This window comes from Terrimonas ferruginea DSM 30193, from assembly GCF_000425585.1.
GTDB lineage: Bacteria > Bacteroidota > Bacteroidia > Chitinophagales > Chitinophagaceae > Terrimonas > Terrimonas ferruginea.
In genome coordinates this window covers 292,459-350,129 of sequence record NZ_KE384399.1, presented here as the reverse complement: position 1 = coordinate 350,129, position 57,671 = coordinate 292,459, and the positions used below count along the sequence as shown (strand labels likewise).

Below are 57,671 nucleotides of genomic sequence, written 5' to 3'. Positions count from 1 at the left end.
TCGACGATACTAACGCATGTCATAACAGTTGTCGCACCGCTGAAAAAATATGAACGGCAGGAAAACAATAAATGGACAATTATTGATAACCTGATTGCCACTTATCTCGATCATGAAATATTCAGAGGGTCCCCTTTGGTGGCCAATATCATGATTCCCAGACGTGTTTTTTACTGTACCCGGGAACCAGTAATTGGCAGCTCGGTATTTCGAAGAATATCTGCCAGGTTTTTCGTCCGTCGCCTGGATGTCGTATGGTTATCTCCGGGGAACATGATGAACAAGCAATTCAGGATTACCGCAAGGCAGGGAATTACCGGTAAGGCTTATACGATAGGAAGAACAATAATAAGAGATATCCCGGGCTCCATAGATCAGTTGAATTTTACGGAACAACAAAGAGCAACGATCTCAGGTAATGGATTTGTTGCCAGCACACCAATATTTGCATTTGATAGGAAATATAGCCGTTCGACTCAAAAAATCGTTGGTATCGTTACGTTTTCCAGCAGTATACCAGGATCCGAAAAAATAATTGAATCTGAAAGAAACCGGGAAATTCTCAAAGAGAACATTACCGAATTTTCAGGAATATGCAGTTTAATTCTTTAACCGTAAATTATTCAATATGTCACTAAAGAAAAAAGCGTACAAAGAAACGAAAATTGATGGCATGTATGTCATAGATGTTGATCCCGCTGATTTTGAATTTAAAGGTTCGACAGAGAGGGAAATGTTATTTAATGCCATACAGGATTTTATAAAATCTGCACGCAAGTTAAAAGAGCATTTTGATTTGGAGCTGAAACATGCTTCCACCCCACAAGGTGGCAGTTGATTTGTGGCAATGGCCGGCTTCGGGAGACTCTGTGTGCGGACCTTTTTTGATTTGGATTATTATCCGACATCACGCTACCGTTGGTCTCCAGACCAACGGGCCTGCTCATCTTTGAGTTATGTACGATGTTGAGCTTAACCTACCAAAGCAACCCGACTCTTGCTTGCTTGTTGGTCGGGAGACCAACAAGGGCGCTAAAAGCGACTCTTGGGGATAAACGTTCTGAACACTTGTGGTGTCGAACGAACTCTCTCCGTCAGTCACTGGCTTCGGGAGCCTCAGCCTGCGGGACCAAACCTTAATACTTATTACTTATTACTTACTCCTCCACCTTAAACCTTCCACTCACAAGTTTGTTATATTGGCATGAACTGGACATTACTGGAATCTAATGAACAATGGGAGTCTCTCCTTGCCGCTTCCGCACAACGCCCACAGGTGGTTTTCAAACATTCAACGCGCTGCTCCGTGAGCAAAGTGGCACAGACACGCCTGGAAGGAAGCAAACTGCCGGAGAATGCAGACTACTACTTCCTCGACCTTATCCGGTTCAGAGAAATCTCCAACCGCATTGCGGGAGACATGAACGTTGTACACGAATCACCGCAGATACTTATTATCCGCAATGGCATTTGCACCTTCCATGAAAGTCATTTGGGAATTACAGCCAAAGAAATCTCTTTCGAGTTACAGGACTGATCTTATCAGTCTTTTGGCAGCTCAATTGAAAAAACGGAGCCTTTATTTTCTTCGGACTCAAAGCTCACCTTGCCTTCCAGCAAATGTGTAAGACTTTTAACGATCGACAGGCCCATGCCCTTGGACTCTTCCTTGTTTAATCCATAACGCTGGGCCGGTGTGTGCCGTTCAAACAGGGACTCATGCAGTCGCGCAGGAATACCAATCCCATTGTCACGTACGCGCACAATAAACGTTTTATCGGTTTCTTCGACCATGATATCAATCTCACCATTCTCCGGCGTAAACTTGATCGAATTGGAAACAAGGTTGTGAACGATCTGGAAAAACTTCACGCTGTCAGTAGTGATATTCAGGTTTTCCAGGTCTGTGATGATCCTGAATTTCCGGTCTTTATTAAGCGCAATGATCTTCTCCAGCGTATTATAAATCCGCTCGAGCAGGTCAAATCTTGTCTTTTTTACAAATATTCTTTCCGACTCAATATGCTCTTCCTGTAAAAAGTCATTAATGATATCAAGACACTCCTGCGTATTGTTTTTTATCAGCTGCAGTTGTGCATGAATATCGGCAGGCGCGTCATGCTTATACGTCTGCTGCATCCAGCGAAGAATATTCTGGGTAAGCTGCAAGGGCCCGGAAAGATTATGCGTCATCATGTCGAGCAACGTATCTTTTTTTGCCCCATAGTTGATGATGTAATCTTCGTGCTCTTTTTCCAGGGTCTGGTCTTTCACAAATCCAACAATCACGGAATGCTCAGCAATTAAATAGGCATCAAGGGAAAGATGAAGCATCCGTCCATCTGCAAATTGCAAACGGAATTCATTATTGGTTAAACATTTGTCCAGTAGAAGTTGGGTATAACGGTGACGCAGGTAATATGCATCCTCAGAACGGATCAGCGGGAATACGAGGCTGGGTTGTTGTACCAGCTCTTGCTTCTTTATTTCGAAAATCCTTGGAAGTACATCATTCAGGTATACAAATTTTTCGGTAGGAATATCGTACACGAAAACTCCATCCTTCGAAAGGCTTCCCAGTAAACGGATATCTTCAAACACGGCTTCTAGTTTAATGTTTTAAAAAACCTCGGGCAGATGCAAATGCAACCAGCTCGGCCGTATTTTTCACCTTTGCCTTATCTACCATGTTTTTCCGGTGAGTTTCAACTGTTTTCTCCGTGATAAAAAGGGCTTTGGCGATGTCTTTGGTCGAATAACCACGGCCTAATAACTCAAGAACTTCCTTTTCGCGTTGAGAGAAAAAATCTTTTTCACCCCGCAGCGTATCCACGATACCATCCAAAAATTCATTGATATTTTTCAGTTTCTTGGAGGTCTCCGTACAAATATACTTTTTTCCGCCGTGAACCAATTTAATAGCTTGTACCAGCTCTTCGTAACCGGCTTTTTTAGACACAAAAGCCATTGCACCGGAATTCATGATCCGCGCCACGCGGTCGGCATCATTGTACACCGAGTGGGCAACAATCTTGATATCGGGGAAGTTTTTCTGAATATACTCAGAGATCGCAAAACCATCCATGGAGCGCACGTCCTCCAGGCCATCCAGGTAGAGATCGAGCAGGAGGATGTCGACATCGAGATGCGGAAGCATTTCTATCAACTCATCTCCGTTACGAGCTTCGCCTATCACTGTGATTTGCGGGTCTTGCGATAACAAAAATTTAATGCCATCCCGCATAATCTTGTAATCTTCCAAATGAAATACTTTGATCCTTCCTGTCATGTAGTTGTTCTTTTCTGGCCTTAAAAGTAAGGACCGGAAGCAATTATTGAAAGTTCGCAGTTGAAAATCAGGGATTTCCCTGATAGTTTTGGTAGACTAAAGCGGCTAACATTGACATCAGAATGAGTAAAGACGTCGGCCTCGTCAGGCTTAATACCGAAACGGATATTTTCTATGCCCATGAATTAGCGGTATGGCTGGCACGTCATGCCGGTGCCACGCTTCAGGAACAATTCCACTTCGCATCGAGAGTAACGGATCATGTCAGCAAACTTCATTTGCCACAAACGGAACCGCTTATTTTCTCCATTCGTCAACCCAGCGAGCAGTTTTTACTGACCGTGAAACAGGCCAATGATACGGTAACGTCGCTTCCCGTTCCGCGGGATATACCAGACAGCCGCCTGAAAGACCGTCATAACCCTGCCGCAAAAAGCCGCCGGGAACTTGAAAGAGGTTACCGGGATCTCGAACGTATCACGTTCGCACTCTCACATGATCTCAAAAATTCAGTGACCAAGCTTGGCCTGTCGCTGGAGCTCATGAATCCGTTCGCCTTACCGGAAGAACAGCGTTCCCTCCTCCAGATTATTCGTCGCTCGGCCACCAATCTTGAAAACACACTCACGAGTATGAACCAGGTGATCCGGATCGATCATCTGTCGGACAACATCGTTACCGCTCTTAGTCCCGAACTGATCGTTCGCGAAGTATATGAAGAATTAGCGGAAGCGGTACAGCAAAAAACGATACAATTACACACGGAATTAAAGGCTGTGGCCGAAATTCAGTTTATTGAAACTTATCTGAGAAGTATTTTCCGTAACCTGATTTCGAATTCCATCAAATATGCTGATCCCTCACGCAACCTGCTGATTCATTTGACAGCAAGACCGGATGAAACGGGCATTCATTTTACCTATTCCGACAACGGGCAGGGATTTGATGCCGTTCGCCATTCAGACAAACTCTTTACTCCTTTTTCAAGGTTTTCATCTGATACAACAGAGGGAAGCGGTATCGGCTTGTACCTGATCCGCAGTATTATCGAGCGTGACGGCGGAAAAATTACGGTGGAAAGTGTACCGGGCAAAGGCACAACTTTTCACTTCACACTGGTCACTCCGCGTGGGGAACAGCCTTCATTTTAGGCACAGTGTTTCGTTCCCGTGTCAACAGGTGAAGGCAATATACTACAGCGGCGCCTAATGTCAAAGCAGTGAGCAATACAGACTTATTCATAAATGTATTTTTTATAAATAAAGTTGCAATGCCTGTGCCAGCTATATAAATAAAAAAACCGTTCCCTCCTTGCAGGGAACGGTCGAGATTCGAATAAACTGTCCGTCAATCCATCTTGAAGTGTGTCCACCACTCCATTATGAAAAAGGTATAATAGAACTCAAAAAGATCTGTCAGAACCGGTAGCAAGATAGACAGGATGAAGGGAGGGAAATACCCTAAAACGTTCAACCAATACCCCTATCCGCTCACCGGAAATGATCAGCGTCAATATGGTAAGTCCTAACTCTTATTGATATACTTTATACGTTTTTCTATATTTGATCAAACCTATTCTTATGAATGAAGCTAATCCTGTGAAAGGCGATGACCTCGCCGTTTATACCCTATTGGAATTGGCCAACTTCTCGGGCGTTGAGCTTACGGGACATACTATTACGTTACCCTTTCAGTCTGGTGAGGGCACTTTAAAGCAGGCGCAGATAGAACCCGGGTTCCATATCAGTTGCTGGGACCTGCAGTTGAAAGATTCACTTACCATAAACCGCCCTGAGCGCATACCGGGACAACCACGTCTTTTCCAGCTATACTTTATTCTCACCCCCGACCAGTTCCATATCGACGGCCCGTCCATGGCGCGCGAACTTCGCTTCAATGCCTCCATGGAAACCCTCTTCGAATCCGGTGATGCAGACTTTACCTACACCTTCGCACCCGGTAAGGCGGCTAAGGTGCTTGTATTGCAATTGCATCCCGACTGGCTGATGAATACGTTCGGGCAAGACGATACTTCGTTTGCACGTTTTCTCAATAAAATGGTCAGTGAAGAAAAAGCCTTCGTGTTTCATGAACCGGTGTCTCTCACCTTACAACAATCGCTGACGGAGTTTCACAATCATTTTATTTCGGAGAACCGCGACCGTCTTTATAACAAGGCGAGAGCACTGACTTTGCTGAGTGATTTCCTCTATGGCCTGTCGTTGCGTTCCACGCTGGACAATTCGCCAGCGGCCTATTACGAGGAAAAGATCCGCGCAGTAGAAGATATCCTTCGCCAGCACCTGGAGTCCCAGTTGCCTTGTATCCGAACGATTGCAGAAAAAGTATCATTGAGTGAATCCACTCTGAAGCGATATTTTCATCAGATTTACCGCCGGAGTATTTACGATTATTACCTGCAATTGAAGATGGAACATGCAAGGCATTTGCTGGAGGAAAAACAGATTGCGGTGAAAGAAGTGGCTTACCAGTTGGGATATGAAAAGTGCAGCAGCTTTATCCTCATGTTTAAGAAGTTTTACAGCGAATCACCCGGGTTCTTCCGTCAGAAAACCCTGCTCAATCCCGGAGGAGTGTAGTTTTTTTTCAACACCTTTACGGCATGGATGATCAATGGATTTGTTTCGGAGAACCGGAGCATACCGTATGCCTTTTTGTACCGGATCCGGCTACTATCCGCAGCAAACACCTGTCAGGGGATGATGATGCTGTGCCGTACTGGGCGCAGATCTGGCCCGCTTCCCTGGGCCTGTACCAATTCCTGGTCGCTCATCCCGGTTTTATCAGGGGAAAGACCGTTATCGAGCTTGCGGCGGGGCTCGGCCTCCCCTCGCTATATGCGGCCCGTTATGCCAAGACTATCTTGTGCAGTGATTATGCGCCGGGCGCAGTGGACTATAGCCGGCGTTCGGCCGCCAAAGCCGGTCTCCCCAATTTTAACACAGCATTGCTGGACTGGAATGAATTGCCCGCAGATCTTGCGGCAGATGTAGTATTGCTAAGCGATGTAAATTATGACCCTGCGGCGTTTGACCGTCTTTCAATAGTGCTGAAGCGCTTTTTAAAGGCAGGTACAACCATTCTGTTGAGTACACCTCAACGGTTAATGGCCAAGCCTTTTATCGCGCAGTGGCTGCCCTCTTGTGTAAAGCAGGAAGAATACTGCGTCACATTGAACGGCACCACCAGCGCTGTCAGTGTATTTGCATTGTCCGGCAGCTGATCATCAGGATGGAAGCACGGGACCATAGTGCAGTTTCGGGCCTTTATGGCCTTTGTCGGGGAACAGCACATCGTGGGCGGTTTCATATCCTTCGTCGGATACACGGCGTGTTTGTCTGTTGGCACGGGTACGGCGCGCAGCAGAATAAGCTACCAGTCCGGCGGTTACAGCAGCGGCGGCAATTGCGAGTAAAAGCATATTCTTCTTTTTCATACGCTTGTATTTACTAATTCTGTGCCGAAGCCTGTAGATCAATTGACTGACCGACAGGTTGGCGGGTTAAAAAATTGTAAATTCAAATAATTCAAAAGCCTATTCTTCAATCATTTTGAATCCAGAAGTTTCGGTATCAAATTTTCAAATCTTCAAATTATCAAATGACAAAGTCCCGCGCTGGCGGGACTTTGTCATAAACGTCTTGTCCCGTTCTCAGGAGGCAGCAGCTTCTTCTGTCTTCTTGCGTGCAAACTCTGAGCGGATCACATTCAATGCACCACCAGCACGGAACCATTCGATCTGCTGCGCATTGTAAGTATGGTTGACAACAATCAGATCTTTAGTGCCGTCCGCATGGTTCAGTTCCACCGTCAGTGGCTGGCCGGGTGCGAAATTCGGCAGACCAAGAATATCGATGTTATCGTCTTCCTGTATTTTATCGTAGTCTTCTTTGTTCGCGAAAGTAAGCGCGAGCATACCCTGTTTTTTCAGGTTGGTTTCGTGGATACGGGCAAAGCTGCGTACCAGGATGGCGCGTACACCGAGGTGGCGTGGTTCCATCGCCGCGTGTTCACGGCTGCTGCCTTCTCCATAGTTCTCGTCACCTACCACAATGCTGCCTACGTTAGCAGCTTTGTAAGCACGGGCCGTAGCCGGTACGGGACCGTATTCGCCGGTAAGCTGGTTTTTAACCGAGTCGGTTTTATCGTTGAAGTAGTTGAGGGCACCGATCAGCATGTTGTTGCTGATGTTGTCGAGGTGACCACGGAACTTCAGCCAGGGACCTGCCATAGAGATGTGGTCGGTGGTACACTTGCCTTTTGCTTTGATCAGCAGTTTGAGCCCCAGCAGGTCGGTTCCTTCCCAGGGTGCAAATGCCGTGAGCAGTTGCAGACGCTGGCTGTCTGGTTGTACTACTACTTTCACGCTGCTGCCGTCTTCTGCAGGTGCCTGGTAACCCGGATCATCCACATCAAATCCTCTGGGAGGTAATTCATGTCCCGTAGGTTCTGCCAGTTTCACTTCTTCTCCTTTCTCGTTCACCAGTGTATCGGTGAGCGGGTTAAAGGAAATGCGTCCGGCTACGGCCATGGCTGTTACAATCTCGGGGCTGGCCACAAATGCGTGTGTGCTGGCCAGACCATCGTTACGCTTGGCGAAGTTGCGGTTGAAAGAGGTGATGATCGTGTTCTTGCGGTTAGGATCGTCGATGTGACGAGCCCACTGACCGATACAGGGACCGCAGGCATTTGCCAGCACCACACCGCCCACACTTTCAAATGTATTGATGAAGCCATCGCGCTCGATGGTAAAACGAACGAGTTCGCTACCCGGAGTGATGGTAAATTCTGAATTTGCTTTCAGTCCTTTGGACAACGCATCTTTTACGATGCTGGCACTTCGGCTGATGTCTTCGTAAGAAGAGTTGGTACAACTGCCGATCAGGGCTACTTCCAGTTTTTCGGGCCAGCCGTTCGCTTTCACGGTTTCTGCCATCTGCGAGATCGGCGTAGCCAGATCCGGCGTAAACGGTCCGTTTACGTAAGGTTCCAGTGTAGACAGATCGAGTTCGAGCAATTGATCGTAGTAAGGAGCAGGGTTATTGGCTACTTCTTCGTCGGGACGCAGGTGTTCACGAACACCATCAGCCAGATCGGCAATTTCTGCGCGGCTTGTTGCGCGCAGGTAATCGCTCATTTTTTTGTCGTAGGCAAACAGTGAGCAGGTAGCGCCGATCTCAGCTCCCATGTTACACACGGTGCCTTTACCGGTTGCACTCATGCTGTCCGCACCTTCGCCGAAATATTCAACGATAGCACCGGTGCCGCCTTTTACGGTCAACTGACCTGCTACCCAGAGAATCACGTCTTTTGCGCTGGTCCACCCGTTCAGTTTACCGGTCAGTTTTACACCGATCAGTTTGGGCATTTTTAATTCCCAGGGGAGGCCGGCCATCACGTCTACCGCATCGGCGCCGCCTACACCGATGGCGATCATTCCGAGACCACCGGCATTGGGAGTATGAGAGTCCGTTCCGATCATCATGCCACCGGGAAACGCGTAGTTTTCCAGCACTACCTGGTGGATGATACCGGCACCCGGTTTCCAGAAACCGATACCGTATTTATTGGAAATAGAGGCCAGGAAATCATATACTTCTTTGTTCACTTCGTTGGCAGTGGCAAGGTCAGCTACCGCACCCTGCTTGGCCTGGATCAGGTGATCGCAATGTACCGTGGAAGGAACCGCCACTTTATCCCGACCACAAGTGCTGAACTGCAGCAGCGCCATCTGGGCTGTTGCGTCCTGCATCGCTACCCTGTCCGGAGCAAAGTCAACATAATCCTTCCCGCGTTCATAAGCCGTAGTGCCAGGCGCATAAAGGTGGGCATAAAGGATTTTTTCTGCCATGGTCAAAGGCCGTCCTACCAGCTTCCTGGCGGCGTCAACCTTTCCGGGGAGTTCAGCATACACTTTTTTGATTAAGTCGAGATCGAAAGGCATATCAGAATTTTTGTAAATGTGGAATATAATGGAAAGGGGGAGAAAAAGACCGGGTACAGACCTGGCTACCCCTCTTTCTAAGCCTTGCGAAATTACGAAAAATCAGGGGCTTTATGAAGGATTTTGGGAGAATATAACACAATAAACTACCACTTACAGGGTATTGCGGGAAATCAGCGGATATTTTTATCTTAGTGGTATGAACCGCTTCAAGAATTTTGTGGAATGGAACGCCTTCGGCGTATGCAGTGCTATCGGCAACAGGCTTGGCATCTCTGCGGGCAGGATCCGGCAGTACTTCATTTACACGTCCCTGCTTACCATGGGATCACCGATTATTCTCTACATGGTTCTCGCCTTCTGGCGCAACATCCGGAATTATATCAGTTCCACACGCAGGAATCCGTGGTATTATCTCTAATCGGATTCTAATCAGATCAACTCGGTCAGTTTGCCCACCACCGCATCTACTTCTTCGCGGGTATTGTGGCGGCTGAAAGAAAATCTTACCGTTACTTTATTGGGATCGTTGTTGATGGCGCGGATCACGTGTGAACCCTGGTCGGCTCCGCTGCTGCACGCACTGCCGCCGGATACGCAGATCTGGTTGATGTCGAGATTGAACAGGATCATTTCCGACTTTTCTGTTTTGGGAAATGCCACACTCAACACGGTGTACAAACATCTCCCCTCGCTATCACCGTTGAAGCCCACATTGGGGATCGTAGCTACGAGTTTTTCGCGCATGTAATTTTTCAGGGAAAGAATATAGCTATGCTCTTCTTCGACGCGCGCATAGGCCAGCTCGAGGGCTTTCGCAAAACCGACAATACCATAAAGGTTTTCGGTGCCCGCCCGCATGTTACGCTCCTGGCCTCCGCCAAAGATGAATGGCTTCACGCGGATATTATCATTCACATACAGAATGCCAACGCCCTTGGGGCCATGGAATTTATGCCCGGCACCGGAAATAAAATGAACAGGCGTTTTACGCAGATCCAGCGGATAGTGCCCTACCGTCTGCACACAATCGGAATGAAAAATCGCGTTGTATTGTTTGCAGAGATTGCCCACCGCATCGATGTCGAGCAGGTTGCCAATCTCGTTGTTGGCATGCATGAGCGATACCAGGCAACGTTCCTTTTGTTCTTTCAGTTGCTCCTCCAGGTCGGTAAGGTCCACATGACCGTCGGGAAGCAGCTTTACAAAACTGCTGGTAACATTTTCGCCGCAGGCGTAATGCTCGATGGTATGCAATACCGCATGATGTTCGATGGGAGAAGAAATGATATGACGGCAACCCAGGTCACGGATCGCTGAGAGGATCGCTGTATTGTTGCTTTCGGTACCACCACTGGTAAAGAAGATTTCACCCGGGTGTGCATTCAGCAAACGCGCCACGGTCTTACGCGCCGTTTCTATTGCCAGACGTGTTTCGCGTCCATAAGAATAAATGGAAGACGGATTACCGAAATGCGTAGTCATGTAAGGAAGCATGGCTTCCAGTACTTCGGGGTCCAGCGCTGTGGTAGCGGCATTGTCAAAATAAATTCTTTCCATACAAACGATCCGTTAAAGATTGTCAGTGTTAGCTGAATTCCTTGATATCCTGCATCAGGCGCAGGGCAATATTGTTGGCAGTTGTTTCAAAACTGCTTTCAGAATAAATGCGGATGATCGGTTCGGTATTGGAGGTACGTAAGTGTACCCAGTCGTTATCGAATTCGATCTTCAGTCCATCTTCGGTGTTAACGGGATGGCTTTTATACTTGGTCCGTATTTTTTCAAAAATGGGTGTTACATCCACTCCCTTCGCCAATTCAATTTTATTCTTGGAAATAAAATAATCGGGGTAACGGCTGCGCAATGATTTGATGCCGTTTTTATGTCCTGCCAGGTGCGTGAGGAATAAGCCGATACCGATCAGCGCATCGCGGCCGTAATGAAAATCCGGCACAATGATGCCACCGTTGCCTTCGCCACCGATCACGGCATTGTGCTGTTTCATTTTCGTCACCACATTCACCTCTCCCACTGCCGACGGGAAATATTCGCCGCCATGCTTCAGCGTTACATCTTTCAATGCACGCGTACTGCTCATATTGCTCACCGTATTGCCTTTGCGTTGCGACAATACATAATCGGCCACGGCAACAAGTGTATATTCTTCGCCAAACATGCTTCCGTCTTCACAAACAAAAGCAAGCCTGTCTACGTCCGGATCCACGGCAATGCCCAGGTGTGCTTTTTGCTTCACCACTTCATTGCTCAATTGCGTCAGGTGTTCGGGTAATGGTTCGGGGTTGTGGGCAAAACGTCCGTTCACGGTTTCATTCAGCACGATCACTTCTTCCACGCCCAGTGCTTTCAACAACGCAGGCACATAAATGGCACCGGTTGAGTTCACAGCATCCACCACCACGCGAAAGCCGCGCGCAGCAATCGCTTCCCGGTCTACGAGCGGGTAATTGACCACCGCATCGATATGTTTTTGCAGGTAGGATTCGTCTTCTGTAACGGTGCCTAATTTATCTACCGATGCGAAAGTGATGTCACCGCTGTCGGCCAGTTGCAACACTTCGGCGCCTGTTTCGGCAGAAATAAATTCGCCTTCCCGGTTGAGCAGCTTCAGGGCGTTCCACTCCTTGGGATTGTGGCTGGCAGTCAAAATGATACCGCCGTCGGCATTCTCCATTTTTACCGCAAGCTCCACTGTAGGGGTAGTGGAAAGTCCGAGATCGACCACATGAATACCCAGGCCGGTCAGTGTATTCACCACCAGTTGGTTCACCATGTTACCGCTGATGCGTCCGTCGCGGCCGATGACAATACGGGTTTCGCTTTTGCCATTGGCAATGATGCTGCCGAATGCTGCGGAAAATTTTACAATATCGATCGGGGTAAGATTATCTCCGGGTTGTCCCCCAATGGTACCCCGGATGCCAGATATACTCTTGATCAGCGACACGTGCAAAGTTGTTTAATGTTCAGTAGTAGGTTAGCCCACTTTAGGGACGCAAAAATACGGGAAAACGCAAATGTGTGGGGCGGAATATTGCTGAAACGGGGATAATCGTCACTAATCCAACTTGTTATTCATCAGCATGTAACGGGCCGTTTCAAACAGCGCCGTGGTATAATCGGATAGCCGCCGGGTGATCGAGTCCCGCTGGGCAGGCGTGTAACTGGTGCCCGTGTATTTTACGGGAACAAGCTGCTCATCGGGAAAATCGAGGTTTTTGACGAAATAAAATTCATCGGTGACGATACCGATACGTCCGGCCGTATTAGTTACAAAAGCGAAGTTGTGTTTTTTTGCGGTGTCCAGCAGGTTGCGTCCCATGGTGGTATTAACGTAAGGCTGCTGGATCATGCCTGCCACGGTAGGCAATACATCGATCTGCGACACCACTTCTTTTCTCCACTGCGGTTGCAGGATATAAGGTGCATAAAACAACAACGGTACATGCTCGTCGGTAAGGCGGTGTGTTGTCCATGCCGCCGGATAGACGGCCTCGGCATTACCCGCCACACCATGATCGCCGACGAAAATGAAAATGGTATTATGGAAATAACTTTCTTTTTCCGCCGCTGCCAGAAATTTGCGGAAACAATAATCGGAGTAGCGGAAAGTATTGTACTCATCGAGCGATTCAAACCCGTATTTGCGCAGCGTTTCCTCCGGCACTTCCAATTTCACAAAATCCGTATCTGCTTCCGGAATCATATAGGGCCGGTGATTATCCGAGGTTTGAATAATGGCAAAAAACGGTTTGTGTTCTTCGCGGAAAACGGTATTGGCTTCGAGAAATAAATCCTTGTCGCTGATGCCCCATACATTTATCCGTGGTGATTTGAAATCTTTTTCCGTATGCATTTGCAGCCCGTCGATATTCTGCAGCAATCCTTCAAAATTGTTGAAGCCGGGGTTTCCTCCGAGAAAATAATGTTTATTGTAGCCTTCGAAATTATCGATGATCGTACGCTGACGGATGGCTTCGGGGTTGCGCGTGGAAAATTTGAATAACTGTGCGTCGGGAATACCTGTTACCAGGGCAAACAAACCTCTGGCCGTGGAGAAATGCGGCGAGAAACAACGTTCGAAAAATATTCCCTTGCGGGCGATGGAATCGAAATAAGGTGTTGTGTTCAGCGGGTTGCCACTCATCGTACTTTTATACATGCTGAATGATTCGCACATCACCAGCACAACGTTGGGACGGCTTTCCAGCGCACGGCTTCCGGGAGAAATTACCCTGCGGTAATTGAATGACTTGCCCGGCGGCAGCTGTAAAAGTTCGGCGACAAGAGGATAGGCATCGCGCGCTTTTTGTTCGTTGTAGTCAGGATTGCGCAGGCGCAGGGTGGCAAAGAAATTCTGCAGCGGGTTGAGTGCGAGATAAGAGCGGAAACTATCGCGTAATGCAAAAGAATCCTTCCAGGCCAGCGGTGGCCAGCCAACTCTTCCGTAGATCAGAAATGCCAATACCAGTGCGGAAACGATAAAATAACGCCGGCGATGCGGAATGCCTAATCCGACCGTGCGGTTGATGACGTGCCAGTGACTTTTGAAATACATCCAGCGGAAAAGTGCCACCGCCACCACCAGTCCGAGTACCATCCAAAGCAGCGGGTAGGTTTGCCACATCATATGCAGGGAGATGCCCGGGTCTTCCACAAAATTCATGGCGCCGGCATCAAGGCGTGTCTGGTTGTAGGAAAAGCTACCGAAATCGGCACCGAAAAAAGTAAAGATGATAAAGGTGACGATAACGAGATAGCCGGTCCACCATTTTTTATTGCGGGCGGAATAAAACGGAGACAGTGCCGGAACGGTACTGATGACGACAATAGGCAGCAGTACGATAGCGATCCAGCGAAGGTCATACTGGATGCCCATGAGGAAAGACGGAAGTGCATCGGATAGCGAAACCGTCCTGGGCCGGAAAGCCCAGAACGTGGCCAGCCTGAACAAAGTGAAGATCAGGAAGAAAATGACCAGCAGGTTGGTCACCCAAATCAGGGTTTTAGGTATCCGGAACCGGGACAGCATAGTTAAATGGCCCACAAAAAAATGCTTTTTCCCCGGATTCACAAAAGTAACCGCGGAGTGAAGCGGCAGAGCCGGGATAAACGGTAAAAAAAAGCCCCGTAAAAAACGGGGCAGGTGTTTTTCAAGGGCTTATATCGTCGATTAGCTGGCGGTTCTGATACGGCCGGCGGCAGTTTTACCACGACGGCGGATATTCCAGATATCCACGGCTCCGAATGAACGACGTTGGCGTGGGGCTGCTAACTGCAGGTCCGTTGCCAGGGTTTCTTTTACTTCAGCTACTAATTGTTGCAGCACTGCAGGTTCCATCTGTACCACAGATGGCAATACACTTGTTTTCATCTTACAATCTTTTTTTTGTTAAACTAATATCCCCCCGATGAGCAAGTAGTGCGAAGAAAAAACCTGAAGAATCGTTAAAAGAAGTGGTTCTGAACTATCACTGACTAAATAAGGTACCTAATGGTTGCTCAATTGCGCTGCAAAGGTAGTACTATTAAGGGTTTTAGCAAAATGAACAGGTGTTAAAGGATTGTGAATCGTGAATGGGCAATGGTGAATCGTCAATGGTCAATGGTCAATCGTCAATGGGCATCCCTTGGTTCGTGTCAGCATGAACTGACAGCGCAACTTGAAAGATCAACCCGCGTCCGGATGCTTACTTATAACTTAAAACTTATTACTTACAACCGGCTGTTCCCTTCGAGAGGCCGAAGTATCGGCCTCAGTATGCAAAGCCGCATTTGCGAACAAGGCTTTGAAAGGCCGGCCCGCCTGATGCTCCCGGCTGCTTACTTATAACTTAAAACTTATTACTTACAACCGGCTGTTCCCTTCGAGAGGCCGAAGTATCGGCCTCAGTATGCAAAGCCGCATTTGCGAACAAGGCTTTGAAAGGCCGGCCCGCGTTGTGCTCCCGGCTGCTTACTTATAACTTAAAACTTATTACTTACAACCGGCTGTTCCCGTCGAGAGGCCGAAGTATCGGCCTCGGTATGCAAAGCCGCATTTGCGAACAAGGCTTTGAAAGGCCGGCCCGCCTGATGCTCCCGGCTGTTTACTTAAAACTTAAAACTTATTACTTACAACCTGCTGTTCCCCTTCGAGAGGCCGAAGTATCGGCCTCGGTATGCAAAGCCGCATTTGCGAACAAGGCTTTGAAAGGCCGGCCCGCGTGACGCTCCCGGCTGTTTACTTATAACTTACTACTTAAAACTTACAACCGGCTGTTCCCTTCGAGAGGCCGAAGTATCGGGCGGCTGTTTCACCCTACACCCTACACCTTACACCCTACGCCTTAACCCTTCTACCTTACGCCTTCCCTCCTTACCTTTGCTGCCATGCTCATTTTACTGCAATCCACCATACTAAATATGCTGAAAGATTGGGACCAATGGCTCTTTATGGTCATTAATAGCAATATGACCAATCCGTTTTTCGACAGCCTGATGCCTTTTCTCCGGAACTCACTCAACTGGGCGCCGCTTTATCTTTTCCTGATCGTGCTGGCCGCTCACAATTTTAAAGCGAAAGGCTGGTGGTGGGTGCTTTTTCTGCTGGTGACTGTTTCCATGACCGATATGATCGGTGCGCGGATCATCAAGGCAGGGTTTGAACGCCTCCGTCCCTGCAGTGATCCGGATTTTTGGGCCAATGTACGGCTGCTGGTAGACCATTGCTCCGGCGGTTTCAGCTTCACTTCCAATCACGCTGCCAATCACTTCGGCGTGGCCGGCTTTTTCTACTTTACCTTCCGGCCCGTTTTCCGGCACGCGTGGATCGCGTTTTTGTGGGCTGGCGCCATCTCTTATGCGCAGATTTACGTGGGTGTCCATTATCCCGGCGACGTTCTTGGCGGCACCCTGCTGGGGCTGGCTGTGGGAACATTTACGGCCCGGCTTTTCAATAAGCGATTCGGATTCGCTATCTTCGATAAACAACCAACGTTGTCTTCTTAAATGGAAATACTCATATTGGCAGGACTGATCTTGCTGAACGGCCTTTTTTCAATGGCCGAAATTGCACTGGTATCGGCGCGTAAATCAAGACTTGAATCACAGGCCAACCGCGGGGATAAAAAGGCGGCCGAAGCGCTCAAACTCGCTCATAAACCCGAAACATTTCTTTCTACCGTTCAAATGGGCATTACCGTTATCGGTATCATGACCGGTATTTATTCCGGCGAAAAGATCACGGATGATTTTGCCGCATTTCTGCATAAATGGCCTGCCCTCGCTCCTTACAGCAAAGGCATCGCCACCACAATGGTCGTTATCATTGTTACTTACTTCACGATTATTTTTGGTGAACTCGTACCCAAACGCCTTGGGCTTTCCAAACCCGAAGGCATCGCGAAATTTGTGGCAGGCCCCATGCGTGTCCTCAGCCAGATAACGCACCCCTTTATCTGGCTGCTGAGTAAATCCAGCAACCTGATCGTACGCATCTTCAGCCTCAAGCCGAATGATAACCAGGTGACGGAAGAAGAGATCAAAGCGATCATCAGCGAAGGAACCGAACAAGGTACTATCGAAGAAACCGAACAGGAGATCATCGAACGCGTTTTCCACCTGAGCGACCGCAACATCACCTCGCTGATGACGCATCGCAGTGATATCATCTGGTTCAACCTGAACGATTCTGAAGAAACAATCAAGGAAAAGATCACTTCCGAACCCCACTCGATCTATCCCATCTGCGATAATAATATCGACAATATCAAAGGCGTTGTATCGATCAAAGACCTCTATGTGAGCCCGGACAATGCGTTGTTCCGCGACCTGATGCGCCCCGCGTTATTCGTACCGGAAAACAACACCGCGTTCCAGGTGATGGAGAAGTTCAAAGAATCCCAGCTTCATTCCTGCTTCATCGTTGACGAGTACGGCAGCATCCTTGGCATGATCACCCTCAACGACATCCTCGAAGCCATCATCGGTGAAATGCCCCAACCGAATATTCCGGATTACGAAATCGTGGAACGCGAAGACGGCAGCTTCCTCGTGGATGCACAAATCCCCTTCTACGATTTTCTTACGCGTTTTGAAAAGACGGAATACATGAACGAGGGCGAACAGGAGTTCGATACACTCGGCGGTTTTATTCTCCATGAACTCGAACGCATCCCGCATACCGGCGACAGGGTGGATTGGCATGGTTTCGCCATCGAGATCGTAGACATGGATGGTCACCGGATCGACAAGATCCTGGTAAAGATCAGCCCCCAGATCCGGGAGGAAATGGAAGAATAAGGTTAATTTGAAAATTTGATGATTTGAAAATCGGGGAATGAATTTAGCGTTTAGCAGGTCCGTTCCCTTTTTGAATTTTGACTTTTCACATTCATTTGCTTTTCTCAAAAAGCAAATGCCGCAGTCTTCTCCGGATACGTCAGCTTCACACTTTTCCGATTGCCGTTTACAAAAAAATGAATCAGGTTCATCTGATCGTCGAAAAGGTCGAATAAGACCGTATTGACCACCTCCGCTTTTTTAACGGAGGGCACATTGTCCACTTCCATGTACACAAACACGGCCTCGCTTTCTTTTTCCCAACCCAATACCTTAATGGCAGCAGCCTTGCCGTCGATCGAGAGCTGAAGATGGGCCGGAACATATTTTTTTACCAGCTCATCCATGGCCGTTTTCATCGCGGGTGCGGAAAAATCGGCTTTGGTTTTGTAAACCTTGCGCAAAGCATCTTCAAAATCGTCGGTAAAAATGCGGCAACTGATCTCCAGGGTCTGTTCCGCCGCGTTATGCTGAATCTCCGTTGTGCTTACGTGAAAGGGGTGAACCTCCTTTGCGTGTTCCTGCGCTGTACCTGGCAGCAGCCAGAAAAGCATTAACCATTTATAAATCAATGTTGCCATTAACACAATTATTTTTTCGTTTACAAAAGTCTGGTTTATTTTGAAGCGTAGCGCCCGTCACGCAAATCATTTTTATCATCCGTAAAAAAGACGCACCGGGAGGTCGAGCCGATGCAGGACTTTGTTTTTTATTTCGAAGAAGGCTGGAAACACATTATTAGTAGCGACGCACTGGATCATCAGCTCTTTATTGCTGCCCTGGCCGCTATTTATACGCTGCGCGACTGGAAGCAGGTACTGATATTGGTCACCGCTTTCACCATCGGGCACTCGCTTACGCTTGCGCTGAGCGTGCTGGATATCGTGCGCATCAACAGCAAGCTGGTGGAAGTATTGATCCCGGTCACCATCGTAATCACCGCTTTTTCCAATCTGTTTCAACGTAAATTCACTCCCCGTACGGTCAGGATCAATTATTTCCTGGCTTTGTTCTTTGGTTTGATACACGGACTTGGCTTTGCCAACAGCATCCGCATGATGCTGGCCAGCGATCAAAGTCTCGGCTGGGGATTGTTTGGATTCAACGTGGGACTGGAAGCCGGACAACTGGTGGTTGTATTAGTACTGCTGGTTTTTGCCAAGATTATCCTGGATTTTTTCCGGGTGGAGCGCCGCGAATATGTGATATTTGTTTCCGCCGCCGTTTTTGGCCTTTCGGCCTTGATGGTATTGGAACGTATCTAGCGCTGTTAACCATTAAACCGTCACAAATTCGGAAACACAGCCCGCCGCAGGCGCGGCTCTTAGGTATACACAAACAGCATCAAATGAAAAAATCCTTACTGGTCGCCTGTTTCAGCTTTTTCGCTGCAGCAACCATGGCCCAGAACATTCAGAACAACCCTGGCAGCAACCACGGTAACAAGTTCGAAGCACTGGGCACTATTCTTCCCACGCCGAATGAATACCGTACCGCCAGCGGTGCTCCCGGTCCAAAGTACTGGCAGCAGCGCGCCGATTACGATATCCGTGCAGAACTGGATGAAGAAAATCTCCGCCTCACCGGAAGTGAAACCATCACTTACTTCAACAACTCACCGGACCCGCTCACCTATCTGTGGCTGCAACTGGACGAAAACCAGCACAGCAGCGTCAACAACGCGAATTACCAGAATTCAACCACGATGCCGGAAGTGTTCACCGACCGCGGCCTCGCCCGGTTGGAAGAAGGCAACACCGATAACAAACTCGGACACCAGATCACCAAAGTAACCGATGCACTGGGCAAACCACTCAAGTATACCATCAACAAAACAATGATGCGTCTTGAGCTGCCTGCTGTTCTCAAACCCGGACAACGCTTCGTGTTCAAAATAGACTGGCACTACACCATTACCGACCGCATGAGCCGCGGCGGCCGTGGCGGTTACGAACTGTTTCCCGAAGACGGCAATTACCTTTTTACCATCACACAATGGTATCCCCGTCTTTGTGTGTACAGCGATTTCCAGGGCTGGCAGCACAACCAGTTTACCGGACGTGGCGAATTTGCCCTCACCTTTGGCAACTTCAAAGTACAGATGACCGTTCCGGCTGACCACGTGGTTGGTTCTACCGGCGAATGCCAGAACTATGCGCAGGTACTCACGCCCGCGCAACTCGGTCGCTGGCAGAAAGCCCAAACCTCCCGCGAACCGGTGGAAGTGGTAACGCTCGAAGAAGCCAAAGCCGCGGAAAGCAAAAAAAGCAAAGCCAAAAAAACATGGATCTATAAAGCCGATAATGTACGCGACTTCGCCTGGACCAGCTCCCGCAAATTTGTGTGGGACGCCGTACCGCAAAATGTACAAGGAAAGAAAATCATGTGCATGAGCTACTACGGAAAGGAAGCATACGGGTTGTACCGTAAATTTTCCAGCAAAGCTGTGGCCCACACGGTAAAAACATATTCCGACTTCACCATTCCTTATCCTTACCCGGTTGCTATCAGCGTTGAGGCTTCCAATGGTATGGAATACCCAATGATCTGTTTCAACTTCGGCCGTACGGAAAAAGACGGTACTTATAGTGAAGGCACCAAGAATGGCATGCTCGGTGTGATCATTCACGAAGTAGGACACAACTTCTTCCCGATGATCATCAACAGCGATGAACGCCAGTGGACATGGATGGATGAAGGCCTCAATACTTTTGTTGAATACCTCACGGAAGAACTGTGGGACAATAAATTCCCCAGCAAACGCGGCCCGGCTTATAGCATCACCGATTACATGAAGTTGCCCAAAGACGAACTGGAGCCTATCATGACCAACTCGGAAAACATTGCACGCTTTGGCCCCAACGCTTATGCGAAGCCGGCAACAGGTCTCAATATCCTGCGTGAAACCGTAGTAGGCCGTGAATTGTTTGACTACGCCTTTAAAGAATATGCACGCCGCTGGGCATTCAAACATCCGACACCAGCCGATCTGTTCCGTACCATGAACGATGCCACCGGCGAAAACCTCGACTGGTTCTGGCGCGGATGGTTTTACAGCACCGATGCCTGCGACATTTCTCTCGACTCCGTCAAATATGCACGCGCTGATACAGACGCAGCATTGCCCAATGGGCGCACCATGACACGCCGCATCGAAAAGCCACTGGTAAATGAATTTGAAGACATTTCAAAAGTGCGCAACCGCGAAGACAAGAAAATACAATTCTATACCGACCGCGATACGGCTGCACGCGATTTCTACTGGCGTTATGCACGTGGTCTGGCTTCCGTTGACACCAGCACTTACAGCACTACAATGCAGGTGCCGTATGAACAATTGGATGCCGCAGGTAAGCAACAATTTGCCAATAAGCATTTTTATGAACTCAGCTTCAGTAATAAAGGCGGACTGGTGATGCCGATTATCGTTGAATGGACATTCAAAGACGGTTCCAAACAGGTTGACCGCATTCCTGCACAAATCTGGAGAGGTAACGAAAAGCAGGTAGTGAAATTTTTCATGAAAGACAAAGAAGTAACGGCTATCCGTCTTGATCCAATGCGCGAAACGGCCGACATCGACGAGAGCAATAATACCTGGGGACAAATACCGGCGCCTTCCCGCTTCCGCGCTTACAAGCAAAAGCTTAACGCGGCCCGTGGCCAAAGCCAGGGTGTGAATCCGATGCAACGCGCGAAGTGAGGGAGAAGTAGTAAGTAATAAGTAGTAAGTAATAATTATTAAGTATTAAGTAAAAAAAGCCATGGTTCGTGTATACACGAACCATGGCTTTTTAATTCACTATTGACCATTCAATACTGACTATTCACTATTGCCTCATTCCCCTTCCTTCGGCCTGGTCTTTTTCGGCGGCGTGTCTTTCAGACGGCCGGCTTCCTTCAGTTGTTGATGCAACATCCACTCTATTTGCCCATTGACACTGCGGAATTCATCCGCAGCCCATCTCTCGAGCGCTTTGAAGGTTTCGCTGTCTATGCGTAAGACAAATGATTTCTTATCTGCCATCGGTTATTACCGGGTTGGGATTATTGATACAACGTACCGGTGTTCAATACCGGGGTAGCCGCTTTTTCGCCACACAATACCACCATCAGGTTGCTGACCATGGCTGCTTTCTTTTCATCATCCAGTTCAACGATGTGTTTGGATGCCAGTTGCGCCAAAGCCATTTCCACCATGCCCACGGCACCTTCCACAATCTTGGTACGCGCCGCTACGATCGCTGTTGCCTGCTGACGCTGCAGCATCGCACCGGCGATCTCTGCTGCATAAGCAAGGTGACTGATGCGCGCTTCAATGATAAAGATACCAGCCGGAGCGAGACGGGCATTCAACTCTTTTTCCAGGATTTCATTTACTTTCTCTGCACCGTCGCGCAGGGTGATGTCGGCGGTTTCGTCTTCCAGGTTGTCGTAAGGAAAACTATTCGCCAGGTGACGCACAGCCGCTTCACTCTGCACTTTCACGTATTGATCGTAATTAGCCACTTCAAACGCGGCTTTATACGTATCTCTCACCTGCCATACGATCACCGCGCCGATCTCGATGGGGTTGCCCATTTTATCGTTCACTTTCAGCTTCGAACTTTCGAGGTTCTGCGCACGAAGCGTGATCTTGATTTTAGAATACAGCGGATTTACATACTTCAGCCCGTTGTCCTTGATCGTGCCTACATATTTACCAAAGAATACACAAACCCGCGAGTGATTGGGGTTGATGGTGGTAATGCCTGCCAGAAGAAACAGCGACAATACAACCACGACAATACCAATCCATAGCAGGGCATTCGGCTCTCCTTCGTTGGCAGGTACGCCTTTTACAATACATACGATGCCGGCACCAAAACTGAGCAGCAACAGTATCAGCGCCAGAAAACCAGAGGTGGGTTTAATAATTTTTTCCATAAACGTAGTTTGATATCATTTTGATATCAAATATACATCAGATTCTGACAATCTGCAAAACAATTTGAAAATGTGAAAATTTGAAAGTGCGAAAATGAACCGCCCAAAGAATCTGTAAATTTGATTGACCTATTTCACTTATTGACCTATTCACTCAATGAAAAGACTTTTACTTATACCATTAGTCCTTATACTGGCCACCGCCATCCATGCCGCCGAGGTGGACACCGTTGTCGTGTATAGCAACAGCATGCAGAAAAAAATCAACTGCGTGGTCATCCGGCCAGATGCCGCCAAAGAACCCGGCGACAAAAAATGGCCGACCGTTTATTTGTTACACGGTTACAGTGGCAACTATAATAACTGGATCAGGAAAGTGCCTGCTTTAAAAGCTTATGCAGATGAATGGCAGCTGATCATCGTTTGTCCCGACGGCGATTACAGCAGTTGGTATTTCGACAGCCCGGTGGATGCCTCCATGAAATATGAAACGTATATAGCGAAAGAAGTACCCGCCTATATTGAAGAACATTATCCCGCCATCCGCCAGGCAAATGGCCGTGCCATCAGCGGTTTGAGCATGGGCGGACACGGCGCTTTGTTTCTCGCATTCCGCCATCCCGATATTTTCGGTGCCTGCGGCAGCATGAGCGGCGGCGTTAATCTCTATCCTTTCCGCAACAAATTCGATATTGCCAAAAGACTCGGCGATACCATTCGCAACCGCAAAAACTGGGACGAGTATTCCGTAATGAATGTGATTGAAAAAAAACGCCCGGCCGACAGCCTGGCGGTAATTATTGATTGCGGTACTGACGATTTTTTCTACGCAGACAATAAAGCCCTGCACCAGAAAATGATGAAGTTGAAAATACCGCACGATTATATCGAACGCGGCGGTACACACAACTGGGATTATTGGGGAAATGCAGTGAGCTATCAGCTACTCTTCTTCCACCGCTTTTTCAATAAAAATGTAAGCCCTTAAAGCCCGGTGGCTCCATCCCGGTTCTTGATCTTTTTCTTGCCGGAATTTTTCTTTTCGTAGTCGAGTATAGCTTGTGGTTTCTTCGGTTTTGCACCCACGGAGTCTTTTTTGGCTGTCTTTCCGCGCATATCGATAGGCGCCAGCGGATCATCTTCTTCCATGGTGGTACCTTCGTCGGTTGCCAGTTTACCAAGCACATAGTTCTCGCGTGCTTCTTCAACGCCCTGAACAGGATCGTAAAAAATCCAGGTACCGTGTTTAACGGAACTGCCTTCGTTTTTCACCACCACCCTTTGCAGTTCCTTAGAAGGATCTTTGAGGTCGTATACACTTACCGTATCGAATTTGCGTGAGGGGTCTATCGCGCGCCATGATTCCACACGTTCCAGTCCGCCATTGTACGTGTAGTATTTGCATTTGCCGTCGAGTTTACCCCAACGGTAGTTTTCTTCCGCAATCTTTACGCCCTGCAACGAGAATTTTTTCCAAAGACCGTCTTTGGCGTCGTTTTCATAATATCCCTGTTCTTCATACCCCCGCTCACCGCGCAAATCATCTACATGACTTACCCACGGGCCCTGCTTCTGCCCTTTCATATCCAGGCGGTTAAGCGTATCGCCACGCGGGCTGAGCTGAAAGCTTTTCCACTGTGCCTGGCTCTTTAATGCCACCAGCATGACCAGCATCATTATATAAGATCTGATTTTCATAGTGCTTATTTAACGAATTTTCTTTCTTTTTATTTTTTCAGCGATTGCAGATACAGGATGGCCAGTTCGTATCCCTTCAGTCCCAGACCGGTAATGGTGCCGGATACCTGCGCACTTACATGCGACAACTTCCGGAATTCTTCGCGGGCATGCACATTGGAAATATGCACTTCCACAACCGGCGCCGGCACGGCGGCCACTGCATCCCCGATCGCTACAGACGTGTGGGTATAAGAAGCAGGATTCAGTACGATGCCATCCACTTCAAATCCGGTCTTTTGAATATAGTCTACCATCTCTCCCTCTATATTACTCTGATAATAAGTAAGCTCAATTTCGGGAAAGCGTGCCTTCAGTCCATTCAGGTAGTCTTCAAATGATTCGCGTCCATATATTTCCGGCTCGCGCACGCCCAGCAGGTTGAGGTTGGGACCGTTGATAACAGCTATTTTCATAGGCCTAAATTACGATTTTCTGTCAACGGTACAGGAATACCGTCTTCGTGGTATGTTCAGGATCCGGGCAGCGATTATTTTTATAAAAAAAAGAGATGAATATTCTCACCATCCTTTACGGTTGTCAGTACGAAGAAATCGCGGCCAAGGGCAAAGACGGCAATAAAGGCCGGGTGGCTGCAAATGTGTTGCTGACTATTTTTTTTCTGCTGCTGATCGCCTTGATTTTTGTTATCCTTTATAAATATTTCCCTGCTGCTCTTCCTAAAAATCCTCTTCGGGGCTTCGGTCCGCGCACAGCAGGCAAGATCATCGCATTGGTGGGCTTTGGTGCAGTTTATGGCCTGGTATTGCTCACGGTGGGCACCGAAGCCAATTTCCATCGCCAGGTTGCGGCTTATAAAGATTACCCGGCGTCGGTAAAAAAGAAAGCGAACCGCCTCATCCTGATCCCGTTTTTCAGTATGATGGCGCTCGTTATTTTGCTGGCCTTGTTATAAAAAAAGCGGGCAATGCCCGCTTTTATATTGGTTGATTTTTTATCAGTTTTTGCGGATCAGGTCAAGGAACTGATCGAACAGATAACGGCTGTCGTGCGGCCCCGGTGTTGCTTCGGGGTGATATTGCACCGAAAATGCCGGTTTACCTTTTACACGAATTCCTTCAATAGACTGGTCATTCAGGTTCACGTGCGTGATCTCGATATGATCGGCCTTACGCACTGCTTCCGGATCTACACCAAACCCGTGGTTTTGTGTCGTGATCTCCGAGCGGCCGGTCACCAGGTTCTTCACCGGATGGTTGAGCCCGCGGTGGCCATGATGCATTTTAAAAGTAGGGATACCGTTGGCCAATGCCAGCAACTGGTGGCCGAGACAGATACCGAACACCGGCTTTTCTTCCTGTAAGATTTGTTTCAGCGTATCGATTGCGTAATCCATGGGCGCCGGATCGCCGGGACCATTGGAAATAAAATAGCCGTGGGGGGCGAATTGTTTTACTTCTGCCAGCGGTGTACGTGCCGGAAATACTTTTACATACGCGCCACGTTCTACCATGCACTGCAGGATATTTTTCTTCACCCCGTAATCCATTACGGCGATACGGATATCGGAATCCGTATTCCCCAATTCGTATACTTCTTTGGTACTCACTTTGGAAGCCAGTTCCAACCCATCCATGTCCGGCACTTCAGCGAGTTGTTTTTTCAATGCTTCCACGTCGGTGGTTTCTGAAGAGATGATGCAATTCATCGCACCTTTTGTACGGATATGTGCTACCAGCGCGCGCGTATCGATGCCTTCGATCGATACCACATTATTGGTTTTAAGATATTCGCCCAACGAACCGTTGGCTACTTTGCGGGAATACTGGTCTTCCAGGTTACGGCCGATGAGGCCACTGATCTTTACGGTATCAGATTCGACTTCGTCAGCCTTTACACCGTAGTTACCGATATGAGCGGTATTCATGATCAGGATCTGACCGAAATAACTCGGATCGGTAAATACTTCCTGGTAGCCGGTCATACCGGTATTAAAACAAATTTCTCCGGTGGTAGTACCAATAGCGCCGAAGGCGTTACCATAGGCGACTGTGCCGTCTTGAAGCACTAATACTGCGGGAATCTTGGAATCAGGCATTTTTGTTATTTAGGCTGAAAAAACAAATTGCGCAAAGGTAGCGGTTAAATGCTTTCGGTCCGCAGGAAAAATGCACAAAAAATCCCCCTGACTGGCGGCAGGAGGATTTTTTTCACTATTTATCTCTTATAACCTTGATACAGAACCCGAGCCTGTAATGGAAGTAGTGATCACGGGATTGCCGAGGTAGCGGACAGATCCGCTGCCATTGATCGTGGCCCGTAATGTCTGTTGCGTATGCACACGCACCGTGCCCGAGCCCTGGATATGCGTTTCCGCATCCGGCGTCACCACGCCTGCAAAATCCACCATGCCACTTCCGTTGATCCGGGCAAACACATCATCCGCACGCCCGTTCGTTATATTGATGCGGCCCGATCCCTGGATAAAGGCGTCCAGGTGCGTTGCCGATACCCCGGTCAGGTCTATATTACCGTTTCCATAGATACCAAGTTTCAGCGGTGCCTGCGTGGTAGACATATCGCCCCTGATATCGCCAGCTCCATAGATTTCCAGCAGCCTTACGCGCGGCGCCGTGATGCGGATACGAATAGTGATATTGCCTGCCAAACGGATATCACTTCGTCTCCAGCGAACCTCGAGTTCATTGCTGCCATTTACATAAGTATCGATTTCGTCGAGGATATTCTGATTGGATTCAATCTCCACGCGGTGGTTGTTGCCGACGGTGTAATAGGTTTCTGCATTGATCGCCACCCGCACGCCGCTGAAGTCGCCCGTGTTGAACTCTTCGGTTACCAGAGGTCCCTCACCCTTCAGTTTCACGCAGGACGTGGCGGTCATTATTACCATCATAAAAAAAGCGCTGTAAAGAAAAATACGTTGCATGCCGATTGTAGTTTAATGGCTTCTGCGTCAATCATCGATTCGCAGAAAGTTGCCGTGTTTATCAAATTCGAGTTTAAGTCCGTTCGATAGTTTCACCTCTCTTATTTCATGATCGCGCTCCCAGCCACGGATAAAAATACCCGGGTAATGCGTGCGTACATAATCGAGTACCAGCAACGGAAATACAGAATCCGGCAAACCGGAATGGCATTGCATTTCGATGATGTCGCCCTGGCGGTTGAAGTCCAGTCTGGCGCCATTGGTCAGGTAAACTTTATAAGAGATCCGCAGGTCATCCCACACACGCGTTACTTGTGTGATGCCTTCGTTGGGGAAATGCGTATCGACAAAACCATTGGCAGAAGCCGGCAGGTCATCAGCGTCGATCGTTTTTTCTTTTTCGCAGGAAGTAAGCAGGAATAGAGGCAGCAGGAACAACAAAAGTATCTTTTTCATTTGATTGATTTTTAGCAGAAACGTGCGTATTTTCTTAAAGACAATTCAGGGTGCTTTTACCCCTATCACACTTCGTGTTTTTCAGAATTCAAGTTTGTAGTTGAATACCAGCAGCAGACCAACCTGGTAATTCGTTTTCACCTCACCCGACCATGCATCATAACTCTGGTTGTAAACGTTTTTACGATTGGTCACATTCTGGAAATCGAGTGACATGGTATGGGTTGCCTTGCGTGCATTCCATTTGGTGCTCAGGCGCAGATCCGCGCGGAAATAAGCAGGGTTCTGCTCGCTGAACGCTTCTTTTTCTTTGAACACCGTATAACCCGCTTCGGCGGAACGTGCCACGTCGAGCGGAGTGGTGCGGTAACCACCTGCATACAGTCCGCGCACGTCGACACTGTAGCTGCGTCCTTTTTTCCCCGTCAAAAATTCTTTACCGGCCATGATGCTGGCAAGCGAGCCGCCATTAAAGCGCGTATTGCGTTCGATTCCGTCAAGCGGCGTGTATTTGGATTGATAAAGCGCGGTGCTGATGGTATAATAAAAATGGTTGTTCAGGTACCGCTCGAGCGACAACTCCGCGCCGTAGTTTCTTCCCTTTCCTTTATTCACCATTTCATCGGTCACAAAATTGTTATCGAGGTTAAGCGTAGACAATGTGCTGGTATCGCTGTTACCAACCGGCACATCAAATAATTGCTGATAATATACTTCCAGTTTCAAACGCAGGTTGCGGTTGAATGAATGCGCAAACGAGGTTACATAATGATGTGAGCGTGTAAAATCGAGATTGCGGTTAGGATAAATATCTATGCCCGCCGGTGTCGACACTTTTCCAAAATAAACACCGTATGCCTGTAACTGGCTGTGTAAGCCGTAACCGAAAGAAAGGGTATTTGCATTATTGATCGTCCAGCGCAGCGAAGCGCGCGGCTCAACAGCCTGTGTCTGGTTATAAAACAACCGCATATAATGCAAGCCGCCATTGAACACCAACCGGTCTGAAAACTTATGCTGCCATTGTGAAAAAGCCTGCAGTGTTTGCGTATTGGCTTGTACATTGACGCGTTCGATCAAAGGAGCCGTGATATTTTCCTTACTTAATTCATAATAATTAAAATCAACGGCGTTGACGATGATACCGGAACGCAGCGAGTTACGTGTATTAAACCGGTGGTTCAGGGTTGATGAAACAATAAACTTATTGGTCTTAAAGCGAAACCTGTTGTTGAGTTCGGTATGCAGATCGGGCAGGGTTTCGACGTATTGCCCATCGTTGCGGTTGACTACCGAGGAATAACCAAGCACGGTGCGGAGATTTGTTTTTGCCCCCAGCCCGATACTGTGCGTAAGGCCGTTCATGATGGTATTGGAAACAAACTTGCCGCTGTAACGGTCAAAATCGGTTTCCCATTTGGAAGAATCAAATTCTGGTTTGATCGACTGGGAACTGAATCCGCTGAAACCAAACAAGGTAAAGCTTCCGGCCTTCCCTGCAGGCAGGGAAATATTATAAGACAGGTCATGAAAATTCATTTCACCCGGACCGACATTCAGTCCCATTTTACTCATCAGGGAAAGTGTTGAGTAGCGGTAGTTCACCAGATAAGAACCTTTGTAGGATTTGCTGAAAGGTCCTTCCGCGGCGAGGTTCAGGCCCATTACACCGGCTTGTAACGTATACTCTCTTTTTTCATTGTTGCCTTTGCGCAGGCGCAGATCAAAAACACCGCTCAAACCATTGCCATATTCGGCCGCAAAAGCGCCGGTGATAAAATCTGAGTTGGACAGTAACTGTGTATTAAGAATGGAAATACCGCCACCTGCACTGCCGGTCATTGCAAAGTGATTCGGGTTCGGAATATCCACGCCTTCCATGCGCCAGATCAGCCCCGAAGGAGCATTGCCGCGAATCACAATTTCATTGCTGCCATCGTTGGCAGACATCACACCGGGAAAACCTACTGCCATACGTCCCGGATCGTTAACGGAGGCCGCGTATTTTTGTACTTCATCGACGGAGAAAGCGCGCGCACTCACAACGCTCATGTCATTCAAAGGCCGGTTCTTTTTTCCGGCTGAGCGGATAATCAATTCCTCTTCCGACTTTACACGGGCTTCTATGGTAATATTGAGTACGGTTTCTTTACCCGCATTCACCTGTACATTTTCCAATTGAAAATTATTGTAGCCGATATGGAAAGCTCGGATCGCATAACTGCCCGGAGCAACTTCCGTAAAACGAAACAAGCCGTTGTTGTCGGTAATGGTTTGCTGATCACCCAACGAAACGGTAACACCTGCAATAGGCGTTTGCAATAAAACATCCAGTATGGTGCCGCGGACAGTTTGTGCCTGTTGAGCGCGAAGTGAAAAAGAAAAAACAAAAAGAAAAATCGCAGTAAAGGTTAATTGGTTTCTGACATCTTTCATGATCTTCAAATATTATTTGAAGTGTGACAACTCATGATCAGCTTACCCTTGGAGCTTTAACGTTTTTTAACATAATGAAAGGTGGAAGGCATAGCGTGTAAGGTTTAAGGAAATACAGTTCAATAACGTTATCCAACGGTTCGTTTGTTATTCACAACGATTCCATGGAAAAATGTATGTATTAGGCACATTAAAAAAAAGCCGGACTCCGGTGATTGCTGCTTCGCGGCGAAACGAACCAGGAGAATGTACAATCACCGTTCACGGTTGTTGGTCGGGAGACCAACAACGGCGATCACCCAATCATCATGACTTATTCACTTATTGACTCATTCACAATTACCAATAATCACCGTTCACGGTTGTTGGTAGGGAGACCAACAACGGCGATCACCCAATCATCATGACCTATTCACTTATTGACTCATTCACAATTACCAATAATCACCGTTCACGGTTGTTGGTCGGGAGACCAACAGCGGCGATCACCCAATCAACATTGACCTATTTACTTATTGACCTATTCACAATTACCAACAATCACCATTCACGGTTGTTGGTCGGGAGACCAACAACGGCGATCACCCAATCATCATGACCTATTCACTTATTGACCCATTCACAATTACCAACAATCACCGTTCACGGTTGTTGGTCGGGAGACCAACAACGGCGATCACCCGATCACCATTGACGATTCACCATTGACCATTCACCATTCACCATTCACGTTAGAAGAAATTCACCCCCACATTCCATCCTCCCCAACCCGTATACGCCGTGCGGCCAATCGTAAAAGCCTGATGCCCCTCGGGAGCAAGATCGAACTTATAACCGGCCATCTGCTCCGGCTGCGCACGATGGAATAACGAATAGGAAGCGCCACCAAACACCGTCAGCCATCGCGTGATCCGGAAGTTGAGATTAAGGTTAATCCGCTCGAGTGAATTGAAATAATCCCATGTGCCGAGATACACAATATTCGTTGTCAATTCGGGATTCAGCCACAACCATTTCGTCAGTTTAAATTCCGAACCAATACCATAACCAAATATAGTGGCCTGGTTCAGCGAATCCACATGCATGCCTGCCGCTATGATATTATAGAATTTATGCTGCCCCGTTTTGAAGGCCATATTGAGGTTAACAACTTCATTGCTATACACCGATAATTTATGATAACCTTTTACCACGATATTGATCAGTCCCAGGCCAATGCCATCGATCGTATCAGCGATATTGATCAGGCCTAATTGCACACCTTTCATCCGCTTCGCGTAGTTGAACACCGGCGCAATCTGCACACCTTCTATGGACCGGTTGGCAAAGTTTGCAAGACCGGCTATCTGTGTACCACTCATTTTCTTGCGCGTATAGTTGGCAAATCCTGAAACCTGCAAACCACGCATGGTGTCGTTTACATGATTATAAAAACCTGCGGTCTGCACGCCGTTCAGTTTGCCCCTTGTGAAGTTGGTAACACCGGATATCTGCACGCCGTTGAGTGAATCCAGCACCGTATTACTCAGGCCGCTGAACTGTACACCGTCCACCGAGCCACCGGTCATGTTGAACAAGCCGGCGATTTGCAGAAAGCGTACATTCCGGCGGTTAATATTAAAGAGGCCGCCAAATTCAACACCATTCACCCCGCCTGTATAACCGCCCAATACGTTGAAGGAAAAATTATTCACTACCTGTCCGCTCATCTTTCCCTGCGTACTCAACAAAGGCACCAATGATAATTGAAAAGGACGTGTGGCGAAAAAATTACGAAGGTTCAGACTGCTTACTTTTTGCTTCGGCGAAAGCAACAGGTTGCCAAAACTTGTCTTTTCGATACTGGTACGTTTATCGGCAGGAGGATGTGTAACCAATAGCGGTTTGATACTATCAAGCGCTCCGATCCTGTTAGCCGTATCCGCTCTTTCATACAGGTTGGGCACCGATGTATATACAGGTTGCAACTGCGGCACGATCGCTATCTCGAGTTTCATATCAAAACTCGGTTCGATCATCAGCGTAGTATCTTCAAAAGAATATTTGCTGACGGAGATGGCCGCCTTTGCCTGTTTGCTCCGCAGACGGAGCGAAAAATGTCCGTCCGCATCCGACAATGCCGACACCAGTTGCTTGCGTTCATAAATACTGGCGTAAGGCACTTTATCACCCGTTTCGCTGTTGACCACATAACCCGAGATGGTATACATACGCTCTTCAGCGGGCTTTACTTTGGTAACGGTTGTCAACTGCAACGACACACGGCGAAGGATGATATAATTGCCACTCTCCTTATACTCGTAGTTGCCGGCAAACAATTGGTTCAATACGACACGTACAGGTTTATTCGCAGCCGAAATCGTTACCAGGCTGTCGCGCTTGAGAATATTGCTATTGTAGGAAAAACTGAAACCACCTTTATTGCCGATGATCGACAGCACATCGTCTAGCCGCTGACGGGTAACATCGACCGATATACGCCTTTCGAGAATAGATTGCCCCTGTGCCGCCACCTTATGTGCACTACACAAAAACAAAAGAACGAACACGGGTATTGTATTTCGCAGACTCAACATTGGTTGCATGATCAACGTATCTCGATGCGGTTTTCTTCTTTGGTTACTTTTACCATCAATGTCTGGCTGATCACTTTGAGGATCATGTCCAGCGATTCCTCATCGAAGGTTACATTGAGCGGAAGATGACGCAATTCTTTTCTCGTGATCACGATATTCACTTCGTACGCCTGATTGAGTTTTTCTACCAGCTTCCACAACGGCGTATTATCGCAGACGAATGTGCGGCTTATATAATAATTATAGAGTTTATCCGAGGATTGCAGTTTCACCGGGGGCGGCCCCTGTTTGCCAAACATCACACGTTCTCCGGCTTCCAATATGATGGTCACGCTGTCTTTTTTAACCTGCACGCGACCGGTTTCCACGATCACTTCAGTGCTGTCGGCGGTACTGCGGACGTTGAAGGAGGTACCGAGCACGGTTACTTCCACATCGTTCACATCGATCACGAAAGGATGTTCCTTATCGGGTTTTACGGCAAAAAACGCTTCACCTTTCAGGTTAACTTTCCGTTGTTTTCCACGAAAGGCAGAAGGGAAACTCAGTTCTGAATGTTTATTGAGCGTGGCGATGGTGCCGTCGGGCAAAGTGTCCGTCGTAACAAGGTTGGCGGAATTGACGGCCAGTTGTTGCGGCGTATCCTGGCGTTCATTTAAAAACACAGCGGACAAAATACCGGCACCGATGATGATGATAAAAAGTGCGGCTATCCGCATCCAGGCCGTTTTCCGGCGGGCGGGTTCAATGCTTACGCGCTGCTGAAATTTTTTCCAGGCAAGATTTTCATCGATAGGCACCACCGGCGCAAGTCCTTCGGCCCGCTCCCAGATCGTTTTAAAATGGTGGAAGTAATGCCGGTTGGCTTCTTCTTCTTCCAGCCAGGCTTCCACGCGTGCCTGTTCGGGAGGAGTGGCTTCCTCCGCCAGGTATTTCACCAGCAGTTCGTCCATTATATCGTGTGTAGAATTTTCCAATATCAGCAGTTTTGGTGGTAAGATGCAGGTGGTGTACGGTCATTGTCCGGCTTTTCGATAACCGGCAGAGCGGTCAGCAGCAGGAATCCTGCCAACAGCGGCAGATAGTCCTGCAATTTGATCCGCAGTAGTTTAAGTGCTTTACCCATTTGATTTTCAACCGTCTTTACCGAAAGCTGAAGCGTCTGCGCAATTTCGTGATACTTCAATCCTTCGTAGCGGCTGAGCTGGAAAATCGTCCGGCATTGCTCGGGCAATTCGCTGAGCGCCTGGTGGATCTGCGCATCAAGCTGTCCTGCTTCGGCTTTGTCGGCTGCATTGTCGATACCTGTTTCCGCATGTTTAACCACATACAGGGCATGAGCCGCCCGCACTTTCTGGTGTTTCAGATAGTTCAGGCTGTCGTGATAAACCGTTTTATACAGATAAGCTTTGAGGGAAGTGTGAATCTCCAGCTGGCTTTTTTTCTCCCAAAGCCGGCAGAACATGTTCTGAACCAATTCCTCCGCCATGATCTCGTCCTGCACAATCGTAAGTGCATAGGCGTACAAACCCCTGAAATGTGTTTTGAATAATTGTTCAAAGGTCTCTGCACCGACTGGTGCAATGGAGCGAATAATGGCAGTATGGGTTGATTCCACGTTGGCGATCCTGTAAGGAGCCTCAAATATAGCTGCTGACAATCAAATAGGCTTTTTTTATGTGACAAGCGGAAAACCGCTTACCCCCATCCGGCCACAGGCTTTTTTTTCACCAGGGTGAAAAAACCGGCAACGAACGCGTCCCGGCGCGTATATTTGCAGCAAATCAGCTTTAGAAAGCAATTTTTGTATTAATTAATAACCTACAAAGGAATTAAGATGCCTGACAAGAATAATTTTTTTGCCAAATTTTCCTTCATCAGTAAGACCGCGCTGAAAGACGCCTTTGAAATGAATACCTGGACCGCAAGCAGAGCAGGCGGCGGTCATTACGATCTGAAGAATGCCTGGTCTGATCTCTATCTCGAAGGAGAAGAAAACAGTCCGATCATGACAGGCAATTTGAGCTGGGAAGCGGCCAACCTCCGTGTGCTGCACAATATTCTCGATCGCTTGCCCATGGGTTATAGCTACGAACTGTACGATGCGGAAGATAACCTGCTGCTTGAAAAAGACAGAAAGTACGAACCGGTTGAACCAGCCGAAGAGGAAGAAGAAACAGCCGCAGAATAATTACTGCGATGATAAATATAAAAACCGCCTTTTACGAGGCGGTTTTTATTTTTCCGGGCTTTCTTTTTTCCCGTAAGTATTTACTGCGGATAATATCCTGCACATTGATATTATTGATCTTGCTTTCCAGCCACGATATAATATCGAGATAAGCAAAGGCACGCGTCTCCAGCGGATTGCCCTCATATTTTCGCAGCTTGTTCAGTAATTTCTGAAATTCCGGTTTCAGTGCATGTGCGCCCACCTTGAACGAGCGCCGCATGAACGCAAACACTTCCTCCTCCACTTTACTGAGGTTTTCCATCTTTGCCATATACCGGTAAACAGATTTACTCAGGTATTCCAGCAAATCGAAATTACCCAGCTCGTAATGTGCAATCAGGTGCAGCAGGCGTGCATAACATTGCAGGTCCGTACGCAGGTCGTCTTTCTGATTAATGATACGGTTGAGGTAATCGATCGCCTTTTCATTGTGGCCGCTTCCGAAATACAGGCAGGCAATCTTGTAATAAAAAACCATCACCCGGTGCCGGTCGAGGAACAACCCATATTCGACCAGCATTTTTTCGAGGAAAGGCACATGCTGCAACCCTTTTTCAAAGGTTCCTTCCAGGAAATGCAGGTTGATACGCGCTGTATACAGGTATACGTACGTGAGGATACGGTTGTTGTCGTTCTCCTCTACCAGTTTGGTTTGTGCGAAATGTTTCAGTTCCCGGATACATTCAGTAAGCTTCACATGGTTGAGCAGATCGAAGTGCGCACTCATCAGGTTATGCATGCCCTTGATATAATTGGCCGTTTCCACTGCCAGCATATCCGGGTTGCGGGTAAACAAATCGACCCACTTCTGGCAATAGCGGTAATACTGTAAAAAGTCGAGACGGATAAACGCATACCAGGCATAACTCTGATACAGGTACAGCCGCTCGTAAAATCCTGCAGCGCCATCCGCTTCTGCGGGCAGGCTGGTATCGAAATACAGCCGGATACTCTTCAGGTCATTTTCATTCCGCGCATGCCCATGCTGAATATACCAGCTGTATAGCTGAAGCGAGAGATTGGACAAGCGGCTGACCAAAGACAAACGTTTGTTTATTTCGTCGGATTCTGCAGACAATTCATCTGCCCGGCCGCGAATACTGCGGGTGATATAAAGCGCTTCGATCTTTTTTTCAAAGAACAGGGCCTGCTGGAGATAAGTATACTGGTTATACTGCTTCGCCATGTCCTTGAATTTCTCGATGATCTTCAGGCTTTGGTGATAGAGTCCTTTGTTGTACAATATCCGGGCATAATCCATCTGTTCGTGCAGGCGGATATCGACATTGTCTTCGTCGCGGATGATGCGGAGACTGGAAAGTATCTGTTTGTAAAGGGCAGCTTTGATATTGGACAACTGTTGCTTGGTAATGGATTTATTACGCAGCAACGCTTTTTCGTCGTAGTCGCTGAGCTTGTCCATTGAATCGAACAGTTGTATGGTTTTCAAACTGTCGCTGGACGAGTTCCGCCTGACATAGAGCTTAAAATTGCGTTTTTCACTCTTCTCCAGCGACTTCACAAGCTGAAATAATGCGTCGGTAGAACGGTTGGGCATTGTAATTTTATTTCTTCAAAATCCTTTACAGTAAAGGGTTTCAGCGAATTTGGATTGCGTTCAACAGTGTAAAATCAGGCCAATTTTGGTTTCTGTCCGGCAGGCTTTAACGGTAATTTTATTAACCAGCGTTGCCATTCCTCATTTGCTCCTGCAAGATAGAATAAGCAGCCCTGAATTTTTCACCTTAATATACCAATTAATTATGGCAGACGGCAAAGTGTATATTTTTGATACCACACTCCGCGACGGCGAACAGGTACCTGGTTGCAAACTCAATACCAAAGAGAAGATCGAACTCGCCCTTGCCCTCGAAAGCCTGGGTGTAGATATTATTGAAGCCGGTTTCCCGATCTCCAGTCCCGGCGATTTCGAATCCGTGAACCAGATCGCCCGCGTGATGAAGGAAACAACCGTGTGTGGTCTTACACGTGCCGTACAAAAAGATATTGAAGTAGCGGCGGAAGCGCTGAAGCCCGCCCGCAGACCGCGCATTCATACCGGCATCGGCACCTCCGATTATCATATCAAAGCAAAGTTCAATTCTACCCGCGAAGAGATCATCGAACGCGCCGTACAGGCCGTGAAGTGGGCTAAGAATTTTGTAGATGATGTGGAGTTCTATGCAGAAGATGCCGGCCGTACCGACAACGATTATCTCGCACGCGTAATAGAAGCCGTGATCAAAGCCGGCGCTACGGTAGTAAATATCCCCGACACAACGGGTTATTGTCTTCCACATCAGTACGGCGAAAAGATCGCTTACCTGATCAACAATGTACCCAATATCGACAAGGCCATCATCAGTTGCCATTGCCACAATGACCTGGGCCTTGCCACTGCCAACTCCATTTCCGGCGTGTTGAACGGCGCACGCCAGATCGAATGCACCATCAACGGCCTTGGCGAACGCGCAGGCAATACTTCACTGGAAGAAGTAGTGATGATCCTTCGTCAACATGCCAACCTTGGATATTATACCGATGTCAATACACGTCAGTTGAATCCGCTGAGCCGCCTCGTATCCGATACCATGCGTATGCCGGTGCAGGCCAACAAAGCAATCGTGGGAAGCAATGCCTTCTCCCATTCATCCGGCATTCACCAGGACGGCTTCCTCAAAGATTCACAGACCTATGAGATTATTGCGCCTGAAGAAGTAGGCGCCGACGGTTCCAAAATCGTGTTGACTGCCCGCAGCGGCCGCAGCGCATTGGCACACCGTTTTCAGAAAATCGGCTATCAATATACCCGCAACGACATCGATGTGTTGTATGCCAACTTCCTGCAGATAGCAGATACCAAGAAAGAAGTGGAAGACACCGATCTGCATGCAATGGCCAAGGCCTACGAAGCGACTGCCGTAGCTAATTAAAAATTAAAAAGTCAAAATTCAAAAACAGATTTTGCGGAAAGACATTACGCAGTTTTTGGATTTTGACTTTTGAACGTTGACTTTTTTTGACTTTTGAATTTTGACTTTTGAATTATATGAAGACTTTATTTGAAAAGATTTGGGAGAAGCACGTGGTGCAGACCATCGAAGGAGGTCCTTCCATTCTTTATATAGACCGGCATTTCATCCACGAAGTAACCAGCCCCCAGGCTTTCAACGGACTCAACAAGAGAGGCATCAAAGTTTTCCGCCCCAACCAGGTGGTGGCCACGGCCGATCACAATGTGCCTACCCTCGATCAGCATCTTCCCATCAAGGAAGAACTTTCCCGTGTACAGGTAGACACGTTGAAAAAGAATTGTGCCGAACATGGCATTGAGTTATACGGACTCGGACATCCCTTCCAGGGCATCGTACACGTGATCGGTCCCGAACTCGGCATCACTCAACCCGGCATGACCATCGTTTGCGGCGACAGCCATACTTCCACACACGGCGCCTTCGGTTCCATCGCCTTTGGCATCGGCACCAGCGAAGTGGAAATGGTGCTGGCAACACAATGCCTGATGCAGAGCCGCCCAAAACTGATGCGCATCAACATCGACGGACAGTTGAACGATGGCGTTGTAAGCAAAGACATCGTACTTTATATTCTTGCACAGATCACCGCCAGCGGTGCCACAGGCTATGCTGTGGAGTTTGCCGGTTCCGCTATCCGCAGTCTTTCCATGGAAGCGCGCATGACCATCTGCAACATGAGCATCGAAATGGGTGCACGTTGCGGCATGATCGCACCGGACCAGACAACATTCGATTACATACAGGGACGCCGCTTTGCACCGCAGGGAGAAGATTGGGAAAAAAGCGTAGCCTACTGGCAAACACTTTTCAGCGATGAAGGAGCAGCCTTCGACACGGAGATCAATATCAAAGCCGAAGACATCGAACCGATGATTACTTACGGTACCAACCCCGGAATGGGTATTGGTGTCGGCGGACATATTCCCGGCCTCGGCGAAGTAGAGGAAAAAGAAAAACCTTCTTTTGAAAAATCACTTGCCTATATGGGCTTACAACCCGGCGCCGCCATCAAAGGCACCAAAGTCGATTATGTGTTCATCGGCAGTTGTACCAATTCACGCATCGAAGACTTACGTCTCGTAGCAGGTTTTGTAAACGGTAAACAAAAAGCGCCCGGCGTGGAAGTATGGATCGTACCCGGAAGCAAGCAGGTAGAGAAACAAGCCATCGAAGAAGGCATCGATAAAATATTCGAAGCGGCCGGTTTCATTTTGCGCCAGCCCGGCTGCAGCGCCTGCCTCGGTATGAATGAAGATAAAATTCCCGCGGGCAAATATTGCATCAGCACCAGCAACCGCAATTTCGAAGGAAGACAGGGACCCAATGCCCGCACTTTTCTCGCAAGCCCGTTGACCGCGGCCCTCGCAGCCATCACCGGGGAAGTAGGTGATGTACGCGAATACTGGAAAAACTAATTATATGCCCGCTATCGGATGGAATACTGACCTGTACGACAACAACCACGGCTTCGTGGCGCGCTACGGCGAAGACCTGATCAACTGGCTTCGTCCGGAAGAAGGCGAACGCATTCTCGATCTGGGTTGCGGCACCGGCTCATTGACCTCGCAGATCAGTCAGTACGGCGCACGTGTTACAGGTATCGATGCATCCGAAGACATGATCACCAAGGCAAAAGCAGGCTATCCCAAAATAGATTTCTTTACACAAGACGCCCGTTTTTTCTCCTTACCCGGAAACTTTGATGCCGTTTTTTCCAATGCCACGCTTCACTGGATACAGGAACAAGACCTCGTATTACAGTCGGTATATAAAAGCCTGCGTCCCGGTGGACGTTTTGTATTGGAAATGGGCGGTCAGGGAAATATCAAACACATTGAAGATGCGGTGAAACAAGCACTCATCGAAACAGGTTCGCAGGAACAACCTGCCGAGTCCTGGTTCTTTCCCTCTCCCGCCACTTACAGTGCTTTATTGGAAAAACACGGATTCACCGTACGCAGCCTCGCCTTCTTCGACCGCAAGACGCCGCTCGAAGGTGAAGAAGGAATGCAGAACTGGATCAACATGTTCGGATCATTTTTCTTCCGTAACACGCACCAGGTAACACGTGAAGCCGTTATCCGCCGCGCTGCCGAACAATTACGGCCGGTTTATTATCAAAACGGAACATGGTACGCAGACTACGTAAGACTGCGCATCATTGCCGTTAAAAATTAACAACACAACAATGAGCAAACAGATCAATACGATACAGTCCTCCGCGGTGCCCTTACAGATGGAAAACGTCGACACCGACCAGATCATACCCGCACGCTTTCTTAAAGCAACCAGCCGTGAAGGATTTGGAAAAAATCTCTTCCGTGACTGGCGTTATGAGCAGGATGACGAAACCCAACCCAAGCAGGATTTTGTTTTGAACAACCCCATTTACAGCGGACGTATTCTTGTTGCCGGAAAAAATTTCGGTTGCGGTTCTTCCCGTGAGCATGCTGCCTGGGCCATCAAAGACGCCGGCTTCGATGTGGTGGTGAGCAGTTTCTTTGCCGACATTTTCAAAAACAATGCACTCAATAACTTTCTCCTGCCCGTAACGGTGAGTGAAGAATATTTAAAAGAACTCTTCACCGCCATCGAAGCAGATCCCAATACGATCATCGAAGTAAATCTTCCTGAACAATTCATCAACATTGTATCGTCCGGAAAGAAAGCCTCTTTCGATATTAACAGTTATAAAAAAACCTGTTTGCTGAACGGTTACGACGATATCGATTACCTGCTCAGCATCCGCGAACAGATCGAAACATTCGAGCATAGTCATTCATGAAACCCGAAGCGATCATAGCATCCGATATACGCGTTGTACAGGCGGGCCGCACCATTCTCGACGGAATCAATTTCCGGTTGAATGCGGGCGATCACCTGGCCATTACCGGTAAAAGCGGTAGCGGTAAAACCTCACTTGCACGTGTAATGGCGGGGATGTTGTTCAGCCAGGGTAAGATCGAATACCAGCAGCCGGATCAATCCGCATCGATCCGCATTGCTTATATGCCACCATCGGAAACATGGAAAAACAACTCCAACGTTTCCGATTTTTATTATCAGCAACGTTTCAACAGTTGCGATGCGGAAGACGTGGAAACAGTGGAAGCCTCTCTCGGCAAAACTTGCAAAGACCAAACGGCCATCGATCATTGGCTGGAACAATTCCAGCTCGCCCATCGCCGCAACGCCCCGCTGATCCAACTTTCCAATGGCGAACAGAAAAAACTGCAACTGATCCGCCACCTGCTTCAACAACCTGACGTGCTGATCATCGATCAGGCGTTTACAGGTCTCGATACCGGTTCACGCGACACATTGCTGGAAGTATTGGAAAAGATCAGTGCCACCACCACACTCGTCATCATCACCGATCACCATATTCTCCCGTCATTCATTACGCAGGTCGCTGAGCTGAACGACGGACGTTTGCAACAGTGGACAACCAGCGAAAGCTATCAACCAACGACGGAAAACAAACATGTTTTTGCCACGCAGTTTCTGCCACTCACCGTTCATGCACACAGCGAAGAACCCGTGATCGATATGCAGGACGTAACCATCAAATATGGTGAAAAGAAACTGCTCCAACATATCAACTGGACCGTCCGCAATGGTGAAGGCTGGCTGATCCGCGGTCACAACGGCGCAGGCAAATCGACTTTGCTGAGTTTGATCACGGCCGACAATCCGCAAGCCTACTCCCAAAACATCACGCTGTTCGGACGCCGCAGAGGTTCGGGTGAAAGCATCTGGGATATCAAAAAACAAGTGGGATTTGTATCGCCTGAGCTGCATAAATTTTTCGATACCGGCATCACGGTTTACCAGGCCATTGGCTCCGGCTTTTTCGATGTAATGGGTTTGTACCGCCAACTCAGCCAAGAACAAAATGACGCCGTACTCCGCTGGATGCTGGTATTGGGATTGGAAGAAAAAGCCAATCAACCTTTATCGGCTCTACCGGCCGGCCAACAGCGTTGGGTATTGATTGCACGTGCCATGGTAAAACAACCGAAAGTACTGGCACTCGACGAACCCTGCCAGGGACTGGATGCCGCACAATCAGAAGCATTCCTCTCCCTGGTAACAAAATTGCATGCCGCTACCAATGTAACGCTGCTTTATATCAGTCATTTCGCAACCGAAGTGCCGGCCTCGGTCAACAACCTGCTAGAACTCGAAAACGGAACAATAAAAAAAATCACTGTACAACGAAAACAAGCCATCACCCAGTAATAACAAAAGAAATCAACTCCATGGAAAAGAATATAGCAATTATAGAAGGCGACGGAATAGGACCGGAAGTAACCAGGCAGGCTGTACGCGTATTGGATGCCATAGCCGAAACCTACAATCACCAATTCGACTACACTTACTGTCTCATGGGCGCAGATGCCATCGACAAAACAGGTAATCCTTTACCTGATGAAACGATAGAGGTCTGTCTTGCCAGCGACGCCATTTTATTCGGCGCCATCGGCCATCCCAAATATGACAATGATCCTACCGCCAAAGTGCGTCCCGAACAGGGACTGCTGCGCCTGCGAAAATCATTGCAGCTCTTCGCCAACCTGCGCCCGGTAACGACTTATCCGGCATTGCATCACCTCTCTCCCCTGAAGCAAAAAAATGTTGAAGGCGTCGACTTCGTGATCTACCGCGAACTGACCGGCGGAATATATTTTGGTAAAAAAGAATTGAATGCCGAAGGCACACAAGCTTCCGATGATTGCGTTTACGCTGCGGAGGAAATCAGCCGAATTGCACATCTCGCCTTCCAGGCTGCGCAGAAAAGAAGAAAGAAACTGACACTCGTCGATAAAGCGAACGTATTGGAAACTTCGCGTCTCTGGCGTAAAGTGGTGAAAGAGATCGCTGCCGGCTATGCAGACGTGGAACTGGATTTCCTGTTTGTAGATAACGCCGCAATGCAGATCATTCTCAATCCGAAACAATTTGATGTGATCCTGACGGAAAATATGTTTGGCGACATCATCAGTGATGAAGCCAGCGTAATCACCGGCTCACTCGGTCTGTTGCCCTCGGCTTCCATCGGTAATGGTTCCGCGTTGTTTGAACCGATTCACGGTTCCTATCCGCAGGCCGCCGGAAAAGACATTGCCAATCCGCTTGGCTCTATCCTCTCCGCCGCCATGTTGCTCGATCATTTCGGTTTGTCCGATGAAGCAGCCATCGTGCGCGAAGCGGTGAACTGGACACTGACGCATGGTTTCGTAACAAAAGATATCGATCCGGTTAATTTCTATTTCACTTCAACCCTCGGCGAACTGATCAGCGACTATGTAAGCGGCAGGATTCCGGGTTCGGTGAAAAGTGAAAACATCGAACTGAGAAAATCCACGATCATCTAAAACCCGCTGCCAGCAAGCATTAACGCTTGTTCGTTCGTTGGTTTTTTTTAGAAAAAAAACTTAGAAGTTCTTTTTTATAGCATGAAGGTTGTACATTTACCGTAACAACAATCCTTCATGCAATCACGCGGAATTAATATGAACACTGTCATCAATGCCATTATTATTGTGGTGGTGATTATTATTCCTGCAACGCACGGAGGTGGACTCAGTATATAAAGAATTCAAAAAAATACGAAGACCCGCCTCCAAAAGGCGGGTCTTTTTTTATACCCGTTTTTAATCAACATCTATGTATTACAACGAGCAAACGATCATCTATTTCAACGGAAGCTTTGTAAAAGCGGCAGAAGCAAAGACCGACCTCTACAGCCAGTCCCTGCATTATGGCTATGCTGTTTTTGAAGGCATCCGCTCTTATCCTGTTGCGGGTGGTACACGCCTGTTCAAAGGAGAAGAACATTACGACCGGCTTCGCCGGTCAGCGGAATACATGAAGATGCCGTTTGCCTACACCACGCAGCAACTCGTAGACCTGACGTATGAAACGCTTGCCCGCAACGGCTTTACGGATGCGTATGTACGCCCCATCGTGCTTTGCTCGCCCAACATGGCCTTATCGAAAGGCAGGGAATCTTTTCTCGCCATCGAAGCATGGGAATGGACCAATGGTTACATGAGTAACAAGATGCGTATCATGACCTCCTCCTATGCTCGTCCCAATCCGAAAGCTTTTCATGTAGAAGCCAAAGTGAGCGGACACTATGTAAACTCGATACTTGCCTGCCAGGAAGCGCGTGACAAAGGTTATGATGAAGCGCTGGTGCTCGACAGCGAAGGCTATGTGGCCGAAAGTTCCGGCGCCAATATCTTCTATGAAAACGATGGCGTATTGTATACGCCGCCATTGGGAAGTATTCTTCCGGGCATCACCCGCGCAACAGTGCTGGAGCTTTGCCAGGAGTTTAATATTCCCGTAGAAGAAAAATTATTTACACCGGAAGAAATGCGCGGCACCGATGCCGGCTTCTTCTGTGGCACGGCCGCCGAAATAGTAGCCCTCGCCTCCCTTGATGATGTGCCTTTCCGCCTCGACTGGGAAGAGTCATTAAGCGCGATGCTGCAGAAAGCGTACACGGCACGTGTGAGAGAACTTCCACACGTGCAATTTGAAAATTTGACGATTTGAAAATTAGATTGATCATTGACTTATTGACGATTCTCTCCCGAGGCTTCGGGATGACCATTCACGATTGAAGATTGACACTTTTGATTTTTGACTTTTGAATTAAAAAAAATGGCTGAATTAAACAAATACTCCAAAACCTTCACCCAGGACGAAACACAACCTGCCGCGCAAGCCATGCTCTATGGTATCGGTCTCACCGATGAAGACATGCAGAAAGCGCAGGTCGGCATTTGCAGCATGGGCTATGATGGCAATACCTGCAACATGCACCTCAACGATCTCGCACGTCACGTGAAGAAAGGTGTATGGGATTCCGAACTGGTCGGACTTATTTTCAATACCATCGGCGTGAGCGATGGCATGAGCAACGGTACCGACGGTATGCGCTATTCGCTCGTAAGCCGCGATATCATTGCCGATTCCATCGAAGCAATCTGCGGAGGACAGTATTACGATGGCTTGATCGCTATTCCGGGTTGCGACAAAAATATGCCCGGTTCCATTATGGCGATGGGCCGCCTCGACCGCCCTTCCATCATGGTGTATGGCGGCACCATTGCTCCCGGTCATTACAAGGGACAGGAACTGAACATCGTTTCTTCTTTTGAAGCACTGGGACAAAAGATCGCAGGCACTTTGAGTCCCGAAGATTTTAAGAATATCGTAAAACATACCTGTCCCGGTGCCGGCGCCTGCGGTGGTATGTACACCGCCAATACCATGGCCAGCGCCATCGAAGCACTGGGCATGAGCTTACCCTACTCTTCTTCCAACCCCGCTGTCAGCAAAGAGAAAGAAGAAGAATGCATTGAAGCCGGCAAGTACATCCGTATCCTGCTGGAAAAAGATATCAAACCTTCCGATATCATGACACGCAAAGCATTTGAAAATGCACTTCGCGTGATCGTTGTTCTCGGAGGAAGCACGAATGCCGTTTTACATTTCATCGCTATCGGTAAAAGCGTCGGCGTTGAAATAACACAGGACGATTTTCAGCGCATGAGCGACACAACACCTGTACTCGCCGATTTCAAACCGAGCGGTAAGTACCTGATGCAGGACCTTCATCAGCACGGTGGCACTCCTGCCGTAATGAAATACCTGCTCAACGAAGGTTTGCTGCACGGCGATTGTCTCACCGTTACCGGTAAAACCGTAGCGGAAAACCTCGCCGGTATTGAACCGCTCAACTTTGAAACCCAGGATATCGTTCGCCCGCTTTCCAATCCTGTTAAGGAAAAAGGACACCTGCAAATCCTTTACGGCAATCTCGCCGAAGGTGGCAGCGTGGCAAAAATTTCCGGTAAAGAAGGAGAACGTTTCGTTGGCCCGGCACGCGTATTCCAGGGCGAAAAGAAATTGATCGAAGGTATTCAGTCAGGCGTGATCAAACCCGGCGATGTGGTAGTGATTCAATACGAAGGTCCTAAAGGTGCACCAGGCATGCCTGAAATGCTGAAACCTACTTCTGCCATCATCGGTGCAGGTCTGGGTAAATCAGTAGCCCTGATCACCGACGGCCGCTTCAGCGGCGGCACACACGGTTTTGTGGTAGGACATATCACACCCGAAGCACACGAAGGCGGATTGATTGCATTGGTACAGGATGATGATATTATCGAAATCGATGCGGCTACCAACACAATCAATTTGAAAGTGCCGGATGAAGAAATAGCTCGCCGGCGTACCGCATGGAAACAACCGTCACTCAAAGTGAACAAAGGTGTTTTGTATAAATATGCTCTCTCCGTTAAAAATGCAGCAGCTGGTTGCGTAACAGACGAGTTGTAATGATCCCGTCCGAGAGGACAACAAAAAAGTCAGATTATGGAAACGTTAGCAAGTACAAAGGAAGCCCCGACAAACAGCACCGCTCAATCCGTATCCGGATCGGTTGCGGTATTGGAAGCATTGCTGGCTGAAAAGGTGGATACCATTTTTGGTTATCCCGGTGGTGCCATCATGCCGATCTATGATGCGCTGTATGATTACAATGAAAAGCTCCGTCATATACTGGTCCGCCACGAACAGGGGGCCATTCATGCCGCACAGGGTTATGCACGCGCCTCGGGCGATGTAGGAGTGGTGTTCGCCACAAGCGGACCCGGTGCCACCAACCTCGTAACAGGTCTTGCCGATGCACAGATCGATTCTACCCCCCTCGTATGTATCACGGGTCAGGTATTCGCACACCTGCTCGGCACCGATGCATTCCAGGAAACAGACGTGATCAATATCACCACACCGGTAACCAAGTGGAACTACCAGGTAACGGATGCCACGGAAATTCCTTCTGTATTGGCGAAAGCTTTTTATATCGCGCGCAGCGGCCGTCCCGGCCCGGTGTTGATCGACATTACCAAGAATGCACAGATGCAGTTGTTCGATTATACCGGTTACACGCCCTGCAATCATATCCGCAGCTACCGCCCCAAACCGATCGTGCGCAAAGAGTACATTGAAGAAGCGGCCAAATTGATCAATGCCGCGGAACGTCCTTTCGTTGTATTTGGTCAGGGTGTGATACTGGGAAAAGCAGAAAAAGAATTCCGCCAGTTTATTGAAAAAGCCGGCATTCCTTCTGCCTGGACCATCATGGGCATGAGCGCTATTCCTACCGATCATCCGCTGGGTGTTGGTATGCTGGGCATGCACGGCAACTACGGCCCCAACCTGCTCACTAATGAATGCGATGTGCTCATTGCCATAGGCATGCGTTTCGACGACCGTGTAACCGGTCGCCTCGACAAATATGCCAAGCAGGCCAAAGTGATTCATCTCGACATTGATCCCGCAGAGATCGATAAGAACGTGAAGGCAACAGTGCCTGTATGGGGCGACTGCAAAGAAACACTACCCGCACTCACCGAACTCATCGAACAAAAAGTATATCCGCAATGGCTGCAACGCTTTCGCGATTGCCGCGAAAAAGAAGAAGAGAAAGTCATCCGCGAAGAACTCAATCCATCCGGCGATGTGCTTACCATGGGTGAAGTGATCCGCGTACTGAACGAACTCACCGGCGGCGATGCCATCATTGTCACCGATGTAGGACAGCACCAGATGGTCGCCTGCCGTTATGCGCAATACAATAAGTCGAAAAGTAATATCACGAGTGGTGGGCTGGGTACAATGGGTTATGCATTACCCGCAGCCATCGGTGCGGCGTACGGAGATCCTTCGCGCACTACGGTTGCCATCATCGGCGATGGTGGTTTCCAGATGACTTTGCAGGAACTCGGTACCATCATGCAATTCAAACCTCATGTAAAAATTCTCATTCTCAATAACAGCTTCCTCGGCATGGTACGCCAATGGCAGCAGTTGTTTCATGAGAACCGTTATTCTTTCGTAAACATTACCAGCCCCGACTTTGTGCAGGTGGCGAAGGGATTTGGCATCTCCGGCAAAAGCATTTCGAAGAGAGAAGAAGTGAGAACGGCGTTGAAAGAAATGCTGGATCATCCCGGCAGTTTCCTGCTGGAAGTAATGACCGGAAAAGAAAACAATGTATTTCCGATGGTACCGCAGGGTCGCGGCGTAGCGGAAATCGTATTAACCAGAGAAGAAGTTTAAGCGAGAACATTTTAATACAAACAGTATGTCTAAAGCAGAATATACGATCACGGTTTATACGGAAAATCAGATCGGTTTGCTGAACCGTATCGCGATCATTTTTTCCAGGAGAAAGATCAATATCGACAGCCTGAATACTTCTCCTTCCGAAGTAGACAGCGTTCACCGGTTTACCATCGTGATCAATGAAACGGAAGAAGTGGTACGCAAACTCTGCCGCCAGATCGAAAAGCAGGTGGAAGTATTGAAAGCATATTACAACACAGCGGAAGAGATCGTATGGCAGGAACTGGCATTATACAAAGTACCGACCGAGGTCATACAGGCTGAAGTAAAAGTAGAACGCCTGCTCCGCCAATACGGCGCCAATGCCGTAGTAATCCGCAAAGACTACACCGTCTTTGAAGTAGCCGGCCACCGCGAAGAAACAGACCGCTTAATTAAGGTGCTTGAGCCTTACGGACTGATAGAATTTGTCCGCAGCGGACGGGTAGCCATTATTAAAGACAGTGAAGGCTTCCACGAAAAACTCAAAGAGTTTGAATACCGCGAACCCGGTGAAGACACCATCGAAAATGAATTCCTTGACCAAAACGAAAAAGTGTTCACCATGTGAGCACACTGCTATATATCAACATTTATAAATCATCTAAAAAACAACAATACCCATGGCAAAGTTAAATTTCGGCGGCGTTGAAGAAAACGTGGTAACCCGTGATGAATTCCCCCTGAGCAAAGCACAGGAGGTTTTAAAAAATGAAACCGTAGCCGTTATCGGTTATGGTGTACAGGGCCCCGGACAGGCGCTGAACCAGAAAGACAATGGCATCAACGTAATCGTTGGCCAGCGTAAGAATTCCAAGACCTGGGATAAGGCTATAGCTGACGGATTTGTTCCCGGCGAAACCCTGTTTGAGATCGAAGAAGCACTGCAGAGAGGCACCATCATTTGTTACCTGCTCAGCGATGCAGCGCAGATCGCACTGTGGCCTACTGTACAGAAGCACCTCACACCCGGCAAAGCCCTTTACTTCTCTCATGGCTTTGGCATTACGTTCAACGAACAAACCGGCATCGTTCCTCCAAAAGATGTGGACGTATTCCTCGTGGCACCTAAAGGAAGCGGTACTTCACTCCGCCGTATGTTCCTGCAGGGCCGTGGCCTCAACAGCTCTTATGCGATCTTCCAGGATGCAACCGGCAAAGCAAAAGAACGCGTGGTGGCACTGGGTATCGCAGTAGGAAGCGGTTACCTGTTTGAAACAGACTTCAAAAAAGAAGTATACAGTGATCTTACCGGCGAACGTGGTACACTCATGGGCGCCATCCAGGGCATCTTTGCCGCACAATACCAGGTGCTGCGTGATAAAGGACACTCTCCTTCCGAAGCATTCAACGAAACAGTGGAAGAGCTGACACAATCACTCATGCCGCTGGTTGCTGAAAATGGTATGGACTGGATGTATGCCAACTGCTCTACTACCGCCCAGCGTGGTGCGCTCGACTGGTGGAAAAAATTCCGCGATGCTACTGCTCCGGTATTCCGCGAATTGTATGAAAGCGTGGCAACCGGTAAAGAATCACAACGTTCTATTGACAGCAACAGCAAAACCGATTACCGCGAGAAGCTGGAAGAAGAATTGAAAGAACTGCGTGAAAGCGAAATGTGGCAGGCCGGCAGAACCGTTCGCAGCCTGCGTCCGGAGAACCAGCAGTCCGAAGCGCCAGCTACCGACGTTTCTACCAAAGAATTATTCCTGCAACAGACGAAGAAAACAGAATCTGTAGGATAAGTTGTCTGAAATAAACCGGGGCCGGTATATGGCCGGCCCTTTTTTTTGTCATCCCTCAACTGTTCACCATGTCAACCCTCCGGGAAGCTCCTACCTTTCAGTTCGCCGAAGCTGCAGCACGCCTGAAGGGTATTGCTACCCGCACACCGCTGCAACTCAACCTCAATCTTTCGCGCAAGTACCAATGCAATGTTTACCTGAAACGTGAAGACCTGCAGGTGGTGCGCTCTTATAAATTAAGAGGTGCTTACAACATGATGAGCAGTCTGCCGGAAGAACAACTGCAGCAGGGAGTGGTGTGTGCAAGTGCCGGCAATCATGCGCAGGGCTTTGCCTTCAGTTGCCGCAAACTGGGGGTGAAAGGTGTGGTGTTCATGCCGGTGATCACACCTAATCAAAAAATTCACCAGACACGCATGTTTGGTGAAAATTTTATCGAAGTAAAACTGGTCGGCGATACATTCGACGATTGTGCCGCGGCAGCTAAAGCTTTTACCGAAGAGCGGCAAATGACTTTCATTCCTCCTTTTGATGACATCCGCATCATTGAAGGCCAGGCAACGGTAGCTGCTGAAATGCTGGAAGACCTCTCTTCCATCGATTATGTATTTGTCCCTGTCGGTGGCGGAGGTCTCTGCGCCGGTGTGGGTACATACCTCAAAACTTTTTCTCCCGATACCAGGATCATTGGCCTCGAGCCCGAAGGTGCACCCTCCATGACAGCCGCACTAGCTGCAGGCCATCCGGTTGTACTCGATAAAATCGAACGTTTCGTTGACGGAGCGGCCGTTAAACGTATCGGTGACCTCACCTTCTCCATCTGCAAAGACGTACTCGACGATATGCGGCTGGTGCCTGAAGGAAAAATCTGCACCACCATTCTCCGTCTCTATAACGAAGACGCCATTGTGGTAGAACCCGCCGGTGCCATGTCCATCGCCGCGCTCGACGAATTTGCCGGTGAGATCAAAGGCAAAAACATTGTCTGCATCATCAGTGGCAGCAACAACGACATCGACCGCATGCAGGAGATCAAAGAACGCAGTCTTCAGTATGAAGGATTGAAACACTACTTCCTCATCAGCTTTGCACAACGCCCCGGTGCATTGAAAGAATTTGTCAACAAAGTGCTTGGCCCTACCGATGACATCACCCGGTTTGAATACATGCAAAAAACCAACAAGGAAAATGGTCCTGCATTGGTGGGCATTGAATTGCGCGCAAAAGCTGATTACGACACCCTGATCCGCAACCTCCACGAATCACAGATCCAGTATACTGAGCTCAACAAGGATGATACCTTGTTTGGTTACCTGGTCTGATTTGATAATTTGATGTGATTCTTTCCCGCTGCTATGCCGTTGCCTGTATCGATGGCTTATTAGTCTTGCCGCCGCTCGTATACGCATGCTCGTTGATGTTTACGCGCGCTTGTTGATGTTCACATCAACGGGAAGAAAAACGCCGTTGTTGGTGTCCACACCAACAACATCTAAACAAACGCTAATTAGTCTTTAAAATTTGTGGACAATAACAGCCATTTTATTGACTAATTTTCTTAATTTACGCTACTTGCTTGCCAGACGTATAGTCACTGCCATATTTTATTATAAATTTTCTAAAACAACTATTTGCCGATGGCTAGCACTACCGGTTTATACAACCCTGCGTTTGAGCACGATGCGTGCGGTATAGGATTCGTGGCCAATATCAAAGGCAACAAGAATCACCAGACGATTGCAGACGCACTCACCATCCTGGAAAATATGGAACACCGCGGTGCCTGTGGCTGCGAAGCCAACACGGGCGACGGCGCCGGCATCATGCTGCAGATACCCCACGAATTTTTTTTCGATGAATGTCTCAAACAGGGTGTGCCGCTTCCCCGCTTTCAACGCTATGGCGTAGGCATGATCTTCTTTCCGCGCGAGATCCGTTTGCGGGAAGAATGCCGCGAGATTTTTCTCCGTGCCGCCGAGAAGCTGCGGCTCGAGGTTTTATGCTGGAGAAAAGTTCCCGTTGACACGACAGATATCGGCGCTACGGCACTCAGCGTAGAACCAGAGATCGAACAGGTGTTCATCGCCTGTCCTGATCACATTACCAATCCCGATGAGTTCGAACGCAAATTGTTTGTACTGCGTAATTATGCTTCCCATATCATTGCCAATACCGTGCGTGAAGACGAAATCGGTTTTTATATCGCTTCGCTTTCTTATAAAACAATTGTCTATAAAGGCCAGCTCACCAGCAACCAGGTACGCCGCTATTTCAGTGACCTTACCAACAAACGCGTGGTAAGCGCGTTCGGTCTGGTTCACTCACGTTTTGCCACCAATACATTTCCTTCCTGGAAACTCGCACAACCGTTTCGTTACATCGCACACAACGGTGAGATCAACACCTTGCAAGGCAACCTCAATTGGTTAAAAACAAGTGAGCCCGGTTTTGAAACACCGTATTTCACCGACGAAGAAATGGACATGTTGTTGCCCATCGTCACCAATAACCAGAGCGACTCTGCCTGTCTCGACAATATGATCGAATTGCTGACACTGACAGGCCGTTCCCTGCCGCATGTGATGATGATGCTGATACCCGAAGCATGGGACGGTAACGCGGAAATGGATGCGGCAAAAACCGCCTTCTATGAGTTTCATGCCTGCCTGATGGAACCCTGGGATGGTCCCGCTTCCATCTCTTTTACCGATGGAAAAGTAATCGGCGCCACGCTCGATCGCAATGGTTTGCGTCCTTCACGGTATTGCGTAACCACGGATGACCGCGTGATCATGGCATCGGAAACGGGTGCGTTACCGGTGGATCAACGGCTCATCAAAGAGAAAGGACGCCTGCAACCCGGAAAGATGTTTGTGGTAGACATGGAACAAGGCCGCATCATCAGTGATGAAGAAGTAAAGCAACAAATCTGCAATCAGAAGCCTTATGCCGAATGGTTGAATAAATACAAGATTCGCCTCAATGAATTACCTGCACCGCGCGTGATGTTCACCCATCTCGAACACGACCAGGTTTTCAAATACCAGAAAGCATTTGGTTACTCAACCGAAGATCTTGAAACGCTGATCGCCCCGATGGCCCTCGAAGGCAAAGAACCTATCGGCTCCATGGGAAGCGATACCCCACTCGCGATCCTCAGCGATCAACCGCAACACCTTTCTTCTTATTTTAAACAACTGTTTGCCCAGGTTACCAACCCGCCGATCGACCCTATCCGTGAACGCATGGTAATGTCTTTGGCAACATTCGTAGGCAACAACGGCAGTCTGCTCGTCGAAGATGAACTGGACTGCCACGTTGTAGCCCTCAAACAACCCGTACTCAACAACCTCGAACTCGAAACATTGCGAAGCATCGACACCGGTGTTTTCCAGTCAAAGACATTGCAGTGTTATTTCCGTGCCGATGGCAAACCCGGTTCATTAAAGTCTGCATTGGATCGTCTCTGCCGTTATGCAGAAGATTCCGTACACGATGGGTTTGAAGTTCTGATCCTGCAAGATCGCGCAATCGACAGTGATCACGCGCCTATTCCTTCCCTGCTGGCAACGGCGGCTGTGCATCACCATCTTATCCGCAAAGGCATGCGCGGACAGGTAGGCATTGTAGTAGAAGCGGGCGACGTATGGGAAGTGCATCACTTCGCCTGCCTGCTCGGATTCGGCGCCACCGCCATCAACCCCTATCTCGCGCTTTCGTCTATCCGGGACATGAAAGAAACCCGCAAGATCGAAACGTCGCTTACAGAAGACGAATTGAAAAAAAATTATGTAAAAGCTGTTAACGATGGCTTGCTGAAAGTATTCTCGAAAATGGGTATCAGCACGCTGCAATCTTACCAGGGCGCGCAGATATTTGAGATCATCGGCATTAACAGCGAAGTGGTTAAAACATATTTCACCGGAGCTACTTCACGCATACAGGGCATGGGCCTCGATGAAATTGCGCGTGAAGCATTGGCAAAACATTATTTCGCCTTCAGCAAAAAGGAAATTCCGGTCGACCGTCTGCCTGTTGGAGGGGTGTACCAGTGGAAAAGAAAAGGAGAAGAGCACCTCTTCAATCCGCAGACCATTCACCTGTTGCAACACAGCACCAGACTGAATGATTATACTGCCTTCAAAAAATATGCGAAGCTGATCAATGAGCAAAATGAAAAAGCCATTACGCTTCGCAGCCTGCTCGACTTCAAACGCGACCGGCCTTCGGTTCCGTTGGAAGAAGTGGAATCTGCAGAGAACATTTACAAACGTTTTGCAACAGGAGCGATGAGCTTCGGCTCCATCAGTTGGGAAGCTCATACCACACTCGCCATTGCCATGAATCGTTTGGGCGGCAAAAGCAATACCGGTGAAGGTGGAGAGGATGAACAACGGTATGACAAAATGGAGAATGGCGATTCCATGCGCAGTGCCATCAAACAGGTAGCGAGCGCACGCTTTGGCGTAACAAGTCTTTACCTCACCGAAGCGGATGAATTGCAGATCAAAATGGCACAAGGTGCCAAGCCCGGAGAAGGCGGACAATTGCCCGGACACAAAGTAGACGACTGGATCGGCAAGACACGTCACTCGACGCCGGGCGTGGGATTAATCTCCCCTCCTCCGCACCACGATATCTATTCCATTGAAGATCTTGCCCAGCTCATCTTCGATCTGAAAAATGCCAACCGCAAAGCGCGCATCAATGTGAAACTCGTAAGCAAAGCCGGCGTGGGCACCATCGCCGCAGGCGTCACAAAAGCAAAAGCAGATGTGGTGCTCATTGCAGGTTTCGATGGCGGCACCGGCGCCTCGCCTGTCAGTTCCATCAAGCACGCGGGACTACCGTGGGAACTTGGCCTGGCAGAAACACATCAGACCCTGGTAAAAAATAAACTGCGCAGTCGTGTAACAGTACAAGCCGACGGACAAATCCGCACGGGCCGTGATATTGTGATTGCCGCATTGCTGGGTGCGGAAGAATGGGGTGTGGCAACGGCCGCGTTGGTGGTGGAAGGATGCATCATGATGCGCAAATGTCACCTCAACACATGCCCGGTAGGCGTGGCCACACAAGATCCGGAACTGCGCAAACGCTTCAGCGGCGATCCGGAGCATGTGGTGAACTTCTTCCGTTTCCTTACACAAGACCTGCGCGAACTGATGGCAGAGCTAGGTTTCCGCACCATCAATGAAATGATCGGCCAGGTAGATGCACTGAAAGTACGCGATAATATTTCGCATTGGAAATACGGCAAACTCGACCTTTCTCCGTTGTTGTATAAAGAACCCGCGAATGAATACGTAGGACTTTACAAACAGGAAGAACAAGATCACGGACTAACGGAAATCCTTGACTGGAAATTGCTCGAAGCCGCGAAACCGGCGCTCGAACAGCATGAAAAAGTAAAAGCTTCCTTCAATATCATCAATACGGATCGCGCGGCGGGAACATTACTTTCCAACGAAATCACAAAAAAATTCCGCGCAGCAGGATTACCCGAAGACACGATTCATTTCAAACTGACGGGAACGGCTGGTCAGAGTTTTGCCGCATTCAATACGCACGGTGTGACGTTGGAACTCGAAGGCGATGCGAATGACTACTTCGGTAAAGGACTCAGCGGTGCGAAACTGATCATTTATCCCGACAAGCAAGCCAGTTTTGTACCGGAAGAAAACATCATCATTGGCAATGTAGCTTTCTACGGAGCCACATCAGGCGAAGCCTATATCCGCGGCAAGGCCGGTGAACGTTTTGCCGTCCGCAACTCGGGTGCACGTGTGGTAGTGGAAGGCATCGGCGATCACGGTTGTGAATACATGACCGGAGGTATTGCCGTCATACTCGGTGATACGGGACGCAACTTCGCAGCGGGTATGAGCGGCGGTATCGCTTATGTATACGATGTAAAAGGGAAATTTGCCGGCAACTGTAACCCTGAAATGATCGACCTCGATCCGCTGGACGAAGAAGATGCCTGCACGCTTAAATACATGATCAATCGTCATCATGAATATACAGGTAGTACGGTTGCGCGTTTCCTGCTGAATGATTTTGAAAATCAGCTATCACATTTCATCAAAGTATTTCCGAAGGATTACAAAAAAGTGGTGCTGGCCGGTAAGGTTGGACAAACTATTAACATCCCGACGAAATAATGACGGGTACTTTATTTCTCAACAACTGATGTCAACGCAATATGGGTAAAATAACAGGATTTCTGGAATTCACACGGGAGATGCCCGGCAAGAAGCCCGTGGCGGACCGCCTGAAACATTATAACGAGTTTGTAGAAAGGTACAGTGAAAGCAAACTCAATGAACAGTCGGCACGTTGCATGGACTGCGGCGTACCCTTTTGTCACAGCGGCTGTCCGCTGGGCAATGTCATCCCTGAATTCAACGATGCCGTTTTCCGTAAGAATTATGAAGAGGCTTACAGCATTCTTGCTTCTACGAATAACTTTCCCGAATTCACCGGACGCATTTGTCCTGCCCCTTGTGAGAGTGCCTGTGTGTTAGGTATCAACCAGCCGCCTGTAGCGATCGAGGAAATAGAAAAACACATCATTGAAATTGCCTTTGAAAAAGGCTTTGTAAAGCCGCGTCGTCCGCTGGTGCGCACCGGCAAAAAAGTAGCGGTGGTGGGCAGTGGTCCGGCAGGTCTTGCTGCCGCTGCGCAACTCAACTACGCAGGTCACCTGGTAACGGTATTCGAACGGGACGATGCGCCGGGTGGTTTGCTGCGCTATGGCATTCCTGATTTCAAATTAGAAAAATGGGTGGTCGATCGCCGCATCTCTTTACTGGAAGAAGAAGGTGTAATCTTCCGTTGCCTCGCACATGTGGGCGTGAATATCAACATCAATGATCTGCTTCGGGAATACAATGCCATCGTACTGGCGAGTGGAAGCACAGCGCCGCGCGATCTGGCTATACCTGGCCGTGCATTAAACGGCGTTCATTTTGCGATGGACTTCCTGAAGCAGAACAATAAAAGAGTAGCCGGAAAAAATCCATTGATCAATTCGGCGATCGAAAGTAATATTCTTACAGAAGAAGTACTGGCTACCGGAAAAAATGTGATCGTAATTGGTGGTGGTGATACAGGAAGTGATTGCGTAGGGACGAGTAACCGGCACGGTGCCGCGTCAGTAACGCAATTTGAGCTGATGCCCAAACCACCTGAGACCAGAACGCAACACATGCCCTGGCCAAGCTACCCGATGTTGCTGAAAACAACCACTTCACACGAAGAAGGTGCGCAACGTCATTGGGCCGTTGCTACCAAAGAATTTATCGGTGATGAAAACGGCAACCTCAAAGCCTTGAAAGTGGTGGACCTGGAATGGACGGCTTCAGCAGATGGTCGTCCGGCGCAATTCTCCGAAGTAAAAGGAAGCGAGAGAGAAATGCCTTGTGAACTGGCCTTGCTGGCGATGGGTTTTGTTCATCCGCAGCAAACGGGAATGATTACCGAATTATCATTGGAAACGGATGCGCGCGGTAATGTGAAAGCAAGTGAAAAAGACTACAAAACGAGTATCTCTAAAATATTCAGCGCGGGTGATATGCGTCGCGGTCAGAGCCTGGTGGTATGGGCGATCAGCGAAGGCCGTGAGTGCGCACGCAAAGTGGATGAGTTCCTGATGGGCGCATCTATCCTGGAAGCGAAGGAAGATTCCATTTTGCAGGCCTTTGCGTGAGGATAACAGCCATTGTACGTAATAGGTTGTAAGCAGTAAGTCCATGGTTCGTGTGTACACCATAACTGTGCGGAAGATTTTACAACCTGTCAATCAGCCGTTACGCCACCGTTGGTCTCC

The 57,671-nt window shown here is 48.5% G+C and carries 49 protein-coding genes (1 of these 49 running past the window's edge); 28 read left to right on the top strand and 21 right to left on the bottom strand.

What is annotated here, in order from left to right:
• From H608_RS0116075 to ytxJ, 3 genes are all read left to right on the top strand, one after another.
• A protein-coding gene (locus H608_RS0116075) for a hypothetical protein (RefSeq protein WP_028788579.1) crosses the window boundary here: on the top strand, nucleotides 1–612 show its 3' portion. 138 nt of this gene lie to the left of the window's left edge; only the last 612 of its 750 coding nucleotides appear in the window; the start codon falls outside the window, past its left edge; it ends in the stop codon at nucleotides 610–612.
• 16 nt (nucleotides 613–628) lie between these two features.
• Entirely contained in the window at nucleotides 629–838 is a 210-nt protein-coding gene (locus H608_RS0116070; RefSeq protein WP_028788578.1) for a hypothetical protein, read from the top strand.
• Nucleotides 839–1,204: 366 nt separating this feature from the next.
• On the top strand, nucleotides 1,205–1,537 hold the full coding sequence (gene ytxJ, locus H608_RS0116065) for a bacillithiol system redox-active protein YtxJ (protein ID WP_028788577.1): 333 nt from the start codon (nucleotides 1,205–1,207) through the stop codon (nucleotides 1,535–1,537).
• 5 nt (nucleotides 1,538–1,542) lie between these two features.
• Here the strand turns inward: ytxJ and H608_RS0116060 are convergent, their stop codons facing one another.
• The gene (locus tag H608_RS0116060; protein WP_028788576.1) at nucleotides 1,543–2,601 is read right to left on the bottom strand and encodes a sensor histidine kinase; all 1,059 of its coding nucleotides are present in this window, start codon (nucleotides 2,599–2,601) and stop codon (nucleotides 1,543–1,545) included.
• A gap of 10 nt (nucleotides 2,602–2,611) precedes the next feature.
• Nucleotides 2,612–3,289 carry a LuxR C-terminal-related transcriptional regulator gene (locus H608_RS0116055; protein ID WP_028788575.1) on the bottom strand — a complete coding sequence of 226 codons (678 nt, stop codon included), beginning with the start codon at nucleotides 3,287–3,289 and terminating at the stop codon, nucleotides 2,612–2,614.
• A 122-nt stretch (nucleotides 3,290–3,411) separates the two neighbouring features.
• Between H608_RS0116055 and H608_RS23795 the strand changes: the two genes are divergently transcribed.
• From H608_RS23795 to H608_RS0116040, 3 genes are all read left to right on the top strand, one after another.
• Nucleotides 3,412–4,440: a sensor histidine kinase gene (locus H608_RS23795; RefSeq protein WP_028788574.1), complete on the top strand. Its 1,029-nt coding sequence runs from the start codon at nucleotides 3,412–3,414 to the stop codon at nucleotides 4,438–4,440.
• Nucleotides 4,441–4,869: 429 nt separating this feature from the next.
• Nucleotides 4,870–5,889, top strand: a complete 1,020-nt coding sequence (locus H608_RS0116045; protein WP_028788573.1) for a helix-turn-helix domain-containing protein — start codon at nucleotides 4,870–4,872, stop codon at nucleotides 5,887–5,889.
• A gap of 23 nt (nucleotides 5,890–5,912) precedes the next feature.
• Nucleotides 5,913–6,533, top strand: a complete 621-nt coding sequence (locus H608_RS0116040) for a class I SAM-dependent methyltransferase (protein WP_028788572.1) — start codon at nucleotides 5,913–5,915, stop codon at nucleotides 6,531–6,533.
• Between the two features lie 3 nt (nucleotides 6,534–6,536).
• Here the strand turns inward: H608_RS0116040 and H608_RS0116035 are convergent, their stop codons facing one another.
• Nucleotides 6,537–6,746, bottom strand: coding sequence for a hypothetical protein (locus tag H608_RS0116035; protein ID WP_028788571.1), 210 nt, complete (start codon nucleotides 6,744–6,746; stop codon nucleotides 6,537–6,539).
• Between the two features lie 216 nt (nucleotides 6,747–6,962).
• Nucleotides 6,963–9,254, bottom strand: a complete 2,292-nt coding sequence (locus H608_RS22650; protein WP_038008700.1) for an aconitate hydratase — start codon at nucleotides 9,252–9,254, stop codon at nucleotides 6,963–6,965.
• A 199-nt stretch (nucleotides 9,255–9,453) separates the two neighbouring features.
• On the opposite strand from H608_RS22650, the gene H608_RS0116025 reads away from it, so the two are divergent.
• Entirely contained in the window at nucleotides 9,454–9,675 is a 222-nt protein-coding gene (locus H608_RS0116025; protein ID WP_028788570.1) for a PspC domain-containing protein, read from the top strand.
• 11 nt (nucleotides 9,676–9,686) lie between these two features.
• On the opposite strand, the gene H608_RS0116020 is transcribed toward H608_RS0116025, so the two are convergent.
• The 4 genes from H608_RS0116020 to H608_RS0116005 all read right to left on the bottom strand — a co-directional run bounded on the left by H608_RS0116020 (nucleotide 9,687) and on the right by H608_RS0116005 (nucleotide 14,649).
• Nucleotides 9,687–10,814 carry a cysteine desulfurase family protein gene (locus H608_RS0116020; protein WP_028788569.1) on the bottom strand — a complete coding sequence of 376 codons (1,128 nt, stop codon included), beginning with the start codon at nucleotides 10,812–10,814 and terminating at the stop codon, nucleotides 9,687–9,689.
• A 28-nt stretch (nucleotides 10,815–10,842) separates the two neighbouring features.
• Nucleotides 10,843–12,222: a phosphoglucosamine mutase gene (gene glmM, locus H608_RS0116015; protein WP_028788568.1), complete on the bottom strand. Its 1,380-nt coding sequence runs from the start codon at nucleotides 12,220–12,222 to the stop codon at nucleotides 10,843–10,845.
• A 111-nt stretch (nucleotides 12,223–12,333) separates the two neighbouring features.
• Nucleotides 12,334–14,307, bottom strand: coding sequence for an LTA synthase family protein (locus H608_RS0116010; protein ID WP_028788567.1), 1,974 nt, complete (start codon nucleotides 14,305–14,307; stop codon nucleotides 12,334–12,336).
• A 141-nt stretch (nucleotides 14,308–14,448) separates the two neighbouring features.
• The gene (locus tag H608_RS0116005) at nucleotides 14,449–14,649 is read right to left on the bottom strand and encodes a hypothetical protein (RefSeq protein WP_028788566.1); all 201 of its coding nucleotides are present in this window, start codon (nucleotides 14,647–14,649) and stop codon (nucleotides 14,449–14,451) included.
• A 998-nt stretch (nucleotides 14,650–15,647) separates the two neighbouring features.
• Between H608_RS0116005 and H608_RS0115995 the strand changes: the two genes are divergently transcribed.
• Nucleotides 15,648–16,265, top strand: a complete 618-nt coding sequence (locus H608_RS0115995) for a phosphatase PAP2 family protein (RefSeq protein WP_051268380.1) — start codon at nucleotides 15,648–15,650, stop codon at nucleotides 16,263–16,265.
• Entirely contained in the window at nucleotides 16,266–17,558 is a 1,293-nt protein-coding gene (locus H608_RS0115990; RefSeq protein ID WP_028788563.1) for a hemolysin family protein, read from the top strand.
• 104 nt (nucleotides 17,559–17,662) lie between these two features.
• Here H608_RS0115990 and H608_RS0115985 read toward each other — a convergent pair whose 3' ends face one another.
• Nucleotides 17,663–18,178, bottom strand: coding sequence for a DUF6702 family protein (locus H608_RS0115985; protein WP_038008698.1), 516 nt, complete (start codon nucleotides 18,176–18,178; stop codon nucleotides 17,663–17,665).
• A 111-nt stretch (nucleotides 18,179–18,289) separates the two neighbouring features.
• On the opposite strand from H608_RS0115985, the gene H608_RS0115980 reads away from it, so the two are divergent.
• Complete coding sequence (locus H608_RS0115980; RefSeq protein WP_028788561.1) at nucleotides 18,290–18,862, top strand: HupE/UreJ family protein; 573 nt, start codon at nucleotides 18,290–18,292, stop codon at nucleotides 18,860–18,862.
• 83 nt (nucleotides 18,863–18,945) lie between these two features.
• Nucleotides 18,946–21,300: a M1 family metallopeptidase gene (locus H608_RS0115975; protein WP_028788560.1), complete on the top strand. Its 2,355-nt coding sequence runs from the start codon at nucleotides 18,946–18,948 to the stop codon at nucleotides 21,298–21,300.
• Nucleotides 21,301–21,435: 135 nt separating this feature from the next.
• Here H608_RS0115975 and H608_RS0115970 read toward each other — a convergent pair whose 3' ends face one another.
• Together H608_RS0115970 and H608_RS0115965 are read right to left on the bottom strand one after the other, a co-directional pair.
• Nucleotides 21,436–21,624 (bottom strand): type II toxin-antitoxin system antitoxin, encoded by a 189-nt coding sequence (locus H608_RS0115970; RefSeq protein WP_028788559.1) that lies wholly within the window; start codon nucleotides 21,622–21,624, stop codon nucleotides 21,436–21,438.
• Between the two features lie 20 nt (nucleotides 21,625–21,644).
• Nucleotides 21,645–22,523 carry an SPFH domain-containing protein gene (locus tag H608_RS0115965; protein ID WP_028788558.1) on the bottom strand — a complete coding sequence of 293 codons (879 nt, stop codon included), beginning with the start codon at nucleotides 22,521–22,523 and terminating at the stop codon, nucleotides 21,645–21,647.
• 157 nt (nucleotides 22,524–22,680) lie between these two features.
• On the opposite strand from H608_RS0115965, the gene H608_RS0115960 reads away from it, so the two are divergent.
• Entirely contained in the window at nucleotides 22,681–23,511 is an 831-nt protein-coding gene (locus tag H608_RS0115960) for an alpha/beta hydrolase (RefSeq protein ID WP_038008695.1), read from the top strand.
• Here the strand turns inward: H608_RS0115960 and H608_RS0115955 are convergent.
• Together H608_RS0115955 and aroQ are read right to left on the bottom strand one after the other, a co-directional pair.
• Nucleotides 23,508–24,221: a toxin-antitoxin system YwqK family antitoxin gene (locus H608_RS0115955; RefSeq protein ID WP_028788556.1), complete on the bottom strand. Its 714-nt coding sequence runs from the start codon at nucleotides 24,219–24,221 to the stop codon at nucleotides 23,508–23,510. The two genes, H608_RS0115960 and H608_RS0115955, sit on opposite strands and share 4 nt — an antisense overlap.
• Before the next feature lie 29 nt (nucleotides 24,222–24,250).
• Entirely contained in the window at nucleotides 24,251–24,676 is a 426-nt protein-coding gene (gene aroQ / locus H608_RS0115950) for a type II 3-dehydroquinate dehydratase (protein WP_028788555.1), read from the bottom strand.
• A 95-nt stretch (nucleotides 24,677–24,771) separates the two neighbouring features.
• Between aroQ and H608_RS0115945 the strand changes: the two genes are divergently transcribed.
• The gene (locus H608_RS0115945; RefSeq protein ID WP_028788554.1) at nucleotides 24,772–25,176 is read left to right on the top strand and encodes a hypothetical protein; all 405 of its coding nucleotides are present in this window, start codon (nucleotides 24,772–24,774) and stop codon (nucleotides 25,174–25,176) included.
• 42 nt (nucleotides 25,177–25,218) lie between these two features.
• Here the strand turns inward: H608_RS0115945 and carA are convergent, their stop codons facing one another.
• From carA to H608_RS22640, 7 genes are all read right to left on the bottom strand, one after another.
• Nucleotides 25,219–26,319 (bottom strand): glutamine-hydrolyzing carbamoyl-phosphate synthase small subunit, encoded by a 1,101-nt coding sequence (carA, locus tag H608_RS0115940; protein WP_028788553.1) that lies wholly within the window; start codon nucleotides 26,317–26,319, stop codon nucleotides 25,219–25,221.
• A gap of 126 nt (nucleotides 26,320–26,445) precedes the next feature.
• Entirely contained in the window at nucleotides 26,446–27,168 is a 723-nt protein-coding gene (locus H608_RS23790; protein WP_081658917.1) for a head GIN domain-containing protein, read from the bottom strand.
• 27 nt (nucleotides 27,169–27,195) lie between these two features.
• Complete coding sequence (locus H608_RS0115930; RefSeq protein ID WP_028788551.1) at nucleotides 27,196–27,624, bottom strand: PepSY-like domain-containing protein; 429 nt, start codon at nucleotides 27,622–27,624, stop codon at nucleotides 27,196–27,198.
• 81 nt (nucleotides 27,625–27,705) lie between these two features.
• Entirely contained in the window at nucleotides 27,706–30,060 is a 2,355-nt protein-coding gene (locus tag H608_RS0115925) for a TonB-dependent receptor (protein WP_028788550.1), read from the bottom strand.
• Nucleotides 30,061–30,791: 731 nt separating this feature from the next.
• The gene (locus tag H608_RS0115920; RefSeq protein ID WP_162142887.1) at nucleotides 30,792–32,609 is read right to left on the bottom strand and encodes an STN and carboxypeptidase regulatory-like domain-containing protein; all 1,818 of its coding nucleotides are present in this window, start codon (nucleotides 32,607–32,609) and stop codon (nucleotides 30,792–30,794) included.
• 38 nt (nucleotides 32,610–32,647) lie between these two features.
• Nucleotides 32,648–33,613, bottom strand: a complete 966-nt coding sequence (locus tag H608_RS0115915) for a FecR domain-containing protein (protein ID WP_155990204.1) — start codon at nucleotides 33,611–33,613, stop codon at nucleotides 32,648–32,650.
• A gap of 2 nt (nucleotides 33,614–33,615) precedes the next feature.
• On the bottom strand, nucleotides 33,616–34,296 hold the full coding sequence (locus H608_RS22640; protein ID WP_071836965.1) for an RNA polymerase sigma-70 factor: 681 nt from the start codon (nucleotides 34,294–34,296) through the stop codon (nucleotides 33,616–33,618).
• A gap of 177 nt (nucleotides 34,297–34,473) precedes the next feature.
• Here H608_RS22640 and H608_RS0115905 point away from each other — a divergent pair, with 177 nt between their 5' ends.
• Nucleotides 34,474–34,827: a hypothetical protein gene (locus H608_RS0115905; RefSeq protein WP_028788547.1), complete on the top strand. Its 354-nt coding sequence runs from the start codon at nucleotides 34,474–34,476 to the stop codon at nucleotides 34,825–34,827.
• A gap of 31 nt (nucleotides 34,828–34,858) precedes the next feature.
• On the opposite strand, the gene H608_RS0115900 is transcribed toward H608_RS0115905, so the two are convergent.
• Nucleotides 34,859–36,427 carry a vWA domain-containing protein gene (locus H608_RS0115900; protein WP_028788546.1) on the bottom strand — a complete coding sequence of 523 codons (1,569 nt, stop codon included), beginning with the start codon at nucleotides 36,425–36,427 and terminating at the stop codon, nucleotides 34,859–34,861.
• 205 nt (nucleotides 36,428–36,632) lie between these two features.
• Between H608_RS0115900 and H608_RS22635 the strand changes: the two genes are divergently transcribed.
• From H608_RS22635 to H608_RS0115830, 14 genes are all read left to right on the top strand, one after another.
• Nucleotides 36,633–37,802 carry a 2-isopropylmalate synthase gene (locus H608_RS22635; protein WP_038008799.1) on the top strand — a complete coding sequence of 390 codons (1,170 nt, stop codon included), beginning with the start codon at nucleotides 36,633–36,635 and terminating at the stop codon, nucleotides 37,800–37,802.
• Between the two features lie 116 nt (nucleotides 37,803–37,918).
• On the top strand, nucleotides 37,919–39,319 hold the full coding sequence (gene leuC, locus H608_RS0115890; protein WP_038008691.1) for a 3-isopropylmalate dehydratase large subunit: 1,401 nt from the start codon (nucleotides 37,919–37,921) through the stop codon (nucleotides 39,317–39,319).
• Between the two features lie 4 nt (nucleotides 39,320–39,323).
• On the top strand, nucleotides 39,324–40,082 hold the full coding sequence (locus H608_RS0115885) for a class I SAM-dependent methyltransferase (protein ID WP_028788544.1): 759 nt from the start codon (nucleotides 39,324–39,326) through the stop codon (nucleotides 40,080–40,082).
• Nucleotides 40,083–40,092: 10 nt separating this feature from the next.
• A complete protein-coding gene (gene leuD, locus H608_RS0115880) occupies nucleotides 40,093–40,689 on the top strand; it encodes a 3-isopropylmalate dehydratase small subunit (protein WP_038008689.1) in 597 nt (198 codons plus the stop codon).
• A complete protein-coding gene (locus H608_RS0115875) occupies nucleotides 40,686–42,146 on the top strand; it encodes an ATP-binding cassette domain-containing protein (protein WP_038008687.1) in 1,461 nt (486 codons plus the stop codon). The genes leuD and H608_RS0115875 overlap by 4 nt, the downstream gene beginning before the upstream one ends.
• 20 nt (nucleotides 42,147–42,166) lie before the next feature.
• Nucleotides 42,167–43,282 (top strand): 3-isopropylmalate dehydrogenase, encoded by a 1,116-nt coding sequence (leuB, locus tag H608_RS0115870; protein WP_028788541.1) that lies wholly within the window; start codon nucleotides 42,167–42,169, stop codon nucleotides 43,280–43,282.
• Between the two features lie 292 nt (nucleotides 43,283–43,574).
• Nucleotides 43,575–44,471, top strand: a complete 897-nt coding sequence (gene ilvE / locus H608_RS0115865; RefSeq protein ID WP_028788540.1) for a branched-chain-amino-acid transaminase — start codon at nucleotides 43,575–43,577, stop codon at nucleotides 44,469–44,471.
• Nucleotides 44,472–44,579: 108 nt separating this feature from the next.
• Nucleotides 44,580–46,262: a dihydroxy-acid dehydratase gene (ilvD, locus tag H608_RS0115860; RefSeq protein WP_028788539.1), complete on the top strand. Its 1,683-nt coding sequence runs from the start codon at nucleotides 44,580–44,582 to the stop codon at nucleotides 46,260–46,262.
• Between the two features lie 36 nt (nucleotides 46,263–46,298).
• Nucleotides 46,299–48,047: a biosynthetic-type acetolactate synthase large subunit gene (gene ilvB / locus H608_RS0115855; RefSeq protein ID WP_028788538.1), complete on the top strand. Its 1,749-nt coding sequence runs from the start codon at nucleotides 46,299–46,301 to the stop codon at nucleotides 48,045–48,047.
• Nucleotides 48,048–48,072: 25 nt separating this feature from the next.
• Nucleotides 48,073–48,663 (top strand): acetolactate synthase small subunit, encoded by a 591-nt coding sequence (gene ilvN, locus H608_RS0115850; RefSeq protein ID WP_028788537.1) that lies wholly within the window; start codon nucleotides 48,073–48,075, stop codon nucleotides 48,661–48,663.
• Nucleotides 48,664–48,715: 52 nt separating this feature from the next.
• On the top strand, nucleotides 48,716–49,840 hold the full coding sequence (gene ilvC, locus H608_RS22630) for a ketol-acid reductoisomerase (RefSeq protein WP_051268379.1): 1,125 nt from the start codon (nucleotides 48,716–48,718) through the stop codon (nucleotides 49,838–49,840).
• Nucleotides 49,841–49,908: 68 nt separating this feature from the next.
• Entirely contained in the window at nucleotides 49,909–51,162 is a 1,254-nt protein-coding gene (ilvA, locus tag H608_RS0115840) for a threonine ammonia-lyase (RefSeq protein ID WP_028788536.1), read from the top strand.
• A 315-nt stretch (nucleotides 51,163–51,477) separates the two neighbouring features.
• On the top strand, nucleotides 51,478–56,004 hold the full coding sequence (gene gltB, locus H608_RS0115835) for a glutamate synthase large subunit (protein ID WP_028788535.1): 4,527 nt from the start codon (nucleotides 51,478–51,480) through the stop codon (nucleotides 56,002–56,004).
• A 41-nt stretch (nucleotides 56,005–56,045) separates the two neighbouring features.
• A complete protein-coding gene (locus H608_RS0115830) occupies nucleotides 56,046–57,551 on the top strand; it encodes a glutamate synthase subunit beta (protein WP_028788534.1) in 1,506 nt (501 codons plus the stop codon).
• Nucleotides 57,552–57,671: the final 120 nt, after the last annotated feature.

Coding starts and splice junctions, on each gene's coding strand:
- H608_RS0116070 (WP_028788578.1), top strand. CDS start 629: ATGTCACTAAAGAAAAAAGCGTACAAAGAAACGAAAATTGATGGCATG.
- ytxJ (WP_028788577.1), top strand. CDS start 1,205: ATGAACTGGACATTACTGGAATCTAATGAACAATGGGAGTCTCTCCTT.
- H608_RS0116055 (WP_028788575.1), bottom strand. CDS start 3,289: ATGACAGGAAGGATCAAAGTATTTCATTTGGAAGATTACAAGATTATG.
- H608_RS23795 (WP_028788574.1), top strand. CDS start 3,412: ATGAGTAAAGACGTCGGCCTCGTCAGGCTTAATACCGAAACGGATATT.
- H608_RS0116045 (WP_028788573.1), top strand. CDS start 4,870: ATGAATGAAGCTAATCCTGTGAAAGGCGATGACCTCGCCGTTTATACC.
- H608_RS0116040 (WP_028788572.1), top strand. CDS start 5,913: ATGGATGATCAATGGATTTGTTTCGGAGAACCGGAGCATACCGTATGC.
- H608_RS0116035 (WP_028788571.1), bottom strand. CDS start 6,746: ATGAAAAAGAAGAATATGCTTTTACTCGCAATTGCCGCCGCTGCTGTA.
- H608_RS22650 (WP_038008700.1), bottom strand. CDS start 9,254: ATGCCTTTCGATCTCGACTTAATCAAAAAAGTGTATGCTGAACTCCCC.
- H608_RS0116025 (WP_028788570.1), top strand. CDS start 9,454: ATGAACCGCTTCAAGAATTTTGTGGAATGGAACGCCTTCGGCGTATGC.
- H608_RS0116020 (WP_028788569.1), bottom strand. CDS start 10,814: ATGGAAAGAATTTATTTTGACAATGCCGCTACCACAGCGCTGGACCCC.
- H608_RS0116010 (WP_028788567.1), bottom strand. CDS start 14,307: ATGCTGTCCCGGTTCCGGATACCTAAAACCCTGATTTGGGTGACCAAC.
- H608_RS0116005 (WP_028788566.1), bottom strand. CDS start 14,649: ATGAAAACAAGTGTATTGCCATCTGTGGTACAGATGGAACCTGCAGTG.
- H608_RS0115995 (WP_051268380.1), top strand. CDS start 15,648: ATGCTCATTTTACTGCAATCCACCATACTAAATATGCTGAAAGATTGG.
- H608_RS0115990 (WP_028788563.1), top strand. CDS start 16,266: ATGGAAATACTCATATTGGCAGGACTGATCTTGCTGAACGGCCTTTTT.
- H608_RS0115985 (WP_038008698.1), bottom strand. CDS start 18,178: ATGGCAACATTGATTTATAAATGGTTAATGCTTTTCTGGCTGCTGCCA.
- H608_RS0115980 (WP_028788561.1), top strand. CDS start 18,290: ATGCAGGACTTTGTTTTTTATTTCGAAGAAGGCTGGAAACACATTATT.
- H608_RS0115975 (WP_028788560.1), top strand. CDS start 18,946: ATGAAAAAATCCTTACTGGTCGCCTGTTTCAGCTTTTTCGCTGCAGCA.
- H608_RS0115970 (WP_028788559.1), bottom strand. CDS start 21,624: ATGGCAGATAAGAAATCATTTGTCTTACGCATAGACAGCGAAACCTTC.
- H608_RS0115965 (WP_028788558.1), bottom strand. CDS start 22,523: ATGGAAAAAATTATTAAACCCACCTCTGGTTTTCTGGCGCTGATACTG.
- H608_RS0115960 (WP_038008695.1), top strand. CDS start 22,681: ATGAAAAGACTTTTACTTATACCATTAGTCCTTATACTGGCCACCGCC.
- H608_RS0115955 (WP_028788556.1), bottom strand. CDS start 24,221: ATGAAAATCAGATCTTATATAATGATGCTGGTCATGCTGGTGGCATTA.
- aroQ (WP_028788555.1), bottom strand. CDS start 24,676: ATGAAAATAGCTGTTATCAACGGTCCCAACCTCAACCTGCTGGGCGTG.
- H608_RS0115945 (WP_028788554.1), top strand. CDS start 24,772: ATGAATATTCTCACCATCCTTTACGGTTGTCAGTACGAAGAAATCGCG.
- carA (WP_028788553.1), bottom strand. CDS start 26,319: ATGCCTGATTCCAAGATTCCCGCAGTATTAGTGCTTCAAGACGGCACA.
- H608_RS23790 (WP_081658917.1), bottom strand. CDS start 27,168: ATGCAACGTATTTTTCTTTACAGCGCTTTTTTTATGATGGTAATAATG.
- H608_RS0115930 (WP_028788551.1), bottom strand. CDS start 27,624: ATGAAAAAGATACTTTTGTTGTTCCTGCTGCCTCTATTCCTGCTTACT.
- H608_RS0115925 (WP_028788550.1), bottom strand. CDS start 30,060: ATGAAAGATGTCAGAAACCAATTAACCTTTACTGCGATTTTTCTTTTT.
- H608_RS0115905 (WP_028788547.1), top strand. CDS start 34,474: ATGCCTGACAAGAATAATTTTTTTGCCAAATTTTCCTTCATCAGTAAG.
- H608_RS0115900 (WP_028788546.1), bottom strand. CDS start 36,427: ATGCCCAACCGTTCTACCGACGCATTATTTCAGCTTGTGAAGTCGCTG.
- H608_RS22635 (WP_038008799.1), top strand. CDS start 36,633: ATGGCAGACGGCAAAGTGTATATTTTTGATACCACACTCCGCGACGGC.
- leuC (WP_038008691.1), top strand. CDS start 37,919: ATGAAGACTTTATTTGAAAAGATTTGGGAGAAGCACGTGGTGCAGACC.
- H608_RS0115885 (WP_028788544.1), top strand. CDS start 39,324: ATGCCCGCTATCGGATGGAATACTGACCTGTACGACAACAACCACGGC.
- leuD (WP_038008689.1), top strand. CDS start 40,093: ATGAGCAAACAGATCAATACGATACAGTCCTCCGCGGTGCCCTTACAG.
- H608_RS0115875 (WP_038008687.1), top strand. CDS start 40,686: ATGAAACCCGAAGCGATCATAGCATCCGATATACGCGTTGTACAGGCG.
- leuB (WP_028788541.1), top strand. CDS start 42,167: ATGGAAAAGAATATAGCAATTATAGAAGGCGACGGAATAGGACCGGAA.
- ilvE (WP_028788540.1), top strand. CDS start 43,575: ATGTATTACAACGAGCAAACGATCATCTATTTCAACGGAAGCTTTGTA.
- ilvD (WP_028788539.1), top strand. CDS start 44,580: ATGGCTGAATTAAACAAATACTCCAAAACCTTCACCCAGGACGAAACA.
- ilvB (WP_028788538.1), top strand. CDS start 46,299: ATGGAAACGTTAGCAAGTACAAAGGAAGCCCCGACAAACAGCACCGCT.
- ilvN (WP_028788537.1), top strand. CDS start 48,073: ATGTCTAAAGCAGAATATACGATCACGGTTTATACGGAAAATCAGATC.
- ilvC (WP_051268379.1), top strand. CDS start 48,716: ATGGCAAAGTTAAATTTCGGCGGCGTTGAAGAAAACGTGGTAACCCGT.
- ilvA (WP_028788536.1), top strand. CDS start 49,909: ATGTCAACCCTCCGGGAAGCTCCTACCTTTCAGTTCGCCGAAGCTGCA.
- gltB (WP_028788535.1), top strand. CDS start 51,478: ATGGCTAGCACTACCGGTTTATACAACCCTGCGTTTGAGCACGATGCG.
- H608_RS0115830 (WP_028788534.1), top strand. CDS start 56,046: ATGGGTAAAATAACAGGATTTCTGGAATTCACACGGGAGATGCCCGGC.